We start from the raw sequence: 57671 nt of genomic DNA on the forward strand, positions 1-57671 counted from the left end.
ACGAAGAGCGCTCCAAACAAAACCTGAGACCCCTAGCCGCCGATACTTCCCTGCGACGAGTGGCCCGTCTACACTCCGAGGATATGTTCCGGCGCGGCTATTTCTCCCATTACACCCCAGAAGGGCTGAGTCCGTTTGAGCGCATCAGAAAAGCCCGAGTCCCTTTCAGGTTAGCGGGCGAAAACCTGGCCTTGGCCCCAACCCTTGACATTGCGCACAACGGCTTGATGAACTCCCCAGGGCACCGGGCCAATATTTTGCGCGGAGGGTTTGGTAGGGTAGGCATTGGCGTCTTACAGGGCAGCGATAGGCGCTTAATGATTACTCAGAATTTCCGGAATTAAAACAACTTGATAGAGAAATCAGCCGAGTTTACCTCACTTCTAGTTGCAATCAAGTTGCGATTAGCGGGCTTTTGTTTTAATATTGCGCAGGGATGTACTTCTTCAATAACCAGCCATTCTGAAGAAAGCTTTCCTTCCTATCCTGAATGCTTCGTCTGCAACCCTATATCGCCTCTTTTCTGCTGCTGCTCTTCTGCCAGGTCATGGTACCAGAGTCAGCCCTTCTGGCGCTGCACGAACACGAGCATACTGAGGCGCATGACGAGCCCATCTCCGATGGGGAGCATACCGTGGGGAAAGTACACCAGCACTGTAAAGTCAAGGAATACGGGCAGACCTATCTTGTTTTCATGCCTCCGGTGGAGGTTCCATTTTTTGCACCCCCAATTAGTACCCGCACGTCAGGCTTCACTTTCGCCTGGAAGTTTACTTACCCCAATAACATTGAGCTTAGGGGGCCTCCCCACTTCTTATCCTAACCATAGGCACTCGCCTGCTTTTTCACTCTTTTCTGCTTTTGAAGGCTGTTTTCTGCGTCTGTAGAAGCAGCGTGACTAGGTGCGTTATGTTCTTTCGTGCCTTGATAAGCCGTATCTGAGTGTAGAGACCATTATGCTTTTTGAGCCTTGAATGGTCAGGGCATACCTTTTCTGTATCCGGGAAAGGTATGCCTGGCAGTCTGTGCCTTTCTTCCAATTTGGGCAGTTTTCAGGACCCATCTGTCCTTATCAATCCTACTGCTTTCCTCTTTTCTTGATGTTGAATAAGACGTGCTTGTCCGCGCGATGGCCTTGCCATGTCTTCCATTTACGATTTTAAATTTCATGAGAAATCTAGCGCTCTTTATCTTCTTCCTTTTTACTTCCATCTCAATCACTCATGCCCAGGTAAAACCATTCCATTTCAGGGGCGAAAAGCTAAAACCAGGCTCAAAACATTCTTTTCTGCTCCCGGTAGTAACCCCGCAGGACAGCACTGTGATTCCTGTTACTGTTTTCCACGGAGTAAAAAAAGGTCCGGTTCTGGGCATTACGGCTGGCGTGCATGGTCTGGAATATGCTCCTATCATGGCAGCACAACAATTAGCCAAGCAGCTGGACCCAACCCAGATGAGCGGCACGGTGATATTGGTGCACATGGCCAACGTGCCGTCTTTTCTGAACCGCAGCCTCAGAGTCAACCCCTTTGATGGAAAGAACCTGAACCGTGTTTTCCCCGGCAAAAAAGACGGCACCAGCACCGAGCGAATCGCCTGGATTATCTCCAACGAAATCATTGCCCGCTGCGACAACTTTATTGACGTGCACGCCGGAGATGCCAACAACGACTTGCGCCCATACTCTGGCTACTACAACTACTTCAACCAGCCCGATGTCTCTGAGAAGGCCCGCCAAATGGCCGTGGCTTTGGGGTTTGACTTCATCGTGCAGTTCGGGAATCAGCCGCAACTCACCGAGGCCTCCATTTACTGTTCCCGCGAAGCCACCAAGCGCAACATACCGGCCGTGGACATAGAGTGCGGCCGCATGGGCATTGTGGAAGAAAAGCCGGTGCAGCAGATTGTGGAAGCGCTGACAAGCCTGATGCGCCACCTAAACATCTTAGAAGGCCAGCCGAACCGGGATGAGAAACCAGTCATGGTGGCGCAACGCACCGATGTCAGCAGTGAGCAAACCGGCTTTTTCTACAGTGAACTCACCAGCGGCGACTACGTGAAGAAAGGCATGAAACTGGGCTACACCACTGACCTTTTCGGGAAGCACCTGGCCGATGTGTTTTGCCCGGTTGACGGCGTGATTCTGTACAAAACCTTCAACCCGCCCGTCAAAAAAGGCGACGGGTTATTCAACATTGGGCACATCCAATAAAAAACTAAGACCTCAAAAGCTATAGGACAAGCAAGTGAAGAGCTGCTTGTGCCTGAGCTCAACCCTATTCTTATGAAAAGACTTTTAGTTCTATTATATCTGATGTTGCATCAGATGGTGGCCTACGCCCAGACGGAGGGGCATATTACTGGAACCGTGAAAAACAGCCGGGGCGAACCGCTGGAAGGATTCACCGTGGTGCTGAAAGAAATCAATGCCTCCTCGGTGACCGGGCCAGACGGTATCTACCATTTGCACCACATTCCGTTCGGGAGTTATACGGCATTGGCCTTGGGAATAGGCTACGGACAGGTAACCCGTTCAATCATGCTGACAGCCCAAGTGCCGGAGCTAACCCTGCACTTCACCCTGCAACCCAGCACCCAAGCACTGCAGGAGGTGGAGGTGCTGGGCCGCAAGGAAACGACTTACAAAAGCGAGTATAGTTTCATCGGTACTAAAACCGCCAGCCTGGTCATTGACGTGCCGCAGACCATTTCCACGGTCACCAAAGAGTTGATAGAAGACCAGCAGGCTTTTACACTCAACGATGTGTTCAAGAACGTGGCGGGTGTGAACCAATACTCCAGCTATGATGACCTCACGGTGCGTGGTTTCCGGAACGGCTACGAAAGCGGTTTCCGGTTGGTGAACGGGCTACGGTCTGGTTACAGCTATGGGAACGGGTTTTTCCGGGTGCCACTTACGGTGAACCTGGAGCGGGTAGAAGTCTTGAAAGGTCCGGGCGCGGCGCTCTTCGGGGATATCAACCCGGGCGGAACCATCAACATGGTGACCAAAAAGCCACTGGAGGAAGACCGCAAAGCCGTGAGTTTCTCGGTGGGCAGCTTCCAGACCATGCGCACTACGCTGGATTTTACCGGTCCGCTGAACGAAGACAAAACCCTGTTGTACCGCCTGAACGTGGGCTACGAGAACACCAAGACCTTTCGGGATGTGAACGACCGGGCCTCTTTCATTGTAGCGCCTACCATCACGTTTCGGCCTACGGAAAATACCACCCTTAACGCCGAGCTAGTGTTCAGCAACTTCAACGGGTACCTTGACCGGGGGCTGCCTATTGAGGCAGGAGACTTGTATGCGCTTCCGTTTTCCTTCACGCTAAGCCAACCCAACGACCATTTCCGGGTAACCGACCTTTCCCTGAATGCCTCTCTGAACCAGAAAATCAAAGAGCGGTTATCGTTCAATGTGGCCTACATGAAGTTTGCGTATGCCGAAGACATCAGGGAGCACCGCACGCTCAACACCTTCGCCGATGCGCCGCTCAACACGGTCATGAACCTTCGCTACTTTGAACGGAGGGCCAAGGAATACACCGATAACCTCTCCGCCTACTTTTCCTACTCCGGCAGTACCGGCCCCATTCAGCACAAAGTGGTGGTGGGTGCCGATTACGTAAAATTCACCACTGATAAGAACAGCACCATGTTTGAGGCCCGGCAGCAATCGGTCGCCGGGAAAACCGTGCCCCTGACCTTTGATTTGAGGAACCCGGTGTACGAAATCAAAGACGCTACTGATTACATCCGTCGGCCAATCCCGCAGTTCTTCATTGACTACATCAATTCTGAGTACTACACCACCGGTTTGTATGTGCAGGACCAGGTAGACGTGACTGATAAACTGGGACTGTTGCTGGGCTTGCGCTATGAGCTGTTCCGCGATGAGCGGGACTACGGCAACGGCGAGGAGCGTGTACAGCAGAACGTGTTTTTGCCTCGCGCGGGCCTCACCTATTCTTTGCTGGAGAATGTAAATTACTTCGCCAGCTACAGCCAGGGTTTTAGACCTATCAACCCGCAGTACATCAAGTTCCCGGAGCGCTACGGCCGCACTGAGCCGTTCAGCAATGAGCAGAGCTACCAGATGGAAACCGGTCTGAAAGGTGAGTTCTTCCAGAAGGCCTTGTTTGCCACGGTTTCTTTGTACCAGATAGAGAAGCGTAACACTTTGGTTAACACGGGTCAGGTAACCGAGGAAGGCAATCCTATTTACCGCCAGAACGGGAAAGCCCGCTCCCGCGGTGTAGAATTGGAAGTAAACGGTAACGTGCTGCCCAACTTCAACCTGAACGCCAGTTACGCCTTCAACCGCACCGAAATCATTGACGCTGATGTGGCCGCTGAAAACGGCATGATGGCCGCCAACGCGCCCAAGCACTCGGCAGGCCTTTGGGCCAAATACACCTTCACCACTCCCGGCCTGAACGGATTAGGCCTGGCCCTCGGCGGCAATTACGTAAGCCGTCGGCGCATGGAAATACAGGTGAACGCCGTGAATACCGGTGAGCTCATCTGGGATTACTGGCCTGAATACACCGTGGCCAATGCGGCTCTATTCTACCACGTGAACAAGTTCAAGCTAAGCCTGAACCTGAACAACGTGCTGAACAAACGCTACTTCGTGGGCGGCTACGATTACTTCCGCGCCAGCCCCGGTGCCCCCCGGAATTTCATCGCCACGGTGGGGTATACCATCTAAGATGAAGTGGGGGAGTATAGGAGCGGAATCAGGTTTTAATTAGCCTTTTCAGCTTGTTTTCTCCAAAGTAGGCCCAAAACACGGATTCTCCCCTTGAGGGGAGATAAAGAGGGGTGTTTACAAAGAAGGTCAAACATTGCTGATTTTCATAAAAGGACAATGCTTCATTTAAAATGGCTTGGATTAGGAATGCGTGGACCAGCAGAAGTAAACACCCCTCTACGCTCCCCTCAAGGGGAGAATCTGATAAAAAGAAGCAGTCCTCCATGGCGCGGAAGTTACTTCTCGTTTTCACCCCATTTCCCTCAAAACAGCCCCAAAAACAAAAAGCAATCAACAATCAACAATCAACAATTAACAATTAATGTATATGGAATTTGCCTTAGAAGCAAAACAACTCAGGAAAGAGTACCAGGACAAGCTGGCCCTGAAAGGCCTTGAACTGCAGATTGAACCTGGTGAAATTTTCTGCCTACTGGGTCAGAACGGAGCAGGGAAGTCTACTACCATCAACCTGTTCCTGGGGTTTATTAAACCTACCGCTGGCGCCGCTTACATCAACGGGCTTGAGGTGGCGGCTAATCCTATTAAAGTGAAAGAGTACCTGGCCTACATTCCGGAGAACGTGATGCTTTACCCTAACCTGACCGGATTGGAGAACCTAGCCTTGTTCAGCAGTCTGGCGGGCTTTGAGTATAGCCCTGAGAGCCTAATGCAGTACCTGATAGAGGCGGGGCTACCTGCTGAAGCATCTACGCGCAAAGTAGGTGCTTATTCCAAAGGCATGCGCCAGAAGGTGGGCATTGCCATAGCCGTGGCCAAGCACGCAAAAGTACTGCTGCTGGATGAACCCACCTCGGGACTGGACCCTAAAGCCAGCAATGAATTCTCGGAACTGCTGCTCAAGCTTAGCGCCAACGGCACGGCCATCTTCATGGCCACGCACGATATCTTCCGGGCGAAGGAAGTAGGCACCCGGGTGGGTATCATGCGGGCCGGCGAACTGGTGGATGTGCTAGGAACCGCAGAACTAAACGCCAACGAACTGGAGAAACTGTACCTCAACTATATGCACGTGTAAGATGGTCAGAAGCATCGCTCAAAAAGAATTCATCAGCACCCTGCGCGACAGGCGTTTTGTGGTGCTAAGCGTGCTGGTACTGCTGTTGTTGCTGGCCGCCACCGTGGTAGGGCTGTACAGCTACCATACCCAGCAGCAGGAACGGGACGTGGCGCAGAGAACAGTTAACAAGCAGTTCCAGAACTCTGCCGACCGGCATCCGCACCGCATGGCGCATTACGGTTCCTACGCCTTCCGGCCGAAGTCCAGCATCAGTTTCCTTGATTTCGGGTTGGATTCCTATACCGGGGCCTCGGTGTTCATGGAAGCGCATAAGCAGAACAGCGCCAACTTCAGTCAGGCGCAGCAGTCTTCTTCGCTTATCCGGTTCGGAGAGATGACGGTGGCTTTTGTGCTCCAGATGCTCATTCCGCTGCTCATTATTTTCCTTTGTTTTGGCGCTTTTACGCAGGAAAAGGAAACCGGTACCCTCAAGATTGTGCTCAGCCAGGGTGTGTCTCTGCGGCAGATTGCCTGGGCTAAGATTGCGGGCTACAGCAAAACCGTGGCCTTGGTGGTAGGGCCGGCTTTGGTGGTGGCCAGTCTGCTTTTGTTTGGGCGGGGTGGCTTTGAGGTGCACCCAGATATGATAGTCAGGTTGCTGTTGTTCATCGTCTTTTACCTGGTGTACTTCTTCATTTTTGTGGTGCTGTCTGTGATTGTGTCGGGCTTGCACCAGCGTTCCAGTACTGCTTTGGTCACCTTGTTGGGTGTCTGGATTCTGTGCTGCGTGATTATTCCCAAAGCCTCGGCCAACCTGGGTAACACGCTTTACACCACGCCCACCAAGGCCCAGATGGATGCCGATGTGCACGAAGATGTAGCCAAAGGGATTGACGGCCACAACTCCCAGGATGAACGCGCAGAAGCCCTCAAAAAAGAACTGCTCAGGAAATACGGCAAGGATTCCTTAAACCAGCTGCCGGTGAACGTGGACGGTATCATCATGGCGGTGAGTGAAGAGCAGAGCACCCGCGTGTACCAGCAGCACTATGACGAGCTTACCAATGTTTTCAAAAAGCAGAACCGCATCTCAGAATGGGCCGGTTTCCTGAATCCGTACCTGGCCGTGCGGCATCTCTCCATGGGCATGGCCGGTTCAGATTTCTCGCACTACCTCCATTTTCAGCACAAGGCCGAGACTTATCGCTACCACCTGGCCCAGAGCCTGAACCATATTCAGACCACCCGCCTGAAGTACGGCGACAAAACCACTCGCCTCAGCAGTGACACCTGGAAAGAACTGGCACCTTTTCAGTACGCCGTCCCCTCTGCGCTGTGGGCCCTGCAAAGCCATGCGCTCTCGTTGCTGGCGCTGCTCCTGTGGTTGGGTCTGGTGTGCACGCTGGGCATAAAGCTGATTGACAAAACCCAAATTGCTTAAGACATGAAACAATTCTGGATTCTGATAAAATATGAGTGGCTCAACTTCCGGGCCGATAAAGGCCTTCTAATCCTGTCGGGGTTGGCGTTAGTGGCTGGGCTTTACGGCATATACTATGGGACCACGGAGGTAACACGGCAACAGGAGAACATTGCCGCTTTGGAGGTGCTCACCCAGCACAATGTGGAAGAGATGAAAACCAAGTACCCCGGCGAAGCCGATGCCGGTGACATTGGGTACTACCATTCTAACTTCGCCGTCCATCACCCAGATGCCTGGGCCAGCCTTTCTTTGGGCCAGCGCGATGTGAACCCGTACTACATCAAATTGCGCCTTTTGAACCTGCAGTCGCAGTTGTATGACTCTGAGAACATCAACCCGTTGAAAGTGCTTTCCGGAAACTTCGACCTGGCTTTTGTGCTGGTGTATTTGTTTCCGTTGCTCATCATCGGGTTGTGTTTCAATATTCTGTCTATTGAAAAAGAACAAGGCACGCTGCCGCTGTTGCTGTCGCAGCCCATCGGGTTGCCGCTCATTGTAGGCGCGAAGCTCACGTTCAGAATCATGCTGGTGTTGGGAATGGCATTGGTGCTTTCTGTCATTGCCATGGTTTGGGGCCAGGTGATGCCAGATAGCAGGGTGGCGCTTTGGCTGGGAGTGGTGGTACTGTATTGCCTGTTCTGGTTTGGCCTAGCTTTTCTGGTAGCCGCCTTGCAAAAGAACTCCGCGTTCAATGCGGTTAGTTTATTGGGCGTTTGGCTCCTGCTCACCATCATCATCCCGGCCCTGCTGAATGTGTATGTATCCATTAAACAGCCAGTGCCGCAGGCTCTCGCCTTGACCATCAAACAGCGCGAAGTGGTGCACGGCGGCTGGGACAAACCCAAGCACGAAACCATGGAGGCGTTCTTTGTGCACTACCCGCAGTACCGTGATACTGCTCAGATTCAGGGTAGGTTTGCTTGGCGGTGGTACTATGCGTTTCACCAATTAGGCGATGTAGCGGTGGCAGACCTGGCCCAGGAATACCAAAGCAGCCTGCAGGCCCGGCATGACCTGGTGCAGAGACTCAACGTGCTGTCGGTGCCGGTGAATGTGCAAGGCATCTTCAACGCCATGGCTGGTTCTGACTTGCCTTCTTACCTACAGTTCCTGCAAAGCGCCACCCGGTACCATGATGCCCTTCGGGAGTTCTATTACCCGTTTCTGTTCAACCAAGTAGCCTTTACCCACGCAGATTATGAGAAGGAGCCCAGACACAGCTTCACCAGCGCGCCAGATATGGAAGCGGCATACGCCGGATTTATGAAGCTGCTGATGAGTGTCCTGGTTGTTTTTGTGGCGGGATTGTTTCTGTTTAGGTGGAAGGAAACCTCAGTTAGATAAAAAGCAATGCTTGAACGTTTTCAGCCTATTTTATGAAAATTTGCTATAAACGATGGAGTAGGAAGTACAACACACAAATGGGTTTTGAAGCTAATCAATCCTAGAACCTTCTTTTCCAACAAAAAAAGCCGCCTTAGTTTAGGGCTGCTTTTTTGAAATCAGGCTCAAAGAATACTATTTCTCTACCACTTTAATGAGCGTGTTGGCGGCAACCCGGTCAGTGAGCAGCATTCCGTTGAGGATAGCCATTTCTTCAAAGCGCTTGGACGGTACGTTGTAGGCCTGTAGCACCTGAGACAAGGGAGCAGCCGTTTTCACAGTCTTGATTCTAACTACCTCGGGTTTGCGGTTGATTTTTTCCTGGTCGGTGAGCTGCCTGAAATTCTGCGCGATGCCGCTGAACGTCTGGAAATAGGTATTGAAATCGGCTGCAGTGGTTACCCCGGTGATGTTATAGATGTTGCCGCCGTACTGGATAAAGTAACTCAAGGCCTGAATAGGAGCCGCCTGTTGCTGTTGGGCTTGCTGCTGTTGTTGCTGTTGCTGGGGCGCTTGCTGGGAAATGACAGCCAGCGCGGGCAAGCCATTCACGGTCACCTGCTTTGATTCCACGGCCTGCAGTTGGTTGTCGGTGAGCATCTTTTGGGCGGCGGCTTCCAGTGAGGTGCCTTGCGCCAGTCTCAAGAACATCATCGCCTTGCCGTCTTTGGGGGCCATCTGTACCTGTTGCGGGGAGTTCTGGAACTGCCATCCGGCCGGAACCGGAAACTGGAATTTCAGCTCTGGGTGGTAAAAAGTGTTGTTCTCCAGGAAGCCTTGTTTTGGGTCCTCGCCGTAAATGAGTCCGTCAATCATCCGGAGGTAAGAGTCGCGCCCTTCCTTCAGGTTGGTGGCGTTCGTTTGCTTTTGAAACTGTTCAGCCAGTTGGTGCACGGTGCTGTAGCGGTTGGCAGGGTTAGGGTGCGTTGACTGCCACTCCGGAATTTCCCCTTGCCCGGCCTGCTCGCCCTGACGTTGCAGCGTCTGGAAGAAATCGGCCATGTGTTTGGCGTCGTAGCCAATCTTGGTGGAATACTCCACGCCCAGTTCATCAGACTGCCGCTCATCATCACGGCCGAATTTCAGGAACAGAAGACCGGCTCCTTGCATGAGTTCGTTTCCGTATTGCGCCAGGGTGGGGGAGGCAATCATACCGCCCATCAGGAGAACCTGGGTCAGGGTGGATTTGCTTTGCTGCTGCGCCGAGTGGCGGGCCGTGATATGCCCAATCTCGTGGCCCAGCACCCCGGCAAACTGCGCCTCAGAGTTGAAGTGCGCCATGATGCCCCGGGTGAAATAAACGTATCCGCCCGGCACCGCGAAGGCGTTAAGCACGGGAGAGTCCACGATCTTGAATTCATATTTAAGGTTAGGCCGGTGCGAGACAGCCGCCATCTGCTGCCCTTTCTCCTGGATGAACCGTTGCAAGGTGGGGTTCTCTACTAACCCGAACTGAGCAACAATGCCCGGGTCTGCCTGCATGCCCATGGCTACCTCCTGTTCCTCAGAAACAAAATTGATATCTCGTTTACCGGTAACCGGGTTGGTGGCGCAGGAATTAAAAAGTAGAAGGGCAGCGGTTGCCAGACTACAAGGAAGAAGTTTTTTCATAGCGGTAGGGTTAAGGCTCAAGTAGTATTACTGGCAGTACTTATTGGTACTTCAGCACGTTCTATACATAGCAACGTGTTTAGAAAATATTGGTTACGGTGGTAAATTTCTAGGATTTATCCTAGGATTCAGGATTAAAGAAAGGGCATTGGTTTTTAGGCTGTTTTCAAGAAAACGGTCTAAAAGAGAACCTGCAAACCAAGAAAGGGTGCGGTCCCGAAAGGTTATACGGCAAGGTCAGAGGCAGGCGGTAACCGGTCCAGCGCCGACAGTTCCTTCCAGCGCATGCGATAGGCGTTCATGGCGGTGGTACCCAGTTTTTTGAGCAGGTGGTAGTTAGCCACTGCGCCTACGGGAGCCCCGATGATGGGGATAAGCTGGGCCATTTTAGCCAGGTCAATGTAGTCGCGGTATTCTTGCTGAAAGGTGCGCCAGTCAAACTGGTGGATGTCTTGGGGCAGGTGCAGTTTCTGGGTTTCCCAGTCTACCATGCGCTGGTACACTTCGCGCCGCTGGTGTTGGCTGCTGAAGGCCAACTGAAAGATGTGCAACAGGTACACGCGCTCGCGGTAATCATCCACGGAGTGGCCGTAAATGGCGGCAATCTCAAACAGCATCTTCAGTTTGATGCCCAGCAGCAGCGGGAAATCTGCCAGACCCAACAGGAAGCCGCCCGCCCCGGTAATACCTCCCTCGGCGGCAGCGGTGGTTCTATAGAAAGCAATGCGGTTACGCACAGTCGTTTCCTTTATTTCCAGCGTGGCATTAAGGGCGGGCTTGCCCGTAGTGTGCTTGGCCCCGAACAGCACCGCCCTGATCATCTGCTTGATAGACGCGGTAATGGCCTGGTGTACTTTCTCCGGGATATAACTGTTGATCTTCTGCTGCATGTTCCGGGTGAGGTGGTTCAGCAAAGAAGGATTCCGCATCATCTGCTCCTGCCACTCGCGCAATTCCTGAAGGGCTTGTTGTTCGTAGGGAGAAGGTGTCATGGGCAGGGCTGGGGTCTTTCCACGAAGAACGGGTTTTCGCCTGAAGCCACCAAAGAAGAGAAGACATAAATAAGTGCGCCACGTTTAGGGCTTGGTTTCTGTAAAACAGGCCCTAAACGTGGCGCACTAGCAAACGGTCTGGGTAGATCCGAAAGGTAGATTTCGGTGATTTACCTTCTGCCTCTTCCGCGGGTACCGGCTGTCCTTTTCGGTTTCTGGTCAGCGGCTGGGCGGGCAGATCTGGTGGGTTTTCCGCCGGAAGCTCTGGGAGATCGGTCGGTTTTATTGGAGGTGTGCTCAGACTTGGTCTTCAGGTTCTTCCTGCCAGCTGGCTTCGGTTTGCGGGAAGGTCCGCCGGGGGCGCTGTTGTCTTCTGATGCCCTGGAACTTCTTTCCAAACTCCCTTTAGGAACCCGGCGGGTGGCGCCAGCATCTGGGGCAGGACGACGGGCCGCTTTGGATTTCGGGTTCTCATATTCACCCGTAGTCCGTTTGGGCTTGGCCACACGGTGTACTTTCACCCCGAACTCTTCTATGATATCGTCTTCTTCCTCCTCCGGCAGTTCCTCCGCATCGGCCTTTCTGGCGGCACGGGCGGCTTCTTTGCCCCAGGAAGAGGCATCCTCGGTTTTAGAAGACTCCGCCACCAGTTGGTTGATGGATTTGATTTCCTCCAGGGTCAGGTAGCGCCAGTGGCCGGTAGGCAAATCGTCCAACTTCACGGTCATAATGCGCACGCGCTTCAGTTTCTCCACTTTGTAGCCCAGCGCCTCGCACATGCGGCGTACCTGGCGGTTCAGCCCCTGCGTAAGCACAATCCTGAAGACCTTATGGCCCTGCTGCTGCACAAAGCATTTCTTGGTCACGCCCTCAAACAGACGCACGCCGTTGCTCATCTTCTGGATGAAATCCTCGGTTACGGGTTTGTCCACCATCACCACGTATTCTTTCTCGTGGTTGTTGTCGGCGCGCAGGATCTTGTTCACGATGTCGCCGTCGTTGGTCAAAAAGATGAGGCCTTCTGAGGCATTGTCCAGGCGCCCGATGGGGAAAATACGCTTAGGGTAGCCAATGAAGTCAATGATGTTCTTCTTGTCCTTGGTGTCTGTGGTGGTGGTGATGCCGGTGGGCTTGTTGAAGGCGATGTAAATGGCGCGGTCAGTGGGCTTCTTGGCTTTGATGGTCTCGCCGTCCACGGCCACTTTGTCGCCGGGCTTCACCGTGGCGCCTTTTTTAGCGTCGCGTCCGTTGATGGTCACGCGGCCTTCCTCTATGTAATTGTCGGCCTCGCGGCGCGAGCAGAAGCCCGAGTCACTGATGTATTTGTTTAGCCGAGTGGTGTTATCTGTTGACATGATGCTGCTGATTCTGAATTCTATACGTGTGCTGCGGGAAATGTGTGCCGGTAATAACGGCAGGAAGGCGCCTGAAATATTTAGGCGAAGGTGCGCAGGTACAGGTCTTCCACTTTCTGGCGCGCCCAGGGGGTTTTACGCAAAAAGGTAAGGCTTGACTTGATGCTTGGGTTGTGCGTGAAGCTGTTGATTCTGATGCGTTCTCCCAATTCTTCCCACCCGTAGTGGTCTACCAGCAGCACCAGAATCATCTCCAGTGTTTTTCCGTGCAACGGGTTGTTTTTCTGTTCTTCCATATTTCCTCTGCAAAGGTAGTCTTTCTAACTGATTTTACGTGACCAGCACGTTTGGGGTAAGCCTAACCCGTACCAGAGGATATTTTACCGTATGCCTTATTGTGTTTAATACCTTATTTTTGGAAAACCGCTTAAAAACAACTTTCACCTTAATCAACGACTGGCTTCTGTAATCATATTAAGAATTTTTAGTATATTAATGAACTTTTAGGTTCCCAATCTTCACCAATAGCACTAAACTCATTTACTGCCATGGAAACGCTCTCCAGGACACAAACCGTCCCTTCCCCCCAGTTGACCACCGAAGAGTTCCTCCAGACCTATGCGAACCATCCGGTCTATTTTCCGCCCCGCGGACCTAAACTGCACGCCAAAAACTGGCAAGCCGAAGCCGCCCTCCGGATGTTCCTGAACAACCTCAGCACTGAGGTAGCCGAGGACCCGGAAAGGTTGGTAGTGTACGGCGGAATTGGGCAGGCGGCGCGCACCCCGCAGGATGCCCGGAAGATTGTGGAACTGCTCCTGACCCTGGAGGAAGACGAGAGTTTGTTGATTCAGAGCGGGAAACCGGTGGGCAAGATCAGAAGCCATGCGGAGGCTCCGCGGGTCCTCATCGCCAACAGCAACCTGGTGCCAAAATGGGCTACCTGGGAGCATTTCAACCAACTGCGGGAACGGGGCCTGATGATGTACGGCCAAATGACGGCCGGCTCCTGGATCTACATCGGGACCCAGGGCATTCTCCAAGGCACTTACGAGACCTTCGCTGCCTGCGGCCGAAGCCATTTTGGGGGTGATCTGCGCCACAAACTGGTGGTGAGCGGAGGCCTTGGGGGAATGGGCGGAGCACAGCCTTTGGCGGCTACCATGGCCGGTGCTACGTTCCTGGGCGTAGACATTGACCCTGAGCGCATCAAAAAACGCCTGGAGACCCGCTACATAGATAAAATGACCTTTGATTACCGCGAAGCCGTGCGCCTGGCCCTGGCCGCCAAAGACAAAGGCGAAGCTGTTTCCATAGGTTTGGTAGGGGACATTGGCGACGTGCTGGAGAAGTTGATTCAAGACGGCATCACCCCAGACATTCTCACCGACCAGACCTCGGCCCATGATCCGTTGAATGGCTACGTGCCCCACGGCATGTGTTTACCTCAGGCCTTATCTCTGCGGGAAGCAGACCCAGAAACCTACCGCGAGCGCTCCCTCCAAAGCATGGCCCGGCACGTGGGCTTTATGCTGGAACTCAAACGCCGGGGCAGCTGCACCTTTGACTACGGCAATAACCTGCGCGAATTTGCCCAACAAGGCGGCGAACCCAACGCCTTCCAGATTCCTGGATTTGTGCCTGAGTTTATCAGGCCGCTCTTCTGCGAAGGCAAAGGCCCGTTCCGGTGGGTGGCCCTCTCCGGCGACCCAGAAGACATCCGGGTTACCGATGAGGCCCTGAAAAAACTCTTCCCCCAGAACGCGCACATGATCCAGTGGCTGAAGCAAGCCGAGCTGAAAGTGGCTTTCCAGGGACTTCCCAGCCGCATCTGCTGGCTAGGCATGGGCGAGCGCGAGAAAGCCGGCCTGCTGTTCAACCAACTGGTGCGCGACGGCAAAGTGAAAGGACCTATTGTGATTGGCCGTGACCACCTGGACTGTGGATCTGTGGCTTCTCCCTACCGCGAGACTGAGGGCATGAAAGATGGTTCCGATGCCGTGTCTGACTGGCCGCTGCTCAACCTGATGGCCAACGCCAGCGGCGGTGCCACCTGGATTTCGTTCCACCACGGCGGGGGCGTAGGCATGGGCTATTCCCAACACGCCGGTATGGTAGTCCTGGCTGATGGTACCGACCGCGCTGACCGTTGCCTCCGCCGAGTCCTATACAATGACCCAGCCCTGGGAATCTTCCGCCACGCAGATGCCGGTTATGACACCGCCCAGGAGAATGCCCATCGGTTTGGGTTAGATTTTTAAAAAGCGGCCAGAATTTACCTTTGCCAATAGCGGCTTTGATGTGTTTAAGTAGAAGTAGGGGCAATCCCTTGTGGTTGCCCTAACCCGTTTTTGCTCCCTTTAAAAGGTGATTGTACCTCAGGGTCCCTCTTGAAATACGCTCGCCGTTGTTGGGTGTTCTCACCAACGACCTTCTATGCGGTGGAATGCGTAAGGGCAACCACAGGGGATTGTTCCTAAATTTTCAATGCATTCAACAGCATTGCTTCCCCTCGGGATGAGCTCACCTAAAACCATGTTTAAACCCAAGAGAAGCCCTAGCCTTTTTTCTAGCCCCAATCCATTTTTAGCTTGTTTTTCGAAAAAAGCAGGCAAAGCAGCTTTGCAAGACATCCCTCATTATCTTGCTGCCCACATTCCTTTCTTCCCGAAACCTGATCCAAATGCCCCAAGAACCAGAACCCTTTACCCTCATCGGACCCTTTACTCAAATTGTGACTATGGCGGGGTTGCCAATGAAGGGCCCACTCGCAGATGAACAGTTGCAGGTCTTGGAAATGGGGGGCGTGCTCCTCAAAGGTGAGAAGGTGGAGAAAGTTGGGCCTTATGCAACGCTTTCACAAGAAGCAGAAGCAAATCAGTACCATTTCCACAAGATAGGGCAGCCCATGGTGCTGTTGCCGGGGTTCATTGATGCCCATACGCACCTGTGTTTCGCTGGATCACGGGCTCGGGATTATGCCCTCCGAGTAGCCGGTAAAACGTACCTTGAGATTGCCCGCGCAGGCGGAGGTATTCTGGATACAGTCTCTAAAACCAGGGCAGCCACACGGGAGGAACTGGTGCAAAGTCTCCTGCAACGCTGTGACCGGCACCTGGCCGAAGGCGTGACTACCTGCGAGGTGAAAAGCGGGTACGGCCTCTCACTAGAAGACGAACTCAAAATGCTTGAAGCCATCCAGCAGGCAAACCAGCAGCACGCGCTTGACCTGGTGGCTACCTGCCTGGCCGCCCACATGCGTCCCCCGGAGTTTACAGAAAACGCGGCCTATTTACAGCACGTTTTAGAGGAACTGCTGCCAAAGGTAAAAGCGCATAAGGTAGCCCAACGCGTTGATATTTTCATTGAAGACACCGCTTTCTCAGAGGAAGAAGCCCTGCCGTATTTACAGGCTGCCCAAGCCCTAGGTTTCGACCTGACTGTTCACGCCGATCAGTTCAGTACCGGCGGAAGCAAAATCGCGGCCCAGGTAAAAGCCGCCTCCGCCGATCACCTGGAAGCCAGCGGTCCCACTGAGTTTTCCCTATTGCAACAAGCGGATGTAGTGGCCACCGTTTTACCCGGTGCATCCCTGGGCTTGGGAATGCCTTTTGCCGCCGCCCGGCAGATGCTGGATGCCGGTCTTTGCGTAGCCATTGCCAGTGACTGGAACCCCGGCTCCGCGCCCATGGGTGATTTGTTGATGCAGGCCGCCTTGTTGGGAGCCGCTGAGAAACTCACTATGGCGGAGACCTTTGCCGGCATCACGTATCGCGCCGCCCGGGCCCTGCGCCTGGACGATAGAGGACAGCTGGCTTCCGGCTTCCTGGCTGACATGGTTGCCTTTCCGGCAGATTCATATCAAGAGATTTTGTACCACCAGGGGAAACTGAAACCTCACATGGTCTGGAAACGCGGCAAGTTAATTTAACCGGGTTATCACCTGTTTTCGGCTCTCTTTTCTGAAAAAGGCCTTAAAACCTAGGTGGCAGATTGTTCCCTGGCTACCAGAATGCGCACAATTCGGGTGTCTTCGTCATCCCAATTGATGTTTTTGATATTCTCTATCAATTGAACAGACAAACCGTCGTATTGGCCATACGGATTGTAAACCTCCATCAGGAACTCTGTTTCAGTCACCTCTTTGATGAAGCCATACAAACCTAAATCCTGATAAAAATTGACGTAGATCAGGTTGCTTTCTTTGTGGGCCTGTTGTAAAATTTCCTCAATGCTGCAATTCCCGATATGGAAAATAGCAGGAACGGAGGTATCGGCGTAAATCTTTCTCAGGTTTATCTCCTTTACCTCTAATCGGCGCAGGAACACGTCATCAAAGTCTACCCCAAACAGGTCTGTGGTTCTGATAATCAGAATTCCATTGGGTAGTCCCTGTTGGGAAATAGACCTGAGGCTAACGGTTTCTTCATTGTGGTCAAGCAGATAGCCGAAGTGAAGCTTAGGGCCATCAGATGCATTGACTCTAAGGGTAACTGGTTTGTCTTCTTCTTTAGATTTTTGGAGTAAGGAATAGAGTAATGACATGTAAGGTGGATAGGTTTATTTTATATTTGATGGAAGATAATATTGGTGTAAAATAAATAATATTTCGGTACCATACTCTACAAACTAAGATTCTGCTATGTACAAACCATCGGATAAAACCTCCTGGAGAGGACGAACTGATTTACCCGATGGGGGCCTGGGTCAGAGATGGCACCAGGTGGTGCAGGTGGTGGACCTTTCCAGCGAAATCCCCTCGGGTGGCGGAAATGTAGCGTTCCTGGGGTTTTGCTGTGACGAAGGTGTCCGGCGAAACCAGGGCAGGGTAGGAGCCGCCGCAGGACCAGACGCTATTCGGCAGGCCATGTCACCCTTCGCCGAGCATCTCCCCGACGGAGCACAGCTTTTTGAGGCCGGCGATGTGATCTGCCCGAACCAGCAACTGGAGGAGGCCCAGGTGCAACTGGGAAGAAAAGTTGAACTGCTCCTTAAGAAGGGGTACCGGCCTTTGTTGCTGGGAGGGGGCCACGAAACCGCTTACGGACATTTCCTGGGCATCAGAACCTTTTTGAAAGAAGGAGAAAAACTAGGCATCATCAATTTCGATGCGCACTTTGACCTTCGCAGCGTAGAGCCTTTTCCCAGCTCGGGAACGCCGTTTTTGCAGATAGCGCAGGATCTGGAAAAAGCCGGCCAACCCTTCCATTACTTCTGCCTGGGCATTCAGGAGTACGGCAATACCCGCAAGCTTTTCCAAACCGCTGATCAGCTGGGGGCCGAATACATCACTGCCCAGGCGCTCCAATCAGAAGAAAAAAACTCACATCTATTTCAAATAAAAAGCTTTATCCAGAAAGTAGACCGGCTGTACGTGAGCATTGATTTGGATGTGTTTGCGGCAGCGTTTGCACCCGGCGTAAGCGCCCCAACCTCTCTGGGCCTTTTCCCCCAAGACTTTCTTCCCCTGCTGCGGGAAATCCTGAACAGCGGGAAAGTGCTTTCAATGGATGTAGTGGAGTTGAACCCCATCTTCGACAGTGACCACCGCACTGCCAAGCTAGCCGCCTCCCTGATTTACCAGATGGTAGAAGCCTGGCGATAGCAAGTGTTGAGAGGCTTTCGTTTAGAGGCAGGTTTCAGAAAATCGGCTTAAAACTGCAGGTGCTTTTCGCTGCCTAAAAGTCTCCTTGCTTCCCTCTATCCGGCGAGTTGTTTTCCTGCTTGTTTGGTGAAAATGCCTTCAAATTAAAGAGAGGCTCCTTCCTCTCAGAAGCAGCCTCTCTTTGTAGTTTGATATCCGCTAAGCGGAGTTCCTTTCGGCGTTGATGATCCCGAAGGAGCAGCGCATGACCAGTTTCTCGAAGGTGCTTTTGTCAGCCGTGGCCGCTTCCTGCTCTTCCATTTCCCTGATTCGGGTGAGGGCAAATTGCTGGATGGTGAGCAGCGGCAACTCTATGCGCTGGCGCATCTGAATGGAGTGCAGGTTCACGGGTTTGTCTTCCATGAGGTGATTATTGCCGGTAAGCCGAAGCACGTACTTGGTGGTGCGCTCAAATTCCTCGTGGATCATCTTCCAGAGTTCGCCGTAGCGCGGGTGTTGGGCCAGGAACGCCGTGAGCGGGAAAAAGCACTTGGTCATGGCCATCTCGCAGTTGCCCAGCAAGGTCCTGAAGAACAAAGACCCGCGGTAAAGTTGCGCAATGGCTTCCCATTGACCTTCGGCTTCCAGTTTCTCCAGGGCGCTGCCCACGCCGTAGTAACCCGGCAGGTTCTGCTTCAATTGGCTCCAGGAACCCACGTACGGCACGGCCCGAAGGTCGTTCAGGTTCAGCTTGCCGGGTTTGCGCTTAGACGGACGACTGCCTATGTTGGCCTCGGCGTAGTACCGCAACGGACTGGCGTAATTGAGGTACTCCAGAAAATCGGGGTGCGTTTTGAGGGTGTTGTAGGCTTGGTAACTTACCTCAGACAGGCGTTGCATCACCTGTTCTTCCTCAGAAGAAAGCGACGTTTCGTTTCCGGTGAACAGGGCATTCCGGATACCCGCGTGCAGGAGCTGTTCCATGTTGTACTGCGCCGAATCAATGGTCCCGAAATTGGAGCTGATAGTCTGCCCTTGGATGGTGAGCTGGATTTCCTTACTCGCGATTTTGGGTCCCATGGAGGCGTAAAACTGGTGCGTTCTGCCACCGCCCCGGGCCGGCGGACCGCCCCGGCCATCAAAAAAGACCACCTGCAGATCGTACTGCTTTGCCAATAGGCTCAGTTCTTCCTTGGCTTTGTAGATGCTCCAGTTAGACATAAGGTAACCGCCGTCTTTGGTGCCGTCTGAGAAGCCCAGCATGATGCTCTGGATATCGCCTTGGCGGTGCAGGTGCTGGCGGTAAACGTCTGAGGTGTAGAGCGCCTGCATTACCTCCCGGGCATTCTTTAAGTCGTCAATGGTTTCGAAAAGCGGCACGATGTCCACGCTGAGTTCCTGGGGTTTCCAGCCGCTGAGCAAGAATAGGCCATACACTTCCATGATGTCCAGGGCGCTGGTGCTGTGGCTGATGATGTAGCGGTGGCAGCCCTCGGGTCCGTTTATTCCCTGGATGGTTCTGATGGCCTGCATAGATTCCAGCGTGTCGCGGTGCAGTTCGTTCTCCAGGGCAGCGGGATCCACGGTGGTATTGGCGTTCAGTAAGGCCGAGATCTTTTCCTGGGGGGAGAGTTCAGCGTAGTTTTGAGGCAAAACCCCAGTGGCGGCAATTGCCTCCAGGACTTCGGTGTGGGCGGAACTGTCTTGCCGCACATCCAAAGAAGCGAAGTATAGCCCAAACACCTCTACCTTGCTGATCAGGTTTTCGGCCAGGTTCAGGAACAGGGAGTTGTGCTCCTGGATGAGCGTTTCTTTTATCTGCAGCAAAGGAGTCAGGATATCTTCTTTGGTAATATCGGCTTTGTAGCCGGGCAGGAAAAGGTTGTTGTATAGTTTCTCCTCCAGCGCGATCAATTTACTCAAAACCCCTTTGAAGGTGAGCCGACGCTTGAGTTTGCGCACATCGCGGTAATACGATTTGAGGATGCCCCCGCGCAGGGCCTCGGCCACCTGTAGTGTGATGCCTGCGGTCACAAACGGATTGCCATCGCGGTCGCCGCCCGGCCAGAAACCCAGCCTGATCACCGGGTTCTGCTCTGATACGGCCTCGGGGAACTGACTTTTGAGGTATGACATGATTTGACCGGCGGACTGGTAAAAAATGTTCTCCAGGTACCAGATCAGGCTTACGGCCTCATCATACGGCGAGGGTTTCTCGTTTTTGAAGAACGGCGTTTTGCCCAGTTGCCGCAGAAAGCTGTTCACCTGTACCGTGTTGTCGCTCACCAGGGCTTTGGACAGGTCGTTGATGATGCCCAGCACCTCGCTGGGGTAGAACTGGGTAGGGTGGGCGGTGAGCACCAGCCTAACCGAGAAGTCCTTCAGTTTCTCTTTCAGTTGCTCCTGCGTCTGGGTTTGCTCTATCTCGGCCTGCAGGTGTTTTAATGTGCCGGCCCCCGCCATGTCGTGCGTCTCCCTGAACGAGGCGTCTTCTAGGGCATCAAACAACACCACCTGCCGCTCGGCGTACTGCACAAACCTGAAAAGAAGATCCAGTTGCTCCTGTTTTGTGCGGTACGGCGTGTACTGCCTGAAAAACGTGCTGATGATATCGGTGGGGCTCTGTTCCTTCGCGAATCCCTCTTCGCAGTGCAGCAGGAAAATAGACAAAAGCACGCCCGTTTTCTCCACCCGGTGAAAGGGAAGCGAGGTGAACAGGCTGTTGTATAACTGAAATTTGAGCCCTACGTGTTTGTCATAGGTTTGCAGGGCACTGTTAGAAGAACCGTCCATAGTTTGGTGTTTGTTGAGGTACCCGGTAGAGGTACCCCATTTCTAAATTTTAGACCAACTGGTAAGGATTTCGTGAAAAGCCTGCCTGGTGGTCTTAGATTGGTTGGGCATAAGGTTTGAAACCTAAGTATCCAACGGGCAATTAAATCATTGGTTAAAAATCCTTCGGCAATGTGTAGAAGCCTCGGTTAGGCAGTTGCTATCCTGTTGGCGAGCCATTCTTCCTTTTCAATGCAGTAGGTGTAATTCAGCTTCGGGGGTTCTCCAAAATAGGCCACTTCCTGTTCCCCAACCTTACTGGCACCCAATCGGCCTATTGCTATTTGAGACCGGATATTTCCAGCCCCGATGTGGAAATATACCCTTGAAACAAACCCGAAGAGGTAGTTCAGCAGTAAGGTTTTCACCGCGGGGTTGAAGCCTTTGCCCCAATAGTCAGTACCGAAGAAAGTATACCCTATAAAGGCACTGCTGTCTTGCTCCTGATAATCATAAATGCGGGTACTGCCGGCAACTTTACCAGTAGATTTGTCTACTATTTTAAAGGCGCCCCTGCTTTGGAGGGCTCCCTCAAAAAACGTCCGGAAAACATCTTTCTTCCAACGGTCTTTATTGGGGTGCTGTTCCCAAATCTTCGGGTCTGATGCCACTGCAAACAAAGCCTCAAAATCCTCCTCCTGCAGGGGGTAGAGAATTACTTTTTCATTCTCCAATATAGGTTGCGTACTAAAGCTCATCGTTTGGCTAAAATAGATTCCTGGACAAAGGCAAACGGTCTAAATCTGTTTACCTAAAGCTGTTGCTTGACATGGAAGTATCCATTGCTGAAGATGCTTGTTCAAACTCCAGGCAAAAGGAATAGGGTGTTGACAAATATAGAAGATAAAGGCTTTTTTGTTAAGGTTTATTTACTTGCAAATAAGGAAATTTAGATAAGTTTTAAATTTTCACCTGAAATGCTGCTCATTATCTAAAAGTGGTAGCCTGTGTTTTTAGGCCGATTTTATAAAATTAAGGCCAAAACAGAAGCCCTCTTATATTCATAGGAAAGTGGAAAGTTTCCGGAAATTCAAACTTGCCTTACCTACAGTCCTTGAAGCTCATACGTTTTCACTTTCTCGGTTTTCAGGTCAAGGAGCAGGGTAGTAGGCGTGACGGAGCCACCCCAGCCATTTATGCGTGGGCTCTTCCTGCCACACATCCGCGAAGAATTGGGCGGCACCTTTCCAGTGGGGAGGCGTTTAGGGGCGGGTTTCCTGAAAAGACGCTAAAAACAGGAAGGGGGTCGCAACGTTGCGAGGGATTGTAGCCGGAGAGTTGGTATAAAAGAATAAGCCTTCAGATTACAGAATCCAAAGGCTTATTCAGGAGGAGAATCTTAGAAGTCAGACTTCGGTGAATTCAGTTTATGCAGAGCGATTTTCACCCTTCTTTACAAGGCCACCGGCTTCATTTTAGGAACCAATGATTTCATCACCGACCAGGCCACCAGATACGCCAGCGCGCAGAAGGCGAACATAATGGTGTACCCGGTCTCCACATGGCCCAGTGCTTCATAATGGTCAAAAAGGTAACCACCCACTTTGGTCACGACCACCCCGCCAATACCGCCGGCCATACCGCCAATACCGGTCACCGAAGCCACCGATTTCTTAGGGAACATATCGGAAACAGTGGTGAAGATGTTCGCTGACCAAGCCTGGTGCGCCGAGGCCCCAATCCCGATGAGCAGAACCGGGAACCAGTAGCTGATGCCGCCCAACGGCTGTGCCGCCAGCACCAACAGCGGGAAAAGCGCGATCACAAACATCGCCCGCATGCGACCTTCATAGGGGTTATAGCCTTTGTTGATGAAGTACATCGGGAACCAGCCTCCGCCTATACTTCCCACCATAGTCATGCTGTACAGCACGGAAAGCGGGAGCATCACCTGGGTACCGGTCAGGCCGTACTGGGCTTTGAGGTAGGCAGGAAGCCAGAAAAGGAAAAACCACCAAACACCGTCCGTGAGGAACTTGCCGAAGGCGAAGGCCCAGGTCTGCCGGAAACTCAGCAGTTTAAACCAGGATACTTTCTCCGCCGAGGCAGGAGAGTCCGGCTCCAGAACGGGTTCGCTGTCGCTGCTGATGTAGTCGCGCTCCGCGGCTGATAATCTTTTTTGCTTGTCTGGGGTTTCATAGAAGATAAACCAGAAGATGAGCCACAAAAAGCCTACGGCTCCGATGATGAAGAAGGTGTACTCCCAACCTAGATGCGAGGCAATCCACGGAACGGTAAGTGGTGCCAGAATGGCCCCCACGTTAGAGCCGGAGTTGAAGATACCGGTTGCCAGCGAGCGCTCTTTCTTAGGAAAATACTCGGCCGTAGCCTTAATAGCTGCCGGAAAGTTCCCAGATTCTCCGAAGCCCAGGAAAGCCCTGGCCACCATGAACCCAATTACCGAAACGGAAATCCCGGTAAAGCCCGCTGCGGTGAATACCGGGCTAACTACCCTGCCCAAAGGCTCGGCGTACGCGTGCAGGATGGCCGCCAAGGACCAGATCACCAGCGCCCAGGCATACCCTTTTTTGGTGCCTAGTTTATCAATAATGCGCCCCGCGAAGAGCATAGAGATGGCATAGGTGAACTGGAAAACCGCCGCAATGTTGGCGTAATCGGTGTTGGACCAGCCAAACTTCTCCGCCAGCAGCGGTTGCAGCAAACTGAGTACCTGACGATCCAGGTAATTGACCGTGGTGGCGAAGAAAAGCAGGCCACAGATGGTCCACCGGTACTTGCCTATCTTCTCCTGAGTGGTCATAGGCCTGACATTTGTTTGTTTCGTTTGGGTCATGGTAGGGCGGTTAAACTATTTTCTACATTTCTGCGCTAATTCCAATGCTTGTGCCGTGAGGTCCTGTAAGGTATCATACTGGCGGTTGACCAGAATATCTTTGCTGATGAGTTTGCTGCCCATGCCCACGGCGCAGACGCCGGCCTTGAACCAGGTCCGGAAGTTATCCTCCTCCAGTTCCACGCCCCCGGTGGGGATGAACAACTGACCTGGAAACAGCTCCTTGATGGAAGACAGGAAAGCCGGACCCAGGATGTTCGCCGGGAAAAGTTTTACCAGTGCCGCTTGGGCCGTCTGGGCCACGTGGATCTCGGTAGGGGAGAAGCACCCCGGAATCCAGAGCAAACCGGCCTCGTGCACCAGGTTGCCTACCTGCGGGTCTACGATGGGAGCCACCACGTAATCAGCACCGGCTTTGAGGAAGTCGTTGGCCTGCTGCACGGTTTTGATGGTCCCGATGCCCAAGTGCAGGTCTTCGTACGTTTTCAGCTCCTTTTTCAGAAACGTGAAGTTTTCCAGCGCAGCAGCTCCGCGGTTGGTGTACTCCAGTGTCCGCACCCCGGCGTTGTAAAGCGTTTTGATGATCTCCAGGCTTACTTCGGGGTCCTCGTAGAAAAACAAAGGCAGAAGCCCTTGGTCTACAATCGCTTGGAGGGCAGTTTCTTTAGTTGGCATATTCTCTGATAGTTTCTTCAATCTCGGCTACCGAAGTGGTGGTAGCGTCGCTCTCAATGAATAATTTCTTAAAGGCCGCCGCGGTGGCGAATTCCAGGGTTTCTTTGGGGCTGTTTTGGTGAAAGAAGCCGTAAATCAGGCCGGCCATAAAACAGTCGCCGCTGCCTACTTTGTCTACAATCTGGTCCACCACATACTCTTGCGAGACGTGCAGTTCTCCTTGGGTATAGAGTGTAGTGAAATAACGGATGCCTTTCTCTCCGTGATCGAACCGGAAGGTGTTGGCCACGATCTTGCACTTAGGAAACTCCTTCAGGATCGCCTCAGAAGTCAGGGTAGCGTGCTGCAGTAGTCTCTCTTTCTCGATGTCCTGCACTAGTTCTTCCTGAAGCGGCATGCCCAGCATTTTATTCGCAGCCCACACATTGCCCATGATCAAGTCACAGGAAGAAGCCAACGATGGCATGACCTCCACCGGGTCTTTGCCGTACTTCCACAGCTTGGCGCGGTAGTTCAGGTCCAGGGAAACGAAGATGTTGCGCTCGGCGGCGGCCTTTAAAGCCTCAGCACAGACATCGGCTACGTTCTGGTTGAGAGCCGGACAAATGGCACTGAAATGGAACCAGCTTACGCCCTCAAATACCTGGTCCCAGTTGATGGTCCCGGTTTTCAAATCGGCGTACGCCGAGCCAGCGCGGTCATAGATCACGCCGGCATTTTTGAGGTCTTTTCCTTTAGGCAGGTAATAAAGGCCCACCCGGTCGCCCTGCATCACTACCGGACTGGTATCAATCTGGCGCTCCTGCATGTAGCCGATGAGCTGCTCAGACACGAAGTTCTCCGGCAGAGCCGTGAGGTACGCCGAAGGCAGGCCCCACAGCGCCAAAGCCGTGGCTACGTTCAGCTCGGCGCCGCCCACGTAGAAGGGCAACCGGTTTTCCGAGAGCCACTGGCCTTGCCCATCCGGGCAGATTCTGAGCAGCAGCTCCCCAAACGATAAGACTTTTCCGCTGGCCATCCCTTAGAAGTTGAAGTAGTTTTTAGCGTTGTTGTAGCAGATGTTCTCCACCATCTGGCCCAGCCAGGCCATCTCAGAAGCCGGTAACTCGCCGTTCTCCACGTCGTTGCCCAGCATGTTGCAGAGGATTCTTCTGAAGTACTCGTGCCGAGGGTAGGAGAGGAAGCTGCGCGAATCGGTCAACATCCCCACGAAACGGCTCAACAGACCCATGTTGGATAAAGCGTTCATCTGAGCCTCCATGCCTTGTTTCTGATCCAGGAACCACCAGGCAGATCCATACTGGATTTTGCCCGGCGTGCTGCCGTCATTGAAGTTGCCTATCATGGTGGCGTACAACTCGTTCTGGCTCGGGTTCAGGTTGTAGAGAATCGTCTTGGCCAGTTGGTTTGAGTTGTCCAGTTTGTCCATGAACCTTGACAGCGGACGGGCCACATCAAAATCCCCAATGGAGTCAAACCCGGTATCGGCGCCTAGCTCGCGCATCATGCGGGTGTTGTTGTTGCGCAGCGCGCCCAAATGGAACTGCTGCGTCCAGCCTTTGGCGTGGTCCATCAAAGCCAGTTCCACCAGCATGGCAGACTTGAATTTGAGCACCTCATCTTGCGTGAGTTGCTGTTTCTGGAGCGCTTTTTCAAAAATGGAGGTAATCTCCTGATCGGTGTATTCCTCGGTGTAGATGGTTTCCAGGCCGTGGTCAGATAAACGTCCGCCCTGGGCGTGGAAGAAATCGTGGCGCTGCTGCAGGGCATCCAGCAGGCTTCTGTAATTAGTAATGGAAACGCCGGAGGCAGCCTCCAGTTTCTCCAGGTAGGTCAGATAACCGGCATCCTCAATGGCCATGGCTTTATCCGGACGGAAGGTGGGCAACACCTTGATCCCGAAATCATCGGCGGCAATCTTCTGGTGGTGTTCCAGGGAGTCAATAGGGTCATCGGTGGTGCAGATGGTGACCACGTTCATCTTTTCCAGGATGCCGCGCACGCTGAACTCCGGGGTTTGCAGCAGGCCAGTGGCCGCGTCGTAGATCTCCCTCGCTGAATCCGGGTTCAGGACTTTCTCAATCCCGAAGGGGCGCTTCAGTTCCATGTGGGTCCAGTGGTACAAGGGGTTCCGCATGGTGTACGGCACGGTCTGGGCCCACTTTTCAAACTTCTCGAAATCGTCGGCATCGCCGGTGCAGAAACGCTCAGGAATACCGTTCGTCCGCATGGCGCGCCACTTGTAATGGTCGCCTTCGAGCCAGATCTGGGTCAGGTTTTTGAACGATCTATCATTGGCGATGTCCTCCGGGTTCAGGTGGCAATGGTAGTCAATGATGGGCATGTTCTTGGCATGCTCATGATACAACGTCTGGGCCGTCTTGGTCTGAAGGAGAAAGTTGTCGTCTAAAAAGGACATGTACTTGGGTGTTTTGAAGTAAACAAGCCGAAAAGACAAAGAAACCGACGTAGGTTGCCAAGATATTTTCGGGGTAATTCGGTGAAAATAGCCTTAAAACAGACAGCTCCGCTACAGAAGCTGCCAGTTTTTTTATGGAAAGAGAAGGAAAAAGCTGTCTTTAGACAGTTCGCACGGCTTCTTTTTGTTGTAGTTGCGCCAGTTCCTCTGAAACCAGGGCTTGCAGACCTTCCACCTGGGTCAGGTCGGTTCCCCAGAATTCCAGGTTGGCCAGCACGGCCCGAACGGTTTCCTCAGAGGAGCTTTTCTGCCACGCCGAGGCGAAGAAGTCCAGCACCTCGGGAGTGTCGTTTACCGGCGTTGCCTCGCCGTTGTACTCGCCCTTGTAGAACAGAATCAAGGCCGCCAGCGAACGCAACAACCGCTGTGGTAACTGCCCTGTACGCTTCTGGTATTCCAGCACCGACGGCAGCACCCGCACCTTGTATTTGGACACGGAGTTAAGGGCGATGGATTGCAGCTCGTGGCGGATGAACGGGTTCTGGAAGCGCTCTATCACGTCATTGGCGAACTGGTGCAGCTCTTCGGCGGACAGGTCCAGGGTAGGGATGATTTCCTCAAAAATGGCTTCTTTGATGAATGTGCCGGCTTTTTCGTCTTCCACGGCTTCGCGCACGGTACGCAGACCTTGCAGGTAAGCAACCGGAACAAGCGCGGTGTGGGCACCGTTGAGGATGCGCACTTTGCGGGTTCTGTACGGCGTGAGATCGTCCACGAACTTCACCTGCAGTCCGGCTTGCTCCGTAGGGAACGCCTTCGCCACTGATTCTGGCGCCTCAATCACCCACAGGTGGAAGGGCTCGGCTTTCACCACCAGGTTGTCTTCATAGCCTAATTCCTGCTGAATATCTTTGATGGTATCTTTGGGGAAGCCCGGCACGATGCGGTCTACCAGCGTATTGCAGAAAATGGTGTCGTTCTGGATCCAATCGGCGAAATCGGTGGGCAGGTTCCAGTGCTTGGCAAACTGAAGTACCGTTTCGCGTAGGTTCTCGCCGTTTTTCTCAATCAGTTCGCAGGGGATGATGGTCAGGGCTTTGTCTTTGGCACCTGCAAAATGCGTGAAGCGGCGGTACAGCAGGGCGGTCAATTTGCCCGGGAAAGAATTGGGCGTGGTGTCAAAACCAGCATCTGAAGGGTCAAAGGCGATCCCAGCCTCAGTGGTGTTGGAGATCACCAACTCCAGGTCTGGGTTCTCGCCCAGTTGCAGGTACTGCTCGTAGGTGTCGTAAGGGCTAAGCGCGTTGCTCACACAGGTGATCAGGCGGTTTTCCTGCACGGTCTGGCCTTCCTGGATTCCCTCCAGCACCACATGGTACAAGCCGTCCTGCCCGTTGAGCAACTGGTAAATGCCTTTGTCCAGCGGCTGGATAATCTCTACCGCGCCATTGAAACCGGTTTTCTCGTTCAGGATATCGATGATCCAATCAACGAAACCGCGCAGGAAGTTTCCTTCGCCAAACTGGATTACTTTGGTGGGTCTGGTTTGGGTGATCTGGGCGGTGGTTCTGTTGAGTTGCTGCATACGCTTTTGGGTTAAATGGGGGAGAGAAACAAGTTCCTCTCCACTTTTTGCTTTGAAAGTCAGGAAGGGAAAGGGTCTTCCTTGATATGATATTGTGGTTTCAAGAACTTGCGGAGGCTGAACCCGGTCTTGCGTTTAGGAACTTTTTTTAGGAAAAAAGGCCCGAAAACACTTTTTGCCCGGCTTTCCGCCGAAGTCCTTTATTCTGGTTTATAGTCTTTCTTCAGGGAAGAGCCTCTGATGATGAGTTCTGGTTTGAGCACTGTTTTCTGAGGCACCAGTTTCTGGTCTGGGCCGGTTTTGAAGTGCTCAAAGAATAGCTCGGCGGTGATACGCCCCATAGTCAAACTGAACTGGTCTACCGTGGTGAGGGCCGGCTCAGAGAAAGAGGTAAACGGCTCGTTCCCAAAACCTGCCAGGGCAATCTGCTGCGGCACTTTGATTTTGCGTTCTTTCAGAACCTGCATAGCGCCCATGGCGCCGTAGTCTGAGGCCGAGAAAACCGCATCGGGTAGTTCTTTCAGTTTGAGCAGCTCTTCCATGCTGGTGCGGCCGTCTTCCAGTTGCAGGTTGCTTTTCACCACCAGTTCCTCATGGAAAGGCACGCCATTGTCACGAAGGGCATCCATGTAGCCACGAAGACGTTCCTTGAAGATGCTGACCTTTTTGGGGCTGGTGAAATGCGCGATGCGGCGGCAACCCTGCTGAATGAGGTGCTCCACCACTTTGTAGGCGCCCAGGTAATCGTCAATCATTACCTGGCTTACCTCCAGGGCATCGGTGGTGCGGTCAAACAAAACCAGCGGGATGCCTTTCTCCTGGGTGCGCTTGAAATGGTCAAAGTTCTCGGTGTTCTTGCCTATAGAGGCGATGATACCGTCCACCCTCGCGCTCAACAACGCGTCTATGGTTTGCACCTCTTTCTCGTAGTTGTCATACGACTGCGAGATGATGACTTTGTAATTCAGCTTGTTCGCGATCTCCTCAATGCCGCGCACCACCGAAGCGAAGAACGCCCTATCGGCGGTGGGCACGATGATGCCTATGATGTAGCTTTTCCCGTTCCGGAGGGCCGCGGCAATGTTGTTGGGCTGGTAATTCAGCTGTTTTGCCGCCTTCAATACCGCTTTCTTAGTCACCTCGCTGATGCGGGGATTATCGTTCAGCGCCCTTGAAACGGTTGAAGCGGTGATATTCAATTTCTCCGCAATGTGGTGAATGGTCACCTTTGGTTTATTGGCCATTTTATTAGTCGCCATGTAGGTAGGTCAAAATCTACAACACTTTTCCTTTTGTTGCTAAGCGTTACCGCTCATTGCTGGGTTTTCCGATGGTAGCCAGAATGCCGCCGTCTACATATACAATCTGCCCATTCACAAAGTCACTGGCTTTGCTGGCTAAAAAGATGGTGGCGCCCGCCAGATCCTCTGGATTACCCCAGCGCCCGGCCGGGGTCCGGTGGATGATGAATTCATTGAACGGATGCCCGTCTACCCGGATGGGAGCGGTCTGGTCCGTGGCAAAATAACCCGGCCCTATGCCGTTCACCTGCACGTTGTATTTGGCCCACTCGGTGGCCAGGTTCTTGGTGAGCATCTTCAGGCCGCCTTTGGCCGCTGCGTAGGCCGAGACCGTGTCGCGGCCCAGTTCGCTCATCATGGAGCAGATGTTGATGATCTTGCCAGCCCGGCGCTCCACCATGTATTTGCCCACCGTTTTGGACATGATGAACGGACCGGTCAAGTCCACGTCCAGTACTTTTCTGAAATCGGCTACCTCCATCTCCAGGGCGGGTGTCCGCTGAATCATACCGGCGTTGTTCACCAGAATAGCAATAGGGCCAACTTCCTGCTCAATGCGCGCGATGTTCTCTTTAGCTGCGGTTTCATCCGTCACGTCAAACAGATAGCCTTTCACGTCCAGTCCCTCTTGCTGGTACTGCTCTAGGGCGCGTTCCATTTTCTGGGGCGTATTGCCGTTCACCACCGGGGTGGCGCCTGCTTTGCCCAAGGCCGTGGCCATGGCCATTCCCAGGCCGTGGGTGGCGCCGGTTACTAATGCTACTTTGCCGGTTAAATCAAATAAATGGGTCATAAACGGCTATTTCAGTTCGGTGGTGGCTACTTTGTCCATGTCGTTGTAATCTAGGTTCTCTCCTGCCATGCCCCAGATAAAGGTATAGTTGGAGGTTCCGGCGCCGCTATGGATAGACCAGGGCGGCGAGATGATGGCCTGCTGGTTCTGCACCCACAGGTGGCGCGTCTCCTGCGGCTCGCCCATGAAGTGGCACACCGACTGGTCCTCGGGTAACTCAAAATAGAAGTAGGCTTCCATGCGACGGTCATGGGTGTGGGCCGGCATGGTGTTCCAGACGCTGCCCGTTTTCAGTTCGGTGATGCCCATCTGCAGTTGGCAGGTCTCCACCACGGAGTTGATCAACACCTTCCGGATGGTGCGGGCATTGGCGGTTTCCAGGGAGCCTAGTTCCACGGTTTCGGCTTCGTTGAGCTGTACCTTCTTCGTAGGAAAGGTGTGGTGCGCCGGGGCGGAGTTGAAATAGAAGCGGGTGTCGGCACCGTTAGGCGCCGGGTGGAACAGGACTTCCTTCACGCCCTTGCCTATATATAAAGCCTCTTTGTTCTTTACCGTAATCTCCTCGCCGTCTACCGTGACGGTGCTATCTGCCGAAACGTTGATGATGCCTATCTCACGGCGGTCCAGGAAATTCTCTGAGCGCAGGGTAGGGAAGGTGTCTAGCCGTACCGGTCCGTTCACCGGGTGCACGCCGCCAATAATCAACCGGTCATATAAAGTATAGGTCAGCTGAATGGTGTCTTCCTGGAAAAGGTTTTCGATCAGGAAATGCTCGCGCAGTTTTTGGGTGTCGTAGCCTTTGAAATCCTGCGGGTGAATGGCGTGCCGGGTGGATTGGGGAACGGTCATATATTTGGGGTGAAAGGTGTAATCGTTTGCGCAAATTACGAATTTATCAATCTGTTACCCTATGTTAAGCAGGAAAAATATTCAGGGAGCAGGCGCGTAGGAGTTTCAATGCATTGCTAATTTAATAAAAATATGTTAAACCACTAGCGTTTTTAGGGGTGTTTTTATAAAAATGCCAAAAAAACAGGTTTATTTTTTGGGTTTGATGTCAATAAATAGTAAATATGCAATCGGTTGCGCAGTTTAAAGCTGCTTAGCCTTGCTGCTTCGTATTCCTATCCTTGTTATCAAAATCTAAAATTCACCTATGTCACAAGCATTACTAAAGAAGAGTCGGTATCTGCTGGTACTTTCTTTGTTCTTCACCACGATAGTAAGTGCCTTTGCCCAAACGGTAACCATTACCGGTAAAGTCACCGATGAGAAGAAGGAAGGGTTGCCCGGAGTGACCGTGCTCCTGAAAGGCACCACCACCGCCAACGCCACTGATGTGAATGGCGGTTTCTCCTTGGCCGTGCCCGGTGGCACCGGTACTTTGGTGTTCTCCTACATTGGTTTCGTGTCGCAGGAAGTGCCTATCAATGGCAGGACCTCGCTTAATGTCACCCTGATGTCTGACTCCAAAGCCATTGAGGAAGTAGTGGTGGTGGGGTACGGGACGGTGACCAGGAAAGAACTGACAGGTTCTGTGGCTTCGGTGACCTCAAAAGATATCCAGGACATTCCGGTGAGTACGGCCGCAGAAGCGCTGGCCGGTAGATTGGCCGGGGTGCAGGTGACTTCCACCGAAGGCCAACCCGGTGCTGAGATCCAGGTGCGGGTGCGCGGAGGCGGATCGCTCACGCAGGACAACTCTCCCTTGTATATAGTAGACGGTATTCAGATGGAAAATGCCTTGTCTATCATCTCCCCCCAGGAAATTGAATCAATAGACGTTTTGAAAGATGCCGCTTCTACCTCCATTTATGGAGCCAGGGGAGCCAATGGCGTGGTGATTATCACTACCAAAGGCGGTAGAGAGCAGAAAACCCAGGTGACCTACAATGGCTATGCCGGGGTTAGACGCATTGTAAACCAACTGGATGTGATGAACCCGTATGACTACGCCTTGTACCAGTACGAGTCGTACAATCTGTTCAGCAACACCAATGATGAAAGCCGGGCTTCTTTCAGAGATCGCTATGGCAGATGGGAAGATTTGGATATCTACAAGTCTATGCCCACCACCAACTGGCAGGAAAAAGTGTTTGGAAGAGATGCCTTCAGCCAGACGCATGTGTTGGGAATTTCCGGAGGCTCAAAGGAGACTTCCTTCAACTTTACCCTCAACCACGCCGATGAAAACGGCATCATGATTAACTCCGGCTACGAGAGAACGCTGGCCTCTTTCAAGTTTGACCATAAAGTTTCTGATAGGTTCAAGGTAGGGTTAACCACCCGGTATAGCCGCCAGCGGGTAGATGGGGTAGGTACCTCCAGTACTGGTTCACAAAGCAATAACAGATTACGGAACTCGGTGCGCTACCGGCCATTTTTAGGGCCTGGTTTCGAGAATCAGGTAGATGAGTTTGACGTGGAATACGCCAGCAGCACTCAATTAACCAGCCCGGTACTTTTGGCCAACAGTGAAGTGAGACGTGATTACCGCAATGACATCATTGTAAACGGCCATTTCAGCTATGACATCCTCAAGAATCTTACCTTCAGAAGCGTGGTAGGGATAAACGCCCTCGATAGAAAAACCAATACGTTCAGTGGCCCAGTGACGGCCCTGGCCAGACAAAACGCTGACATGCCAGTAGTAGACATGACGGCGGGTGAAGCCTTCTCTCTGACCAATTCCAATACCTTAACCTATAAGGCCAAAGTAGGGACAGACCATAACCTTGATTTCCTTTTAGGCCATGAGGTAGTGCAATGGGACAGTAAGAGCAGAGGTACCCGCACCAGATGGTTGCCGTCTGATATCTCGCCAGACCAGGCATTTGCAGGTATCCAGAAAGCAACCGCGCCAGCCGGCCTGATCCAGGATAACCCTACTACGGCAGAGTCGGGAACCCGTTTATTATCCTTTTTCGGAAGAGCGGGCTATAACTACAAGGGCAAATACTTTGCTAATTTCAACCTCAGACGTGACGGATCTTCCCTGTTTGCCGATGGCAACCGGTACGGTACTTTCCCTTCTGCGTCTTTGATGTGGCGCGTAGCCGATGAAGCCTTCATGGAGCCTTTTCAGGGCTGGTTGAGTGACCTGAAAGTTCGTCTAAGCGTGGGCTCTGTAGGAAACAACCGGATTGGGGTGGATTTGTACAGAACCATGTACACCGCCAGTTCCAACGAAGGGTACGCTTTTACAGAATCCATTACCCCGGGTTACGTTGCTCCTACGCTGGCCAACCCCTACCTGATATGGGAATCCACTCTGTCCAAAAACGTGGGTGTGGACTTTGCCTTGTTCAACAACCGCCTGACGGGTTCAGTGGACGCTTACCAGAACAGAACCAGAGACTTGCTTTTAGAGGCTACCATCCCGCAGACCAGCGGGTATAGAACCCAGCTTCAGAACATAGGCGAGACCGAAAACAAAGGAATTGAACTCCAGTTGAGCGGCGTTGTGGTGGACAAAGGAGATTTCAGATGGAATGCCAATTTCAACATCGCCTTAAACCGGAATAAGATTGTGAGCCTGGGTCTTGATCCATCGGGCCAGCCCAAGAGTTCTTACCTGGTGCAGTCTGGCTGGGTAAATGCTCTTGAAGACTTCAAAGTGGAAGTGGGTCAGCCGGTAGGCCAGTTTTATGGCTATGTGACAGATGGCTACTATACCGTAGATGATTTCAATACTACTTACAACGAAGCTACCCAAACTTGGACCTATGTGCTGAAAGAAGGGATTGCGAACAGTTCCAGCGTGGCGCTTGGTAACAGACAGCCACAACCCGGCGATTTGAAACTGAAAGACCTTACTGACAATAACAACTCTCTGATCTCTACTGCAGACCGTACGGTTATTGGCAATGCCCAACCAAAATTCACCGGTGGTTTCAACCAGCAGTTCTCTTACAAAGGGTTTGACCTGAGTGTTTTCATGGTTTTTTCCTATGGCAACAAGGTGTACAACGCAAACAAAATGGAGTTCACCACCCAGTACACCACCAGAGACAACAACATGCTGGCCCTCATGAATGACCGTTTCAAGCTGTATGATGAAAACGGGCAAATGGTTTCTGACCCTGAGAAACTCAGAGCATTGAACGCAAACGCCAAATACTGGAGACCATCTTTGGGTAACTACTTCACGCATTCTTTCGCCATAGAAGACGGATCATTCCTTAGAATAAGCAATTTGACCCTGGGCTACAGCATTCCGGAATCCTTCCTGAAAAGAACCAGAGTCATTTCTAAGCTGAGAGTTTACGGCACGGTGAATAACCTGTACACCTTCACCAAATACACAGGGTATGACCCTGAGGCCAACACCAGAAGAAATTCCCCTCTTACGCCTGGCGTAGACTATGCCGCTTATCCGCGCAGCAGGTACATTCTGGGTGGTATTAATGTTACTTTCTAATTCTTGAGAAGAACAGCAATGAAAAGAAATATCTTAAAAAGTTTTATCATACCCCTTACCATTGGTGGTTTGGTGGCAATCAGCTCTTGTGATGATTACCTGGAGGTACAGAATCCGTCCACGCTCTCCCAAGATGCCATTTTCAGTAGTCTGGCTTTTACAGAATCTGCTATCACCGGCGTTTATAACCAGTTGCCCGGTGATGATGGGTATGGAAGCCGCATTTCCACGCTCTTCCCAAACGGGTCAGATGACTTTAAAATGGGGGGAGACCATGACCCTATTGCCCGGGGCGGTATTTCCCATTTTGGGGTAAGCCCAGGGTTCACAGATTTGGAGAATCCGTTTCTACAGCTGTACAGAGGAATTGAAAGAGCGAACATCTGTATCAAATACATTCCGCTTTCTGCCCTCTATACCAGCGGAACTGCTTCTGAGCAGGCAGCCATGCGCCGGTTTTACGGAGAAGCGCTTACCCTAAGAGCCCAGTTTTACCATGAACTGATCAGGAACTGGGGAGATGTACCGGCCCCGTTTGAGCCATCGGCTGATTCGCCTGACCTTTTCCTGCCCAAGACCAACCAGGATGAAATCTATGACAAACTACTCGCTGACCTAGCCACCGCCGCGGAACTGGTTCCGTGGAGATCAGAGTCTGGTTCGCCTACCACCAGGGTAACCAAAGGTGCTGTGAAAGGCCTGCGCGCCAGAATTGCCCTGGCCCGTGGTGGGTACGCCTTAAGGAGACAGAGCGGGGTAGTGGAGCGTCGTGCCAACTACAAAGACTTCTATCAGATTGCCAGAGCCGAGGCTTGGGATGTGATCCAAAGCAAGCAGCACGCCCTGAACCCCAGCTACGAGAACGTATTCAGAAGCCTGCACGGGAACGGCGTGACAGACGCTACCTATGAGCACATCTGGCAAGTAGGCGCCTTCGGGGGAAATGCCAGAACAGACACTAAACTGGGGTTTGGCAATGGGCCAAGAATTGCCGAAGCCAGCACGTATGGCCGGGCGAATGGCCTGTCAGAAGCGGTTCCTACCTACTTCTATGAATTTGATTCCATCGGTGATTCCAGAAGAGACGTGACACTAGCGTATTTTCAGGTAGATACCAAAGCCAACAATGACAATAAGTTGCTGACTACTCCCCTATTAATGAGGGAAGGAAAGTTCAGGAAATACTGGACCAGTATTGGCGGTACAAATCAAACCCTGGGCATCAACTGGCCGCTCATCCGCTACGCCGATGTCCTTTTGATTTTTGCCGAGGCAGAAAACGAACTGAACGGACCTACCCCAGAGGCGAAATCCGCCCTGGAGGAAGTAAGAAAAAGAGCTTTCCTGGATGATCATGAAGATAGAATGCCTGAGACGCCTTCCTCTAAAGAAGATTTCTTCAAAGCCCTGGTGCAGGAGCGTTACCTGGAGTTCGGTGGCGAAGGCGTGCGCAAGTATGACCTTATCCGTTGGGATCTGCTGGAAACCAGAATCAATGAAGTGAGAGCAGACTTACGGGCCATGATGACGGGTACCGGGCGTTACGCCAACGTGCCCCAGTATGTCTTCTACAAGCCAACCCCGTTGTTGGGGCCAAGAGCCACAGCCCGGGAGGAAATGCTGGATTACAATCTGTTTGGCGGCAAGGTGAACAAAGTGATGTACGAACCATCTACTACCACTACCGCGCCTGATGGCTATACCAGAATCAGTTGGGGAGCCGCCATCACCGAAGCGCATATCACCGGGCCAACCAGAGGTTTTGCAAGCCAATTCAAAAAGAACCACTCTGAGTTGCTGCCCATCTTCAACGGGGTGATAAGTCAAAACTATAGACTAACCCAGGACTACGGATACTAGAGGTAGCCTTACTTGACAGAACTTAAGAAAAGAAACACACATGAAAAAGTTTAGATCAACGTTTTCTCTCTGGTTTGCCGCATTGTTTCTGTTGGGGATAGGTGGTTTGTCTGCCTGTAACCCAGATGATGAAGAGGAGCAAAGCGAACTCTCCCGCATGTTTATGCCCACGGGCGTTATCGGCTCAACCACCGGAGAAACCCAGGTAAGGCTTTCCTGGAAACCATCTCTTTATGCCACTGGTACCATTACCTATACTGTAGAGGTAGCAGCAGATACCTTGTTTGCGACTCCCGTTATTTATACCGGGGTAACAGATACCGCCTCCATCGTGCTGACGGATGATCAGATTCCGACCAAGCAGAAATTCTTCGCCCGGGTAAAAACCAACGGTCAGGAAAATACGCCGGAGTCTAAATGGTTGGTGAGCAATGGCTTTTCTATCAGGGGGGTGCAGGCTTTTACAAACGTTCCCGTGAACTCCGCTGATGTAACTGACCGGTCTGTGCGGTTACGTTTTACCCCTAGAGAAGGAATCACCAGAATTGTGGTTACGCCCATGGGTGGAACGGCACAGGAGATAACCTTATCTGCCTCTGATCTTGCCGCAGGTTTCTATATAGCGGATAACCTCACCGGCGGAACAAACTACAACGCAGAGATTTTTGCCGGGACCAAGAGCTACGGAATCACAACCTTCCAGACCAAACAACCCCTTTCCGGCAATATCATCGACCTGAGAGGAATAACAGGGAGACCTGCTGTTTTGCAGGATACCATTACCCAGATTGAGAACGGAAGCACCATTATCCTGAAAAGAGGGCAGACCTATACCATTGCCGCCGCTACCAACCTGAGTAAATCGGTGACCATTACCAGTGGCTCAGACCTGACGGAGCCAAACCCGGCGACCATCTACTTTACCAGCAACTTTGGGGTTGTGGCAGGAAGCTCCATTGACCACATCATCATCAAGGATGTTAACCTGACGGGCTCTGACGCCACCGCGAAGTATGTCTTCAACATCAATACGGCCTCTACTATTGGTACGGTGACGTTTGACAACGTAAAGGCTAGTATGTTCAGAGGCTTTTTCAGGCTGCAAACCCAACCTACTACTATCACTACCTTAACCTTAAATAACAGTGTCATTGACAGCATTGGAGGCTTCGGGGTGGTGAATGTTGATTTGCCAACCAGTCAGATTCAAAACATCCTGATCACTAATTCCACCATCTCCAAAGCCGAGAAAGTCATTAGCAGCAAAAACAATTCAACCTCGGTACTATTTGAGAATGTAACGGTGAACGAATCACCTTCTTTAGGAAACTATCTGGTGGATTACTCCACCTCAGGCGCTAACAATGTGACCAACGGAGTTAAAATCAGGAATACTATTTTAGGTATAGGAAAGGCAGGTAACCAAGGGATAAAAGGAGTAAGAGCCGGAACCAGTACTTTGGTGGAGGTTGCCAATAGCTTCAGCACGGCAGACTATATGCTGGCGCCTACGAGCAACTTCGCTATACCTGGATTAACTGCCTACTCAGCTACTTCGCTTGCCTTGTGGCAGAATCCTAAAAACGGTGATTTCCATTTCAGAGACGCCGCCTTCCCTGGCAAAGACACTTCCGGTGACCCGCGTTGGAGATAAGCTAAAATGTAAATGATCGGGGAAGCCAATGTAAGTGGTATTTCCGATCACTTTTCATAAAAACACCTCCAAAAGGGATATCCCCTGAACCAATATTCTGCCAGATACTCCAGGCATCTGCTTAAGTCTAACTTACCTTCTTTACCGCTGTAACTATGTTCAAACAATATCTAACCTGGAAGACCGGAGTGCTGGGCATGATGCTCCTTTTGAACGCTGGCTGCTCCTCCGGTCAGAAAGCCGCTTCCTCTGAATTCCCCAATTCCTTTACTGTGGAAGTTTCCAACCCCTTGAAGCGGGAGCGGGAGAGTGTGCTGGTGATGATCAAGGAAGAAGATTTACCCAGAAAAGGTGCTGCCTTCAACCGGAATGCTTTCATAGTGACAGACGGAAAAACCGAGATTCCTAGCCAATACAACAGCAAAGACGCCCATAACAAAGGAATTGCGCTGGTGCTGGACCAGATGGCGGCGGGTGAAACCCGAAAACTGACGGTGAGTTACAATCCGCAGGGTTCCAACCCACGCACCTACACCAAACGCACCCAAGCCGAATTGTCCAAGAAAGTAGGCGGACGCTGGGAAAACCGGAAATACATTGGCGGCGATTTCCAGAACATTGACTCCCTTCGGGTACCTTCAGAGTTGACTGATCATTCGTACTATCTCCGCTACGAGGGGCCAGGTTGGGAGTCTGACAAAGTAGGCTACCGCTTCTATCTGGACTGGCGCAATGCCGTGGATGTGTTCGGGAAACGGACACCCCAGATGGCACTGCAAAAAGCCGGACTAGATAATTACGACTCGTACCACAACATGCAGGAGTGGGGCATGGACGTTCTCAAAGTAGGGAAAGCCTTGGGGGTAGGAACCCTGGCTATGTATGACAACGGCAAAGCCGTACGCGTAGAGAAAACCGACAGCACCTACAGCAAGATCACCCAGAACGGGCCGGTGTACTCTTCCATCCTCACCGATTATTACGGCTGGCAAGTGGCTGGCCAAAAGCTGAACGCGCACTCTCAACTGAGTATCCACGCGGGCACCAGAATGACCCACCATCAACTAAGGCTGGAAGGCGGAAACCCTCAGAACATTGCCACCGGGCTTATCAAAGACAAAGCGGCCAAACTGGTCAGCGATAAGGGCGAGACGGGCAAGCGCTACGGCTACATGTACACCTACGGCAAGCAGACCCTGAACTCCCCACCAGACAACATCGGCATTGCGGTGCTGTTTGACCTTAAGGATTTCATCACTTTCTCAGATGATCCCTTGAGCCATGTGGTACAACTGAAACCATCCAACGGAAGAGCCAACTACTACTTCCTGGCAGCTTGGGAACTGGAACCGAACGGCATCAAAACCGAAGAACAGTTCCGCGATTACATCATCAGAACCGCTGAGGAACTTGCTAATCCGGTGAAAGTGAAAGTGTCGAAGTAAGCCGGGCTTAGCACCAGGCTCTCTCCTGTCATCCTTAATGGATCTTGTGGGCGAGCTAGAATGGCTTTTTTTAAAATGCTACTACCGATTGCTACCAAGATCCTTTCAGGATGACAAAGGGTAGGTTTTACTCAGTAGAGCCACGTACCGGGAAGAAAGCTTCCTGACCATACATGAACCAAGCATTTAGTGGCTTTTTTTGAAAAAAAGGCCAGAAACCAAAAGGCTTAAGGCTCTGAAAGTAAAAGTAAAACACAGGGTTGGACGAGGAGAGGACTTTAGTAAAAAGAATTACATGAAATACAGAAACAACATTTTGACAAGTACCTGCTTCGGACTGGCTTTCCAGATGGTGTCTTTATCGGGTTGTGCCCAGAAAGTAGCCTCCGGCCCAAATGTCCAGGTGGAAAATCATTCCGCTTCCGGTTCGTCCATTGACGAGACAGCCCAGGTTCTGGCTTTTCCCGGGGCCGAAGGATTTGGCAAGTTTACCACGGGCGGACGCGGCGGCAAGGTGCTGGTTGTTTCCAATCTGAATGACGATGGTCCGGGCAGCTTCCGCGAGGCCATCCGCAAGAAAGGTCCGCGGACCATTGTGTTCTCCGTATCGGGGAACATTGAGTTGCAGGCCCCGCTAGACATCAATAACGGAGATCTGACCATTGCCGGGCAATCGGCACCGGGCGAGGGCATCACCCTGAAAAACTACCAGGTCAGCATTAAAGCCGATAACGTGATTGTGCGCTACCTGCGGTTCCGGATGGGGGACGAGAAAGGCCAGCAGTCTGATGCGTTCGGGGCGAACCGCGGCAACAGCAACATCGTGATTGACCATTGCTCCATGAGCTGGGCCACCGATGAGTGCGCGTCTTTCTACCGCAACAAGAACTTCACCCTGCAGTGGTGCATCATCGCTGAAGCCTTGAACCACTCAGTGCATGAGAAAGGAGACCACGGGTACGGCGGCATCTGGGGAGGCGAAGGTGCTTCGTTCCACCACAACCTCATCGCCAGCAACAACAGCCGCAACCCGCGTTTCTCGGGCTCCAGCTCCACGCCTAACTCCCCTGATGAATTGGTAGACTTCACCAATAATGTGATCTATAACTGGGGCTTCAACAGCATTTACGGCGGCGAAAAAGGCCGCTACAACCTAGTGAATAACTACTTCAAATCGGGTCCGGCCACGCAGACTTCCCGGAAAAACCGCATTGTGAACCCTTCCCAGCCGTACGGCAAGTTCTATGTGAACGGCAACCACGTGGAGGGCTTCCCGCAGGTGACTAAAGACAACTGGGCCGGCGGCGTGCAGTGCGACCATCCGGATTCCACCAAAGCGGCATCAGCGTTTCAGGTGCTGAACACTTCTACCCAACCAGCCCAGGCCGCATACGAGGCCGTGCTAGCCCAAGCTGGTGCCAGCTTTAAACGTGATGCCGTGGATGCCCGCATTGTGGCCGAGGTACGCAGCGGAAAATCGGCCAGCGGCAAGAAAGGCACCGGCATCATTGACTCGCAGAAAGACGTGGGTGGTTTCCCGCAGTTGAAATCAGCCGCTGCGCCCGAGGACAAAGACCAGGACGGCATGCCCGATGCCTGGGAGCGCACCCAGAAACTGGACAGCAGCAACGCCGCCGATGCCGTGGCGCACACCCTCAACAAGCAATACACCAATTTGGAAGTGTACTTAAACAGCCTGGTAAAATAGCACGGTTATGAAAAAGTGGCTTGGTTTTCTTCTGATTTACGTTTTGGCGGTGTTTTCCGCAAAGGCGCAGCAAAAGCGCATAGTAGTGGCCCAGGACGGCAGCGGCGACCACCCCACCATCCAAGGTGCGTTGGATGCCATTCCGGCGTTCCCCAATGACCGCATTGAGATTCACATAAAAAACGGCACCTACCGGGAGAAACTGGTGGTCTCTTCCTGGAAAACCCGGATCTCCTTCATCGGCGAGGACCGTGACAAAACCATCATCGTCTGGAACGATTACTCCGGCAAAGGCAAAATCAACACGTTCACGTCTTACACCGTTTTGGTGCAGGGAAATGAATTCCGGGCCGAAAACCTGACCTTTCAGAACGATGCCGGTCCGGTGGGGCAAGCGGTAGCCTTGCACGTAGAGGCCGACCGTTGCGTGTTCAAGAACTGCCGTATTCTGGGCGACCAGGACACCCTGTACGCCGGGGTTGACAACAGCCGCCAGTACTACGTGAACTGCTACATTGAAGGCACCACCGATTTCATCTTCGGGCCGGCCACCGCGGTTTTTGAGAACTGCACCATCCACTGCAAAAAGAACTCCTACATCACCGCCGCCTCCACGCCGCAGAACCAGCCCTACGGCTTCGTGTTCCTTAACTGCAAAATCACCACTGCCGCTCCCGAGGCCACCAAAGTGTACCTGGGCCGTCCATGGCGGCCGTACGCGCAGACGGTTTTCCTCAACACGGAGCTGGGCACGCACATCTTGCCAGAGGGCTGGCACAACTGGAACAAACCAGACGCCGAGAAAACCGCCCTGTACGCCGAGTACAAATCCACCGGGCCAGGCGCCGCTGCTGAGAAACGGGTAGCTTGGTCTAAGCAACTTTCCAGAAAAGAAGCCAAAAAATACAAGCCGGAACTGATCCTAGCCGGTGATGACAAATGGAACCCCACGAAATGAGTTTCAGGCTCGTTTTCTAAGAAACTGCTCTAAAACACCCTAATAAGATTTAGCCCGAAAATCCCATGAAGCTCGCCCAATACGCCCTCCTTGCTTTCACCATGTTAACAATGGCCTGCCGCTCCGGCGAGACGGCCTCGTCCAGCGCCGAGCCCGCTGCTTCTCCCGCCGGCAAACCGTATTCCGTCTGGATGGCCGATTCTGAGATGAAACGGAGTCCGCAAGGCTGGATGATCGATTTCCGGCCAGAGCCGAAGTGGGACTACACGCAGGGGCTTTTCGCGAGTGCGCTGGAGCGGGTCTGGAAACGAACCGGCGACCAGAAGTACTTCACCTACATCAAGGCCTTCGCCGATACCATGATCACCGCCGATGGCCAGATCAAAACCTACAAGAAAACCGACTACAACATTGACCGCGTAAACCCGGGCAAGTTCCTGATCGCGTTGTACAAAGAAACTGGTCAACAGAAATACAAGATCGCCATTGACGAGCTGCGCGACCAGATGCGCACTCACCCTAGAACCTCGGAGGGCGGCTTCTGGCACAAGAAAATCTACCCGCACCAGATGTGGTTGGACGGTTTGTACATGGCCACCCCATTTCTGGCTCAGTACGCCACTGAGTTCAACGAGCCCGCTCTGTTTGACGATGTGGCCAAGCAGATCATCCTGATTGACAAACACACCTGGGACGAGAAAAAAGGCCTGTTCTACCATGCCTGGGACGAAAAAAAGGAGCAGAAGTGGGCAGATCCGGTGACCGGTTTATCGCCGAACGTGTGGGGCCGTGCCATGGGCTGGCTTTCCATGGCCTTGGTAGACGCGTTGGATTACCTGCCGCAGAACCATCCGCAGCGCGGCGAGGTGTTGCGTGTGACCAAAAAAATGGCACAGGCCATTGCCCAGTACCAAGACCCAAAAACCGGTCTGTGGTGGCAAGTGGTAGACCAGGGCGGACGCGAAGGCAACTACCGCGAGGCCTCGGTTTCCAGCATGTTCACGTACTTTCTGGTGAAGGCCACCAAAAAAGGCTACATTGATCAGAAGTACATGGAAGATGCCCGCCAAGGCTACAATGGTCTGTTGGAGAACCTCATCAAGAAAAACGAGGACGGTTCCATCAGCATCACCGAGGTGTGCGCTGTGGCCGGTCTGGGCGGAACCCCGTATCGTGACGGAACATACGAGTACTACATCAACGAGCAGAAGCGCGACAACGATCCCAAAGCCGTTTCGCCGTTCATCATGGCCTCGCTGGAGTTTGAAGAAATGGGCAAAGCCTCGGCCCTTAAATAAGCATTCGCATGAACCTGAGAAAACCTTCCCTGTTACTCGTTTTCCTGTTCGGCGTCCTTGTTACGCAGGCGCAGAAGTATGACTTTGTGGTAGCCAAAGACGGCAGCGGCACCTTCAAGACGGTGCAGGAAGCCATCAACGCCGTGCCCGATTTCCGTAAGAACGTCACCTCCATTTACATCAAGAACGGCACTTACAAAGAGAAGTTGACGTTGGCCAGCACCAAGACGGCGGTGCGCATGATAGGCGAGGACGTGAAGAAAACCATCCTCACCTTTGACGATTACGCGGCCAAGAAAAACCGCTTTGGGGAGGAGATGGGCACCACTGGGTCCACCAGTTTCTTTGTGTACGGCGATGATTTCACCGCCGAGAACATCACCTTTGAGAACTCCTCGGGGCCGGTAGGGCAGGCCGTGGCCGTGCGCGTGGACGGAGACAAGGTCATGTTCCAGAACTGCCGCTTCTTGGGTTTCCAGGACACCCTGTACCCGCACGGCGAGAAGAGCCGTCAGTACTACAAGAACTGCTACATTGAGGGCACCACGGACTTTATCTTCGGGTGGTCCACGGCGGTATTTGAGAACTGCGAGATCTTCAGTAAAAAAGGCGGAAACTTTGTTACGGCCGCCTCCACGCTGGAAGGCGCGCCGTATGGGTTTGTGTTCCTGAACTGTCGCCTCACCGGCGATGCCCCTGAGAAGTCTTACTACCTGGGCCGTCCCTGGAGACCCTTCGCCAAGACTGTGTTCATCAATACGTATTTAGGCAAGCACATCAAACCAGAAGGTTGGCACAACTGGAGCAAACCCGAAGCCGAGAAACAGGTGCTCTACGCCGAGTACAACTCCACCGGTCCGGGCGCTTCCAAGAAGGAGCGGGTAGCTTGGTCCAAACAACTGACGGAGCAGGAGGCGCAGCAGTACACTTTGAAAAACATCTTCGGGGACTGGACTCCCGGGCAACTAATCACCGCTAATAAATAGGTAAGGAAGCACCTGTATACTGATGCAGGGATGAAGGGCGATTTTGAAGGGTACTTAGGTGCAAACGATTGCATTTACGTTTTTGGGCTATTTTGAAGAAATCGCCTAGAAAACGACTTACGGAACTACAACGCACATCTTCCCCTAAAAAGAGGTAAAACGATGGTAAAAAAGCTAATCACATTGGCCCTGTTCGGGTGTCTTGGAGGTTCTCTGCAGGCCCAGCAACTGGCTTTCCCCGGCGCCGAGGGGTTTGGTCGCTACGCCACTGGCGGAAGGGGAGGAGCTGTGCTGGAGGTCACCAACCTGAACGACTCGGGGCCGGGTAGCTTGCGAGCCGCTATTAATGCCTCGGGCGCCAGAACGGTAGTGTTCCGGGTGTCCGGGACCATTGCGCTGGGCTCTAACCTTACCATCAGGAACCCCAACATCACCATTGCCGGCCAGACCGCGCCCGGCGACGGCATTGCCATTAAGAACTACCCGGTGAGCGTGGACGCTGATAATGTGATTGTGCGCTACCTTCGGTTCCGGATGGGCGATGAGGCGCAGCAGGAAGGCGATGCGTTTGGGGGCCGTTTTCACAAAAACATCATCATAGACCATTGCTCCATGAGCTGGTCCACGGATGAGTGTTTGTCATTCTACGCAAATGAGAATTTCACGCTGCAGTGGTGTATTATCTCAGAGAGTCTCCGCAACTCGGCCCACGCCAAAGGGGCGCACGGCTACGGCGGCATCTGGGGTGGCAAGAACGCCTCGTTCCACCATAACCTCATGGCGCACCATGACAGCCGCAACCCGCGGCTGGGCGAGGAAGCAGGCAAGGCCTTCGCCCTCACGGATTTGGTGGATGTGCGCAACAACTTGTTCTACAACTGGGGCAACAACAGCATCTACGGGGGCGAAGCCATGAACGTGAACATCGTCAACAACTACTACAAACCCGGTCCGGCTACCGTTAAAAAAGAGCGCATCTTCTCCATCGATAAAAACAAGAACGAAGGCACCGAGGTCTATGACATCTGGGGCAAGTTCTACATTGACGGGAATTTTGTGGAGGGCAGCACCCGCGCCACCAATGACAACTGGACTTACGGCGTGTTCAATCAGTTCCATAGCAGCTATGGCACCGTCTCAGAGGCTGATAAAACCGCCATGCGCCGCACCGAACCCCTGCCCATCCAGAACAACGTCACCAAGCATACGGCGCAGGAAGCCTACGAACTGGTTTTGAACAAAGCCGGTGCCTCCCTGAAACGCGATGCCGTGGATACCCGCATCATCAACACCGTGCGTACCAAAAGCTTCACCGCCGCGGGCTCCAACGGCAGTACCAACGGGATCATCGACAGCCAGAACGATGTAGGCGGCTGGCCTACGCTGGCCTCTCTGCCCGCTCTGGAGGACACCGACAAAGACGGCATGCCCAACGCCTGGGAAACCGCCAAAGGCCTGAACCCCAGGAACGCCGATGACCGAAACGGCGACCTGAACAACGACGGCTACACCAACCTGGAGGAATACCTGAAAAGCCTGGTGTCTACCGGCAACCTGACCAGCTCTCCCGAGGGCAAAAAGACTGGTTCCACCAGTCTGCACCCCAACCCGTTTTCAGCCTCTACCAAAGTGGCCTTCACAGCGAAGCAAAAAGGCAAGGCCATGGTGAAAGTGACCAACGCAGAAGGCAAAGTGGTGGCTACTTTGCTCAACGGTCCCGTGGCTTCGGGTGCCCACACCTTGAACTGGGGCGGCACGGACCAAAAGGGGAGCCGATTGCCCAGCGGCATGTACTATATTTTGGTACAGATTGGAAATGAAAAAGAAACGAAGCGAGTGGCGCTTCTAAGTGATTAATCAAGCTGTACCTTGCGGTACTTAACACCTAAGCAAATGTCCCCTAAAAAACAGCTAGCCCTTGGTTTACTTCTCCTGTTGGGCGCTTGCCAGAGCGAGAAAGCGCGTACCTCCTTATCGGTTTCCAACACCAGTGTCTCGGGTGGCAGCGTGGCGGCTCCGGCCGGTTATGTTTCCAAGGTTTGGGTGGCAGACAAAGGCGACGGCACTTTCCAGAACCCCGTTTTAGACGCTGACTACTCTGACCCTGATGTGGTGCGTGTGGGCGATGACTACTACATGACCTCGTCCAGCTTCAGCTCCATTCCCGGGCTGCAGATCCTGCATTCTAAGGATCTGGTGAACTGGCAGATCATCGGGTACGCCATTGACCGTTTGCCGCCGTATCAGCATTTCGCCAAACCGCAGCACGGCAACGGCGTGTGGGCCCCGGCTATCCGGCACCACAAAGGCGAGTTCTACATTTACTGGGGCGATCCAGATTTCGGGATCTATATGGTGAAAACCAAGAATCCTGCGGGCCGCTGGGAGGCTCCGGTGCTAGTGATGGAAGGCAAAGGCTTGATTGATTCCTGTCCGCTGTGGGACGAAGACGGCAATGCCTACCTGGTGCACGGCTGGGCCGGAAGCCGGGCCGGCGTGAAGAGCATGCTCACCGTGAACCGCATGAACCCCGAGGGCACCAAGGTGCTGGACGAGGGCGTGATGGTCTTCGATGGCCACGATGCACACCCCACCGTAGAAGGCCCTAAGTTCTACAAGCGTAACGGCTACTACTACATTATGGCGCCAGCCGGCGGCGTGGCCACGGGCTGGCAACTGGTGCTTCGGTCTAAAAACGTGTACGGCCCCTACGAGGAGAAAATAGTCATGGACCAGGGCAAGACGCCCATCAACGGTCCGCACCAGGGCGCCTGGGTAGACACAAAGACCGGCGAGGACTGGTTCTTCCATTTCCAGGACAAGGAAGCCTACGGCCGCGTGGTGCACTTGCAGCCCATGAAGTGGGTGAACGATTGGCCCGTGATCGGCGAGGACCCGGACGGTGACGGCAAAGGCCAGCCGGTGCTCACCTATAAAAAACCGAACGTAGGCAAAACGTACCCCATCGTGACGCCCGCCGAGTCTGATGAGTTTGACAGCCATCTGCTGGGCCTGCAATGGCAGTGGCACGCGAATCCGAAGGCCACCTGGGCTTTCGCCTCGAACAAAGGCCACCTGCGCCTCTTCACCGATCAGATGCCCGAGGGCGGCAAAAACCTTTGGGATGTGCCTAATCTACTGCTCCAGAAATTCCCCGCCGAGAACTTCACGGTAACGGCCAAACTCAAGTTCACGCCCAACCCCAAACTGCAGAACGAGCGCACCGGCCTGGTGGTAATGGGCATGGACTACGGCTATGTGTCCATAGTGAACAGAAAAGACGGAATGTACCTGACCTACAACACCGCCCTCAAAGCCGACAAAGGCACGCCAGAAAAAGAGCAGATTCTGGGAAAACTGACCGGAAACGAAGTGCAGTTCCGGGTGCAGGTGAGCAAGGGCGCCAAGTGCCAGTTCAGCTACTCAGAAGACGGCCAGACCTTCAAAAACGCGGGCACACCGTTCACCGCCGTTCCCGGCAAGTGGATCGGCGCCAAGGTGGGCCTGTTCGCCGTCCGCGAGGATAAAACCAACGACTCCGGCTACGCCGATTACGATTGGTTCAGAGTGACCAAGTAGGAGAGAGGGACTGTTTTGGGGCTGTTTTCCCTAAAATGCGCTGAAAACGAAATGCAGCAAGCTCCTCTGCGGAGCCATCAACAGAAGTTAAAGAGTAAACATACCATCATGAAGAATGTAGCAAAGAGCAGGTTTTTATTGGCCTTGGGACTGGCGAGCGCGTTTCAGTTCTCCTGCCAACGTCAATCCTCCGCCCCGGCGGCCAGTGTCCCCGCAGCCCCCGCCGAGACCACTACCGGCCGTAATTTCTCCAGCGCTAGCGTACCCGCTACCATTTACGAGGGCATTGAGTTTGACATGCCCAAAGTGAAAGAAACCAAGTTCCCCAACTACAGCGTACCCATCACCAAGTACGGGGCAGTGGGCGACGGCATCACCAAAAACACGCAGGCTTTTGAACAGGCCATTAATGACGTGGCAGCCAAGGGCGGAGGGCACGTGATCATTCCGCGCGGACTGTGGCTTACCGGCCCCATCGTCCTGAAAAGCAACATCGATCTGCATGCCGAGGCCGGGGCCATGGTGGTTTTCAGCCGTGACTTTGACGATTACCCGGTGGTGAAAACCAGCTTTGAGGGCCTGGACACGTATCGGTGCCAATCGCCTATTTCTGGCAACAACTTGGAGAATGTGGCCATTACCGGCGAGGGTACCTTTGACGGAAACGGCGATGCCTGGCGTCCGGTGAAAAAAAGCAAACTCACTTCGGCGCAGTGGAAAGAACTCACCAAAACCGGTGTGCTCAACCCGAAAGGCGACATGTGGTACCCCACCGAAAAAGCCTTGAAAGGCGATACCCAGGGCAGCAACTTCAACGTGCCGGATCTGAAAACCAAGGAGCAGTTTGAAGCCGTCAAAGATTACCTGCGCCCCGTGATGCTGAGCCTGGTGAACTGCAAAACGGTCTTGCTGGACGGGCCCACCTTCCAAAACTCACCGGCCTGGAACCTGCACCCGCTCATGTGCCAGGACATCATCCTCCGGAACCTGAACGTACGCAACCCCTGGTACTCGCAGAACGGCGATGGTCTGGATCTGGAGTCCTGCAAGAATGCACTGATCTATAACAATACCTTTGACGTAGGCGATGACGCCATCTGTTTCAAATCTGGGAAAGATGCCGATGGCCGGAAGCGGGGAGTGCCCACCGAGAACGTGATCGTGAAAAACAACGTGGTGTACCACGGCCACGGCGGTTTTGTGGTGGGTAGTGAGATGAGCGGCGGCGTGAAGAACGTGCACGTCTCTAACTGTACCTTCATGGGCACCGACATCGGCCTGCGGTTCAAGAGCACGCGCGGACGCGGCGGTGTGGTGGAGAACATATGGATCTCCAACATAGACATGATCAACATCCCTACGCAGGCCATCAGCTTCAACCTGTTCTACGGCGGAAACTCACCGGTGCTGGAAGAAGACCAACGCGCCTCAGACGAGGCCCGCGTAGAGAAACTGTTGCCCGTAACCGAAGAAACGCCCTCGTTCAAAAACATCTGGATGCGGAACATCACCGTCTCCGGCGCTGATGAAGCCGTGGCTTTGCAAGGCCTGCCAGAGATGAACCTGCAGAACGTGAACATTGAGAACTCCTACCTGAAGGCCCGAAGAGGGATCTCGGCGGTAGATGCCTCCGGTATCTCCCTCAAGAATTTGAAAGTGATCACGGAGAAAGGCCCGGCCCTGACCATCTACAACAGCAAAGACATCAATGTGCAGGGGCTTACCTTTAACCAGACCAAAGAACCGGCGGTGAAAGTGATGGGACCCTTGACCAAGAACGTGAAGCTCAATAATAAAGACTTTACCAGCGCCGCTACCCAGATTTCCAAAGGGAAAGACTTGGGAAAAACGGCGGTTTCCATGCAATAATCAAGCATTGAAAAAGGGTATGTGCAGCGTGCTTTTTTCATGCCCTTTTCGCAAAAACAGCTTAAAAACAGAACCTACATGCTGAGAAGATTATACCTCGTTCTTTTCCTGGTGGGCTGCGTGGCGGCCATGTCGTTTGCCCCTTTCAAGAAGAACATCGTGCGCGTGTACCTCATCGGCGATTCTACCGTTGCCGACTATTCTGACTACGATGGCGAAGATTACCTGAACAAGCGTTATCCGGTCATGGGCTGGGGACAGGTTTTCAAGCCGTTTTTAACGAAAGACAGCTTAACTAAAGTAAAGCACCTCATCAAGGGAGATAGCGTCATCCTGCTGGACAAAGCCCGGGGCGGCCGCAGCACGCGTACGTTCTTTGAGGAAGGCCGCTGGGCCGCTGTCTACAAAGACCTGAAGAAGAACGATGTGGTCATGATCCAATTCGGCCACAACGATGCGGCGGTAGACAAATCAGAACGCTACGTGAATATCCAGGGCTACAAAGAATTCCTGCGCCTGTACGTGAGCCAGACCCGCGAGAAAGGCGCGATCCCCATTCTGCTTACGCCCGTTACCCGCAACTATCCTTGGAAAGACGGAAAAATCGGGAACGTGCACGGCGAGTACCCGCAGGCAGTGAAAGACGTGTCCAAAGAGCTGAACGTGCCTCTGATAGATTTGCAGCAGCTTTCCATAGATTCCTTCTCCCAGAAAGGAGAGGAGTTTGTAACTAATACTTACTTCATGAACCTGCCCGCCGGCAAATACAAAAACTACCCCGAGGGGCAGAAAGACAACACACACTTCCAGCCCGATGGTGCCAAAGAAGTAGCCCGCCTGGTGTTTGAAGGAATGAAGGGCTTGAAGTAAAAGAACGGTTGTAAGTTCACAGTAATCTTAAAAGCGAATCGGGGCTGTTTTCTAGAAAACAGCCCCGATTCGCTTTTCTTATTTTCAGGAACCAAGCTAGGCCTTTTTCTTAGGCGCATACACCTTCTTCAGGAAGTTGTCAATGTACTTCACCATCGGCTCAAACCAGGGGTCGAAGAGGGGGAAGGTGTGCGGGGAATCAGGGAAGGTGTGCACCTCTGAGTAGATTTGGTGCTTGTCCAGGATCTTGCGGAAATCGTCGCGGCCGGCGTGCATGCGGTCTACGGAACTGTTGATGAACAGGAAGGGCGGAGCGGTAGGACCCACCTGGTTCAAGGGCGAGGCTTCCTCCCACAGGGCGATCTTCTCCTTCTTAGGATACCCAAACCAGTACGTAGCAGCCGAGATGCCTTTGGCGTCATTTCCTTCGCCTGACTCGGGGTGCACAAAGGAAAGCGTTCCGTCAATGTCTACCACGGCCTGCACCTGACTGGATACTTTGGAAAGGCAATTTTCCCCTTCAAAGATTGGGTACTTGTTGGTGGCCCCCAGAAGCGCTGCCAATTGTCCGCCTGCCGAAAAACCGAGGGCTGTGATTTTGGCCGTGTCCAGGTTGAACTGCTTCGCGTTGGCCCGTACCCAGCGCACCGCCGATTTCAGGTCATGCACCGCAGCAGGGTAGAGGGCTTCGGTAGACAGGCGGTACTCCACGGTAAAACAGGCGTAACCCAGATCGGCCAGGCGTTGGGCCAAGGGAATATGCTGTTCGCGGTTTCCGCTGCGCCAACCGCCCCCATGAATAAGCAGAATGGCCGGAGTGGGAGCCTTGGTTTTCTTCTTCGGGTAAAAAGCGTCTAAGGCCAGGTCTCGGTTCCCAACGCGGCAATACTTGATGTCCCGTTTCTCTTGCACCGTGGACAGTTTGAATTCCTCTACCAATTTAAGATTCGCGTTGGGGTGGTATTTCTTGACCTGACGGTAAGCACCCGGGTTGGAGAAGGAAGTATCGCGTACTCCGGTCAGGCCGGTGGTCATTTGGGCCATGGCTGAACTTGCCGTAAAAAACAGCAGGAAGCCGAAGAGATGTTTTTTCATGCGCAGGTTCATTTTGTATGGTTGGAGGTTAGTAACGGGTAAGGTGAGCGTTCGCCCATCTTACCTTGGTAAAAGGTCTTCTTAAAATGGAGTACAAAGAAAGAATAGAAAAGTGCCAGGCCCGTTTTTAGTGGTGTTTTTTGAAAACAAGCCTCAAAACTTCTTTCCCCTTCCATGACTATCCGGTTTTCTTGCTTCTTTCTGGAGGGTAATACTTCCCGGTTGAAAAGCATATGGGTCTTCAGGTATATATTTCCTTATGTTAAACTAAGATGTGTAAACGTTTGCACTAAAAATAGGGATAGCTCCAATTTTGCGCATAAGATAAGTACTTGGAATACTATTCCAAGTGGCAATTTTAATGCTCCTTCTATAAACATAATGTCTAATGTAATGAATATATGCCAAATAAACGCTTGTTTAAAAACGATGATTTAAAATTTAAGAAAAAGCTTGTGATTATTTTATAAAATTACTATCTATGCAATCGATTGTACAACATAACGCCCTTAACAGGTTAAGTTCCCAATCGTTTGTTAGCCTCCATGTCTCAGGTAGAGCGCAGGAATTACTTTTTTCCTGACTGGGTAGAGAAGAAGTTGGAGGAAGACAATCCTAGTAAAAGCATCAAATCGACTTTAATCCCTGGCAAACGCATAGTGCAGAGTCGTCCGGCCAGTTAGTACCCGCAGATACAAACACCTTTGTATAACCCGCTGTAGCTTCCATAGCTCTCGTCGATAATTTGATCACCACGCTTAAAAGCCTCTTTCTTGGCTTTGTAGTAAAAGTTCAGGCGTTAATGCAAGATGTTCCTCTTAAGGAAATTTAGGCAGGTACGTGAGAATACCCATCAAAGCTTAGGATTGTCTTTCACTCATCTCTCCATTACATGTAAACCCAGTTTTATGAAAAATTCATTACAGCATGTATTTAAAAGAACCTGCCAAACCCGCTGGCTGATTCTTATCCTATGCCAAATAAGTTTAATGCCGCAGCAGGGTTGGGCAAAGGATGGCGAAGCAATACCAAGCCTGCGCAAGGAGACCGCTGGAAAAGGAAACTTATTTGCCCCTAAAGGGACCAAAAGCTTATTCTCTCACCCAAAGAAATTGTTTCTGCACACCGTGCGGGGGAAAATATCCGATGAAAAAGGAGTAGGAATGCCTGGGGTCACCGTGATGCTGAAAGGCACCACCTCTGCCGCACCTTCTGCCTCAGACGGGACTTATGCCATTGAATTACCCGATGGAAACGGTACGTTGGTGTTCTCCTTTATGGGGTATAAACCCCTGGAGGTTGCCGTTAATAATAGGACCACGATTGATGTAAGCCTGGTCCCGGATGCCGAGTCTTTGGATGAGGTGGTTGTGGTGGGGTATGGTACCCAGAAAAAAAGTGACCTGACTGGTTCAGTAAGCGCTGTATCCTCTGAGGAATTCAACGTGGGGCCGCAATTAAGCCCCCAACAGCTAATCCAGGGGAAAATGGCCGGGGTGAACATCTCTCAGAATAGCGGGAAACCGGGTGCCTCCAATACGGTACGCATCAGGGGAGGTACCTCTTTGACCGGTTCCAATGATCCACTGTACGTGATTGACGGAGTGCCTATCTCCACCTCCAGCGGCGTAAACCAGGCCAACATCAGGGGCAACGGTACCGATGTTTTTGACCAGGAGCCTACCAACCCGCTCATGACCCTGAACCCTAATGATATTGAGTCCATCACCGTGTTGAAAGACGCCTCCGCTACGGCCATCTACGGGTCACGGGGTGCCAATGGAGTTATTGTCATCACTACTAAGAGAGGAAAAGCCGGCAAGGCCCAGGTCACCTACAACGTGCTGGCCGGGGTTTCCAAAGTTGCCAACACACTGGATGTTTTGACCGCCGACCAGTACCGAGCCGTGGTGAGAGACCTGGAGCTTACTTTGGATGACAAAGGCGCGAACACCAACTGGCAGGATGAAATCTACCGCACCGCCTATAACCAGGACCACAGCCTTTCCCTCACCGGGGGAGCGGCCAACACCATGTACCGCGTTTCTTTAGGTTACGGAAAACAGGAAGGGATCATGCTGGGCTCTGATTTGAGCCGGTACAATGGTTCCATCAACATCAACCATGCCGCGCTGGAAGACAAACTGAAGTTTGACCTGGTGGTAAACTATGGCCAGACAAGATCAAACGCGGCGCCGGTTTCCAATACCGTGGGCAGCGAGGCAGGTACCAGCATGAACTATGAAGCCTTTGTCTTCAACCCAACTTATCCCGTGTATGATCCTAACGGAGAGTACTACCACGTAGGACCGTTCCGGGTGAACCCTGTTTCTTTCTCCTCTGATGTGACCGATGAAAAAACCGCGCAACGGCTTCTGGGGAATCTGTCAACAACCTATACCATCATTGATCCGCTGAGCATCAACGTGAGTTTGGGCTACACCCGGCAGGAAATCGATCGGAACTCTTTCATCCAGAAGTCAAATCCGCTGGGCGAGGGTTTCGGGGGCTTTGCCAGCACCCAGAAACTCGCCGATTACAGCAAGTTGATGGAGACAGTCCTTCGGTTTAACAAGTCTTTCGGCCAACATGCCGTTGATGCCATCGCGGGGTATTCTTACCAATACTTTTTAGGTGAGGGAGGGCGCACCACAGCTTCGGGGTTCCTGTCAGATTCCTTTAAATGGTACAGTTTGCAGGCTGCCAGTACGGTAGGGGGCATCAGCAGTTTCCAGGAAAGCAACACCCTCATCTCCATGTACGGCAGGGTGAACTATGACTTTGGCGGAAGGTTCCTGCTTACCGGTACCATCCGGCGCGATGGTTCCAGCCGGTTCGGGTCCGGAAACAAATGGGGGGTATTCCCTTCCGGTTCCGTGGCCTGGCGGATCTCGCAGGAGAAATTCTACCCCGAGAATCCATTGTCTGACCTGAAAGTGCGGGTGAGCTACGGCGTCACCGGTAACCAGGAGATAGGGAACCTGAATTCTCTCACCACTCTGGGAGCCAGTAACAGAGGCTACCTGGTAGGTGGCCAACGAATCACCATCGTGTTGCCACAGCAATACGCCAACCCAGACCTGAAATGGGAGCAAACCTCACAGGTAGATGTGGGCCTGGACTTCGGTTTCTTTAAAAACAGGGTTCATGGTAGCCTGGATTATTACCGCAAAAAAACCTCTGACCTTTTGCTCCGCATCGCGGTTCCATCACCTTCGGTGGTAACGACTCAATTGGCCAACGTAGGAAGCGTGGAAAACAAAGGGTTTGAACTGGAACTGGGTGCCAACATCATAGACAAAGGTAATTTCACCTGGGAAGCAGATGTGAACTTCAGCCGGAACAAAAGCAAGGTGTTGAGCCTTTCCAACGATCTGTACAAAGGAGACAACATCCAGATTGCCCCGCTGCAGGGAGCCGGTTTGTCGGGCATCTATGCGCAGTTGATTATGCCGGGTGAGCCCCTGGGGACTTTCTGGGGCCGCAAGTTCATAGGCGTGGAAAACGGGGTAGAGCAGTTTGAGCCGGGCAACCAGGTCATCGGGACGGCCCAGCCAGATTTCACCTTCGGGTTCAGCAACTCCTTTCAGTACAAAGCCTGGAGCCTGGGCTTCAACTTCAGAGGATCGGTAGGGAACGATGTCTTCAACCTCACGGCCAACAACCTGGCCTATGAAAGCAACCTGCCCGGCAGAAACATTCTGGCGGTAGCACTGGAAGACGGGGTAGGAAGAACCCAACCAAAACAATATTCCTCCCGCTGGATCGAAGACGGGTCCTTCGCCCGCCTGGACAACATCACCTTAGGCTACACTTTCAACGTGAAGAATACGCCTTTGTCCAACGCCAGAATCTTTGTCACCGGTCAGAACCTGCTGCTCATCACCAACTATTCTGGGCTGGATCCTGAGGTGAACGCCGAGGTGTCCGGTACGGGTGTGGCTCCGCTGGGAATTGACTACCTGGCCTATCCACGGGCGAAGACGGTGAGTCTGGGCGCCAGCATTTCTTTCTAATTGTGTTGCATTACCCTTTAACCTAAGAAGATGAAACGTCTCATAACAAAAATAAAAGTATTGGTGAGTGCTGCCATTTTAGTAACCGGCTGTACCGATCTGGAGGAAGAACAATTCGGCCGCCTATCGCCGGACACGTATTACCGGACCGAGGAAGAGGCCTTATCCTCGGTAGTGGGTATTTACCAGCAGTTGTCGTACGTGGTGGACATAGGGGACCCGTTCCGGATAGCCGAATTCGGGACCGATGAGTTCATTGTGCCGGGCCGGGCTAGCGGAGGCTGGTTTGACCAGAACAACATGGACATCATGCTGCACCAGGTAAAGCCAGACAATGCCACCACCGGTCGGGCCTGGGGATTCATTTTCCAGGAAATCGGGACGGCCAACGCGGTGCTGGAAAGCCTGGAAAGTTCCCCTAACAAAGCCAATTTTCCCGGGGTAATTGCGGAGGCACGGGCCTTGCGGGCGTATGGGTATTTCTACGCCATGGATTTTTGGGGCAACGTTCCTATTTTCACCCAGGCCCGCGTAGATCCCCAGAACCTGCCCACGAACAATACCCGCACTGAGGTCTTCCAGTTTGTGGAGAAAGAGATGCTGCAGGCCGTGAATGACCTGCCCTCTGTGAATACGGTGACGGCGGCCTATTACCCACGGCTCACCAAAGAAGCCGTGTATGCCGCCCTGGCGACGCTTTACCTGAACGCCGAGGTGTACACCGGAACCCCCAAATGGGCCGAAGCCATCGCCATGGCGGACAATGTGATCAACTCAGGAGCGTACTCGCTGGAGCCTCAGACCGTGGACAACTTCAAAGCCACGAACGAGGTTAATTCCACAGAGATTATCTCCTCGTTTTCGGTAAACCCCACCAGAAACGCCGGGGCCAACCAGTTTATGTTGTACGCGCAGCCTGCCCTGGACAAACAACGGTACAATCTGCCGTTCTCCCCGGCCAACGGCTACAGCACGTACAAAGAAGCCCTGGACCGGTATGAAACCGCAGACGAACGCAGAAGCCTGATCCAACACGGACCTCAGACCTACCCCAATGGCCAGCCATTAGTGGACAGCAAAGGAGAACAATTGGTGCTAGTGCCGGTGGTAGATTACGTGAGTGCCCAGGACAACGAAGGCTACCGGGTGTTGAAATACGTTCCCGAAGGCGTGACCTGGTCGGGATTCAATGCCGACAATGACCTGGTGCTGATCCGCTACGCCGACATCCTGTTGATCAAAGCCGAGGCGCTGTTCAGGACCGGTAACGCCGGGGATGCCCTTACTCTGGTGAATCAGGTAAGAACCAGAAGCAACGCCACTCCC

Annotated in this window: 40 protein-coding genes (2 of these 40 running past the window's edge); 24 read left to right on the plus strand and 16 right to left on the minus strand. The window is 52.8% G+C overall.

The window, feature by feature from the left end:
• From EFB08_RS22595 to EFB08_RS22635, 7 genes are all read left to right on the plus strand, one after another.
• Positions 1-344 carry the end of a CvpA family protein gene (locus EFB08_RS22595; RefSeq protein WP_227006443.1) on the plus strand. Its footprint begins 691 nt before the window's first position, so 344 of the gene's 1035 nt are visible here — the last part of the coding sequence; its start codon lies off the left edge, out of view; its stop codon occupies positions 342-344.
• 146 nt (positions 345-490) lie between these two features.
• A complete protein-coding gene (locus EFB08_RS22600) occupies positions 491-823 on the plus strand; it encodes a hypothetical protein (protein ID WP_123129256.1) in 333 nt (110 codons plus the stop codon).
• Between the two features lie 345 nt (positions 824-1168).
• Entirely contained in the window at positions 1169-2212 is a 1044-nt protein-coding gene (locus EFB08_RS22610) for a succinylglutamate desuccinylase/aspartoacylase family protein (RefSeq protein ID WP_165865002.1), read from the plus strand.
• A 72-nt stretch (positions 2213-2284) separates the two neighbouring features.
• Positions 2285-4717, plus strand: coding sequence for a TonB-dependent siderophore receptor (locus tag EFB08_RS22615; protein ID WP_125077838.1), 2433 nt, complete (start codon positions 2285-2287; stop codon positions 4715-4717).
• Between the two features lie 370 nt (positions 4718-5087).
• Positions 5088-5798, plus strand: coding sequence for an ABC transporter ATP-binding protein (locus EFB08_RS22625; RefSeq protein ID WP_123129261.1), 711 nt, complete (start codon positions 5088-5090; stop codon positions 5796-5798).
• A gap of 1 nt (position 5799) precedes the next feature.
• Positions 5800-7221, plus strand: coding sequence for an ABC transporter permease (locus EFB08_RS22630; RefSeq protein ID WP_123129262.1), 1422 nt, complete (start codon positions 5800-5802; stop codon positions 7219-7221).
• A gap of 3 nt (positions 7222-7224) precedes the next feature.
• Positions 7225-8607 (plus strand): ABC transporter permease, encoded by a 1383-nt coding sequence (locus EFB08_RS22635; protein ID WP_123129263.1) that lies wholly within the window; start codon positions 7225-7227, stop codon positions 8605-8607.
• A 174-nt stretch (positions 8608-8781) separates the two neighbouring features.
• Here EFB08_RS22635 and EFB08_RS22640 read toward each other — a convergent pair whose 3' ends face one another.
• The 4 genes from EFB08_RS22640 to EFB08_RS22655 form a co-directional block, all read right to left on the minus strand.
• Positions 8782-10257, minus strand: coding sequence for a M48 family metalloprotease (locus tag EFB08_RS22640; protein ID WP_123129264.1), 1476 nt, complete (start codon positions 10255-10257; stop codon positions 8782-8784).
• 224 nt (positions 10258-10481) lie between these two features.
• Positions 10482-11249, minus strand: coding sequence for an EcsC family protein (locus EFB08_RS22645; RefSeq protein ID WP_123129265.1), 768 nt, complete (start codon positions 11247-11249; stop codon positions 10482-10484).
• Positions 11250-11419: 170 nt separating this feature from the next.
• The gene (rluF, locus tag EFB08_RS22650) at positions 11420-12604 is read right to left on the minus strand and encodes a 23S rRNA pseudouridine(2604) synthase RluF (RefSeq protein WP_123129266.1); all 1185 of its coding nucleotides are present in this window, start codon (positions 12602-12604) and stop codon (positions 11420-11422) included.
• Between the two features lie 80 nt (positions 12605-12684).
• Positions 12685-12900 carry a VF530 family protein gene (locus EFB08_RS22655; protein ID WP_123129267.1) on the minus strand — a complete coding sequence of 72 codons (216 nt, stop codon included), beginning with the start codon at positions 12898-12900 and terminating at the stop codon, positions 12685-12687.
• Positions 12901-13152: 252 nt separating this feature from the next.
• Between EFB08_RS22655 and hutU the strand changes: the two genes are divergently transcribed.
• Together hutU and hutI are read left to right on the plus strand one after the other, a co-directional pair.
• On the plus strand, positions 13153-14865 hold the full coding sequence (gene hutU, locus EFB08_RS22660) for a urocanate hydratase (RefSeq protein ID WP_123129268.1): 1713 nt from the start codon (positions 13153-13155) through the stop codon (positions 14863-14865).
• Between the two features lie 422 nt (positions 14866-15287).
• Entirely contained in the window at positions 15288-16535 is a 1248-nt protein-coding gene (hutI, locus tag EFB08_RS22665; RefSeq protein ID WP_123129269.1) for an imidazolonepropionase, read from the plus strand.
• A gap of 50 nt (positions 16536-16585) precedes the next feature.
• Here hutI and EFB08_RS22670 read toward each other — a convergent pair whose 3' ends face one another.
• Positions 16586-17149: a hypothetical protein gene (locus EFB08_RS22670; protein ID WP_123129270.1), complete on the minus strand. Its 564-nt coding sequence runs from the start codon at positions 17147-17149 to the stop codon at positions 16586-16588.
• A 97-nt stretch (positions 17150-17246) separates the two neighbouring features.
• On the opposite strand from EFB08_RS22670, the gene hutG reads away from it, so the two are divergent.
• Complete coding sequence (gene hutG / locus EFB08_RS22675) at positions 17247-18209, plus strand: formimidoylglutamase (RefSeq protein ID WP_123129271.1); 963 nt, start codon at positions 17247-17249, stop codon at positions 18207-18209.
• A gap of 198 nt (positions 18210-18407) precedes the next feature.
• Here hutG and EFB08_RS22680 read toward each other — a convergent pair whose 3' ends face one another.
• The 10 genes from EFB08_RS22680 to kduI all read right to left on the minus strand — a co-directional run bounded on the left by EFB08_RS22680 (position 18408) and on the right by kduI (position 31436).
• Positions 18408-20981 (minus strand): phosphoenolpyruvate carboxylase, encoded by a 2574-nt coding sequence (locus tag EFB08_RS22680; RefSeq protein WP_123129272.1) that lies wholly within the window; start codon positions 20979-20981, stop codon positions 18408-18410.
• A 188-nt stretch (positions 20982-21169) separates the two neighbouring features.
• Positions 21170-21718 (minus strand): GNAT family N-acetyltransferase, encoded by a 549-nt coding sequence (locus EFB08_RS22685; protein WP_123129273.1) that lies wholly within the window; start codon positions 21716-21718, stop codon positions 21170-21172.
• Positions 21719-22413: 695 nt separating this feature from the next.
• Entirely contained in the window at positions 22414-23814 is a 1401-nt protein-coding gene (locus EFB08_RS22690; RefSeq protein WP_227006444.1) for an MFS transporter, read from the minus strand.
• A 15-nt stretch (positions 23815-23829) separates the two neighbouring features.
• A complete protein-coding gene (locus EFB08_RS22695) occupies positions 23830-24489 on the minus strand; it encodes a bifunctional 4-hydroxy-2-oxoglutarate aldolase/2-dehydro-3-deoxy-phosphogluconate aldolase (protein ID WP_123129275.1) in 660 nt (219 codons plus the stop codon).
• Positions 24479-25507 carry a sugar kinase gene (locus EFB08_RS22700; RefSeq protein WP_123129276.1) on the minus strand — a complete coding sequence of 343 codons (1029 nt, stop codon included), beginning with the start codon at positions 25505-25507 and terminating at the stop codon, positions 24479-24481. Before EFB08_RS22700 ends, EFB08_RS22695 begins: the two co-directional genes overlap by 11 nt.
• Before the next feature lie 3 nt (positions 25508-25510).
• The gene (gene uxaC / locus EFB08_RS22705; protein ID WP_123129277.1) at positions 25511-26908 is read right to left on the minus strand and encodes a glucuronate isomerase; all 1398 of its coding nucleotides are present in this window, start codon (positions 26906-26908) and stop codon (positions 25511-25513) included.
• Between the two features lie 160 nt (positions 26909-27068).
• Positions 27069-28493 carry a tagaturonate reductase gene (locus EFB08_RS22710; RefSeq protein WP_123129278.1) on the minus strand — a complete coding sequence of 475 codons (1425 nt, stop codon included), beginning with the start codon at positions 28491-28493 and terminating at the stop codon, positions 27069-27071.
• Between the two features lie 200 nt (positions 28494-28693).
• On the minus strand, positions 28694-29737 hold the full coding sequence (locus tag EFB08_RS22715) for a LacI family DNA-binding transcriptional regulator (protein WP_123129399.1): 1044 nt from the start codon (positions 29735-29737) through the stop codon (positions 28694-28696).
• A 61-nt stretch (positions 29738-29798) separates the two neighbouring features.
• The gene (locus EFB08_RS22720; protein WP_123129279.1) at positions 29799-30587 is read right to left on the minus strand and encodes a gluconate 5-dehydrogenase; all 789 of its coding nucleotides are present in this window, start codon (positions 30585-30587) and stop codon (positions 29799-29801) included.
• A gap of 6 nt (positions 30588-30593) precedes the next feature.
• Positions 30594-31436, minus strand: a complete 843-nt coding sequence (kduI, locus tag EFB08_RS22725; RefSeq protein ID WP_123129280.1) for a 5-dehydro-4-deoxy-D-glucuronate isomerase — start codon at positions 31434-31436, stop codon at positions 30594-30596.
• Positions 31437-31743: 307 nt separating this feature from the next.
• On the opposite strand from kduI, the gene EFB08_RS22730 reads away from it, so the two are divergent.
• The 12 genes from EFB08_RS22730 (at position 31744) to EFB08_RS22785 (ending at position 51234) form a co-directional block, all read left to right on the plus strand.
• Positions 31744-35007 carry a SusC/RagA family TonB-linked outer membrane protein gene (locus EFB08_RS22730; RefSeq protein WP_123129281.1) on the plus strand — a complete coding sequence of 1088 codons (3264 nt, stop codon included), beginning with the start codon at positions 31744-31746 and terminating at the stop codon, positions 35005-35007.
• An 18-nt stretch (positions 35008-35025) separates the two neighbouring features.
• A complete protein-coding gene (locus tag EFB08_RS22735; RefSeq protein ID WP_123129282.1) occupies positions 35026-36867 on the plus strand; it encodes a RagB/SusD family nutrient uptake outer membrane protein in 1842 nt (613 codons plus the stop codon).
• Positions 36868-36907: 40 nt separating this feature from the next.
• Complete coding sequence (locus EFB08_RS22740) at positions 36908-38521, plus strand: DUF5123 domain-containing protein (protein WP_123129283.1); 1614 nt, start codon at positions 36908-36910, stop codon at positions 38519-38521.
• 155 nt (positions 38522-38676) lie between these two features.
• Positions 38677-39966, plus strand: coding sequence for a DUF4861 domain-containing protein (locus EFB08_RS22745; RefSeq protein ID WP_123129284.1), 1290 nt, complete (start codon positions 38677-38679; stop codon positions 39964-39966).
• 295 nt (positions 39967-40261) lie between these two features.
• On the plus strand, positions 40262-41674 hold the full coding sequence (locus tag EFB08_RS22750) for a pectate lyase family protein (protein ID WP_227006445.1): 1413 nt from the start codon (positions 40262-40264) through the stop codon (positions 41672-41674).
• Positions 41675-41681: 7 nt separating this feature from the next.
• A complete protein-coding gene (locus tag EFB08_RS22755) occupies positions 41682-42632 on the plus strand; it encodes a pectinesterase family protein (protein ID WP_123129285.1) in 951 nt (316 codons plus the stop codon).
• Positions 42633-42697: 65 nt separating this feature from the next.
• Entirely contained in the window at positions 42698-43930 is a 1233-nt protein-coding gene (locus EFB08_RS22760) for a glycoside hydrolase family 88/105 protein (protein WP_123129286.1), read from the plus strand.
• 8 nt (positions 43931-43938) lie between these two features.
• A complete protein-coding gene (locus tag EFB08_RS22765) occupies positions 43939-44916 on the plus strand; it encodes a pectinesterase family protein (RefSeq protein WP_123129287.1) in 978 nt (325 codons plus the stop codon).
• Between the two features lie 162 nt (positions 44917-45078).
• Positions 45079-46773, plus strand: a complete 1695-nt coding sequence (locus EFB08_RS22770) for a FlgD immunoglobulin-like domain containing protein (RefSeq protein WP_165865003.1) — start codon at positions 45079-45081, stop codon at positions 46771-46773.
• Between the two features lie 36 nt (positions 46774-46809).
• On the plus strand, positions 46810-48495 hold the full coding sequence (locus tag EFB08_RS22775; protein WP_123129288.1) for a glycoside hydrolase family 43 protein: 1686 nt from the start codon (positions 46810-46812) through the stop codon (positions 48493-48495).
• Positions 48496-48603: 108 nt separating this feature from the next.
• Complete coding sequence (locus EFB08_RS22780) at positions 48604-50364, plus strand: glycoside hydrolase family 28 protein (RefSeq protein WP_123129401.1); 1761 nt, start codon at positions 48604-48606, stop codon at positions 50362-50364.
• Between the two features lie 78 nt (positions 50365-50442).
• The gene (locus tag EFB08_RS22785; RefSeq protein WP_123129402.1) at positions 50443-51234 is read left to right on the plus strand and encodes a rhamnogalacturonan acetylesterase; all 792 of its coding nucleotides are present in this window, start codon (positions 50443-50445) and stop codon (positions 51232-51234) included.
• Positions 51235-51330: 96 nt separating this feature from the next.
• Here EFB08_RS22785 and EFB08_RS22790 read toward each other — a convergent pair whose 3' ends face one another.
• A complete protein-coding gene (locus tag EFB08_RS22790) occupies positions 51331-52329 on the minus strand; it encodes an alpha/beta hydrolase (RefSeq protein WP_227006446.1) in 999 nt (332 codons plus the stop codon).
• Between the two features lie 908 nt (positions 52330-53237).
• On the opposite strand from EFB08_RS22790, the gene EFB08_RS22800 reads away from it, so the two are divergent.
• Both EFB08_RS22800 and EFB08_RS22805 read left to right on the plus strand, forming a co-directional pair.
• Positions 53238-56345, plus strand: coding sequence for a SusC/RagA family TonB-linked outer membrane protein (locus EFB08_RS22800; RefSeq protein ID WP_227006447.1), 3108 nt, complete (start codon positions 53238-53240; stop codon positions 56343-56345).
• Between the two features lie 30 nt (positions 56346-56375).
• Positions 56376-57671, plus strand: partial view of a RagB/SusD family nutrient uptake outer membrane protein gene (locus EFB08_RS22805; protein WP_123129292.1) — the 5' portion only. The gene runs 216 nt beyond the window's last position; only the first 1296 of its 1512 coding nucleotides appear in the window; its start codon is at positions 56376-56378; the stop codon falls past the right edge of the window.

The sequence above is a fragment of the Rufibacter latericius genome, assembly GCF_003721515.1.
GTDB lineage: Bacteria > Bacteroidota > Bacteroidia > Cytophagales > Hymenobacteraceae > Nibribacter > Nibribacter latericius.

Bases quoted from the DNA above. Each gene is read 5' to 3' on its own strand.
- EFB08_RS22600 (WP_123129256.1), top strand. From the start codon at position 491: ATGCTTCGTCTGCAACCCTATATCGCCTCTTTTCTGCTGCTGCTCTTC.
- EFB08_RS22610 (WP_165865002.1), top strand. From the start codon at position 1,169: ATGAGAAATCTAGCGCTCTTTATCTTCTTCCTTTTTACTTCCATCTCA.
- EFB08_RS22615 (WP_125077838.1), top strand. From the start codon at position 2,285: ATGAAAAGACTTTTAGTTCTATTATATCTGATGTTGCATCAGATGGTG.
- EFB08_RS22625 (WP_123129261.1), top strand. From the start codon at position 5,088: ATGGAATTTGCCTTAGAAGCAAAACAACTCAGGAAAGAGTACCAGGAC.
- EFB08_RS22630 (WP_123129262.1), top strand. From the start codon at position 5,800: ATGGTCAGAAGCATCGCTCAAAAAGAATTCATCAGCACCCTGCGCGAC.
- EFB08_RS22635 (WP_123129263.1), top strand. From the start codon at position 7,225: ATGAAACAATTCTGGATTCTGATAAAATATGAGTGGCTCAACTTCCGG.
- EFB08_RS22640 (WP_123129264.1), bottom strand. From the start codon at position 10,257: ATGAAAAAACTTCTTCCTTGTAGTCTGGCAACCGCTGCCCTTCTACTT.
- EFB08_RS22645 (WP_123129265.1), bottom strand. From the start codon at position 11,249: ATGACACCTTCTCCCTACGAACAACAAGCCCTTCAGGAATTGCGCGAG.
- rluF (WP_123129266.1), bottom strand. From the start codon at position 12,604: ATGTCAACAGATAACACCACTCGGCTAAACAAATACATCAGTGACTCG.
- EFB08_RS22655 (WP_123129267.1), bottom strand. From the start codon at position 12,900: ATGGAAGAACAGAAAAACAACCCGTTGCACGGAAAAACACTGGAGATG.
- hutU (WP_123129268.1), top strand. From the start codon at position 13,153: ATGGAAACGCTCTCCAGGACACAAACCGTCCCTTCCCCCCAGTTGACC.
- hutI (WP_123129269.1), top strand. From the start codon at position 15,288: ATGCCCCAAGAACCAGAACCCTTTACCCTCATCGGACCCTTTACTCAA.
- EFB08_RS22670 (WP_123129270.1), bottom strand. From the start codon at position 17,149: ATGTCATTACTCTATTCCTTACTCCAAAAATCTAAAGAAGAAGACAAA.
- hutG (WP_123129271.1), top strand. From the start codon at position 17,247: ATGTACAAACCATCGGATAAAACCTCCTGGAGAGGACGAACTGATTTA.
- EFB08_RS22680 (WP_123129272.1), bottom strand. From the start codon at position 20,981: ATGGACGGTTCTTCTAACAGTGCCCTGCAAACCTATGACAAACACGTA.
- EFB08_RS22685 (WP_123129273.1), bottom strand. From the start codon at position 21,718: ATGAGCTTTAGTACGCAACCTATATTGGAGAATGAAAAAGTAATTCTC.
- EFB08_RS22690 (WP_227006444.1), bottom strand. From the start codon at position 23,814: ATGACCCAAACGAAACAAACAAATGTCAGGCCTATGACCACTCAGGAG.
- EFB08_RS22695 (WP_123129275.1), bottom strand. From the start codon at position 24,489: ATGCCAACTAAAGAAACTGCCCTCCAAGCGATTGTAGACCAAGGGCTT.
- EFB08_RS22700 (WP_123129276.1), bottom strand. From the start codon at position 25,507: ATGGCCAGCGGAAAAGTCTTATCGTTTGGGGAGCTGCTGCTCAGAATC.
- uxaC (WP_123129277.1), bottom strand. From the start codon at position 26,908: ATGTCCTTTTTAGACGACAACTTTCTCCTTCAGACCAAGACGGCCCAG.
- EFB08_RS22710 (WP_123129278.1), bottom strand. From the start codon at position 28,493: ATGCAGCAACTCAACAGAACCACCGCCCAGATCACCCAAACCAGACCC.
- EFB08_RS22715 (WP_123129399.1), bottom strand. From the start codon at position 29,737: ATGGCCAATAAACCAAAGGTGACCATTCACCACATTGCGGAGAAATTG.
- EFB08_RS22720 (WP_123129279.1), bottom strand. From the start codon at position 30,587: ATGACCCATTTATTTGATTTAACCGGCAAAGTAGCATTAGTAACCGGC.
- kduI (WP_123129280.1), bottom strand. From the start codon at position 31,436: ATGACCGTTCCCCAATCCACCCGGCACGCCATTCACCCGCAGGATTTC.
- EFB08_RS22730 (WP_123129281.1), top strand. From the start codon at position 31,744: ATGTCACAAGCATTACTAAAGAAGAGTCGGTATCTGCTGGTACTTTCT.
- EFB08_RS22735 (WP_123129282.1), top strand. From the start codon at position 35,026: ATGAAAAGAAATATCTTAAAAAGTTTTATCATACCCCTTACCATTGGT.
- EFB08_RS22740 (WP_123129283.1), top strand. From the start codon at position 36,908: ATGAAAAAGTTTAGATCAACGTTTTCTCTCTGGTTTGCCGCATTGTTT.
- EFB08_RS22745 (WP_123129284.1), top strand. From the start codon at position 38,677: ATGTTCAAACAATATCTAACCTGGAAGACCGGAGTGCTGGGCATGATG.
- EFB08_RS22750 (WP_227006445.1), top strand. From the start codon at position 40,262: ATGAAATACAGAAACAACATTTTGACAAGTACCTGCTTCGGACTGGCT.
- EFB08_RS22755 (WP_123129285.1), top strand. From the start codon at position 41,682: ATGAAAAAGTGGCTTGGTTTTCTTCTGATTTACGTTTTGGCGGTGTTT.
- EFB08_RS22760 (WP_123129286.1), top strand. From the start codon at position 42,698: ATGAAGCTCGCCCAATACGCCCTCCTTGCTTTCACCATGTTAACAATG.
- EFB08_RS22765 (WP_123129287.1), top strand. From the start codon at position 43,939: ATGAACCTGAGAAAACCTTCCCTGTTACTCGTTTTCCTGTTCGGCGTC.
- EFB08_RS22770 (WP_165865003.1), top strand. From the start codon at position 45,079: ATGGTAAAAAAGCTAATCACATTGGCCCTGTTCGGGTGTCTTGGAGGT.
- EFB08_RS22775 (WP_123129288.1), top strand. From the start codon at position 46,810: ATGTCCCCTAAAAAACAGCTAGCCCTTGGTTTACTTCTCCTGTTGGGC.
- EFB08_RS22780 (WP_123129401.1), top strand. From the start codon at position 48,604: ATGAAGAATGTAGCAAAGAGCAGGTTTTTATTGGCCTTGGGACTGGCG.
- EFB08_RS22785 (WP_123129402.1), top strand. From the start codon at position 50,443: ATGCTGAGAAGATTATACCTCGTTCTTTTCCTGGTGGGCTGCGTGGCG.
- EFB08_RS22790 (WP_227006446.1), bottom strand. From the start codon at position 52,329: ATGAAAAAACATCTCTTCGGCTTCCTGCTGTTTTTTACGGCAAGTTCA.
- EFB08_RS22800 (WP_227006447.1), top strand. From the start codon at position 53,238: ATGAAAAATTCATTACAGCATGTATTTAAAAGAACCTGCCAAACCCGC.